This is a genomic window from Pedobacter suwonensis, assembly GCF_900111825.1.
GTDB classification, from domain to species: domain Bacteria; phylum Bacteroidota; class Bacteroidia; order Sphingobacteriales; family Sphingobacteriaceae; genus Pedobacter; species Pedobacter suwonensis.
Genome location: NZ_FOJM01000019.1, coordinates 1 through 57,671, shown reverse-complemented (window position 1 = coordinate 57,671; position 57,671 = coordinate 1). Strand labels below are relative to the sequence as shown.

45 protein-coding genes and 1 pseudogene are annotated in these 57,671 nt (G+C 38.9%); 16 read left to right on the top strand and 30 right to left on the bottom strand.

Annotation, left to right across the window (positions count from 1 at the left end):
* Positions 1-465: 465 nt before the first annotated feature.
* The gene (locus BM107_RS21260) at positions 466-3,459 is read left to right on the top strand and encodes a TrlF family AAA-like ATPase (RefSeq protein ID WP_090987080.1); all 2,994 of its coding nucleotides are present in this window, start codon (positions 466-468) and stop codon (positions 3,457-3,459) included.
* A 138-nt stretch (positions 3,460-3,597) separates the two neighbouring features.
* Here BM107_RS21260 and BM107_RS21255 read toward each other — a convergent pair whose 3' ends face one another.
* From BM107_RS21255 to BM107_RS21220, 8 genes are all read right to left on the bottom strand, one after another.
* Entirely contained in the window at positions 3,598-4,575 is a 978-nt protein-coding gene (locus tag BM107_RS21255) for a hypothetical protein (RefSeq protein WP_139222318.1), read from the bottom strand.
* A 79-nt stretch (positions 4,576-4,654) separates the two neighbouring features.
* Positions 4,655-6,292, bottom strand: coding sequence for a restriction system-associated AAA family ATPase (locus BM107_RS21250; RefSeq protein WP_090987076.1), 1,638 nt, complete (start codon positions 6,290-6,292; stop codon positions 4,655-4,657).
* A complete protein-coding gene (locus tag BM107_RS21245; RefSeq protein ID WP_090987074.1) occupies positions 6,273-7,955 on the bottom strand; it encodes a restriction endonuclease subunit S in 1,683 nt (560 codons plus the stop codon). Before BM107_RS21245 ends, BM107_RS21250 begins: the two co-directional genes overlap by 20 nt.
* Positions 7,955-9,523, bottom strand: coding sequence for a class I SAM-dependent DNA methyltransferase (locus BM107_RS21240; protein WP_090987072.1), 1,569 nt, complete (start codon positions 9,521-9,523; stop codon positions 7,955-7,957). The genes BM107_RS21245 and BM107_RS21240 overlap by 1 nt, the downstream gene beginning before the upstream one ends.
* 9 nt (positions 9,524-9,532) lie before the next feature.
* Positions 9,533-12,316: a type I restriction endonuclease subunit R gene (locus BM107_RS21235; RefSeq protein ID WP_090987070.1), complete on the bottom strand. Its 2,784-nt coding sequence runs from the start codon at positions 12,314-12,316 to the stop codon at positions 9,533-9,535.
* Positions 12,317-12,814: 498 nt separating this feature from the next.
* Positions 12,815-13,156 (bottom strand): DUF2185 domain-containing protein, encoded by a 342-nt coding sequence (locus BM107_RS21230; protein WP_090987068.1) that lies wholly within the window; start codon positions 13,154-13,156, stop codon positions 12,815-12,817.
* Positions 13,140-13,646: a hypothetical protein gene (locus tag BM107_RS21225; protein ID WP_090987066.1), complete on the bottom strand. Its 507-nt coding sequence runs from the start codon at positions 13,644-13,646 to the stop codon at positions 13,140-13,142. The genes BM107_RS21230 and BM107_RS21225 overlap by 17 nt, the downstream gene beginning before the upstream one ends.
* Before the next feature lie 76 nt (positions 13,647-13,722).
* On the bottom strand, positions 13,723-14,163 hold the full coding sequence (locus BM107_RS21220; RefSeq protein ID WP_090987064.1) for a hypothetical protein: 441 nt from the start codon (positions 14,161-14,163) through the stop codon (positions 13,723-13,725).
* A 460-nt stretch (positions 14,164-14,623) separates the two neighbouring features.
* Here BM107_RS21220 and BM107_RS21215 point away from each other — a divergent pair, with 460 nt between their 5' ends.
* Positions 14,624-15,019, top strand: coding sequence for a hypothetical protein (locus BM107_RS21215; protein WP_139222317.1), 396 nt, complete (start codon positions 14,624-14,626; stop codon positions 15,017-15,019).
* A 190-nt stretch (positions 15,020-15,209) separates the two neighbouring features.
* Here the strand turns inward: BM107_RS21215 and BM107_RS21210 are convergent, their stop codons facing one another.
* The 3 genes from BM107_RS21210 to dinB form a co-directional block, all read right to left on the bottom strand.
* On the bottom strand, positions 15,210-15,452 hold the full coding sequence (locus BM107_RS21210; RefSeq protein WP_090987060.1) for a hypothetical protein: 243 nt from the start codon (positions 15,450-15,452) through the stop codon (positions 15,210-15,212).
* 271 nt (positions 15,453-15,723) lie between these two features.
* A complete protein-coding gene (locus BM107_RS21205; RefSeq protein ID WP_090987058.1) occupies positions 15,724-18,741 on the bottom strand; it encodes a DNA polymerase III subunit alpha in 3,018 nt (1,005 codons plus the stop codon).
* A gap of 2 nt (positions 18,742-18,743) precedes the next feature.
* Positions 18,744-20,060 carry a DNA polymerase IV gene (dinB, locus tag BM107_RS21200; RefSeq protein ID WP_090987056.1) on the bottom strand — a complete coding sequence of 439 codons (1,317 nt, stop codon included), beginning with the start codon at positions 20,058-20,060 and terminating at the stop codon, positions 18,744-18,746.
* Between the two features lie 429 nt (positions 20,061-20,489).
* Between dinB and BM107_RS21195 the strand changes: the two genes are divergently transcribed.
* Positions 20,490-20,675, top strand: a complete 186-nt coding sequence (locus tag BM107_RS21195; RefSeq protein ID WP_134203752.1) for a hypothetical protein — start codon at positions 20,490-20,492, stop codon at positions 20,673-20,675.
* A 26-nt stretch (positions 20,676-20,701) separates the two neighbouring features.
* On the opposite strand, the gene BM107_RS21190 is transcribed toward BM107_RS21195, so the two are convergent.
* From BM107_RS21190 to proS, 5 genes are all read right to left on the bottom strand, one after another.
* Entirely contained in the window at positions 20,702-21,349 is a 648-nt protein-coding gene (locus BM107_RS21190) for a response regulator (protein ID WP_090987053.1), read from the bottom strand.
* Positions 21,350-21,952: 603 nt separating this feature from the next.
* The gene (locus tag BM107_RS21185; RefSeq protein WP_090987051.1) at positions 21,953-22,567 is read right to left on the bottom strand and encodes a Crp/Fnr family transcriptional regulator; all 615 of its coding nucleotides are present in this window, start codon (positions 22,565-22,567) and stop codon (positions 21,953-21,955) included.
* A gap of 112 nt (positions 22,568-22,679) precedes the next feature.
* Positions 22,680-23,525 carry a TIGR02757 family protein gene (locus BM107_RS21180; RefSeq protein WP_090987048.1) on the bottom strand — a complete coding sequence of 282 codons (846 nt, stop codon included), beginning with the start codon at positions 23,523-23,525 and terminating at the stop codon, positions 22,680-22,682.
* Between the two features lie 216 nt (positions 23,526-23,741).
* Positions 23,742-24,908: a cystathionine gamma-synthase gene (locus BM107_RS21175; protein ID WP_262987390.1), complete on the bottom strand. Its 1,167-nt coding sequence runs from the start codon at positions 24,906-24,908 to the stop codon at positions 23,742-23,744.
* A 69-nt stretch (positions 24,909-24,977) separates the two neighbouring features.
* Positions 24,978-26,450: a proline--tRNA ligase gene (gene proS / locus BM107_RS21170; RefSeq protein WP_090987045.1), complete on the bottom strand. Its 1,473-nt coding sequence runs from the start codon at positions 26,448-26,450 to the stop codon at positions 24,978-24,980.
* A gap of 195 nt (positions 26,451-26,645) precedes the next feature.
* On the opposite strand from proS, the gene BM107_RS21165 reads away from it, so the two are divergent.
* Both BM107_RS21165 and BM107_RS21160 read left to right on the top strand, forming a co-directional pair.
* Complete coding sequence (locus BM107_RS21165; RefSeq protein WP_134203753.1) at positions 26,646-27,653, top strand: hypothetical protein; 1,008 nt, start codon at positions 26,646-26,648, stop codon at positions 27,651-27,653.
* A gap of 21 nt (positions 27,654-27,674) precedes the next feature.
* Positions 27,675-29,204 (top strand): OmpP1/FadL family transporter, encoded by a 1,530-nt coding sequence (locus BM107_RS21160; protein WP_090987042.1) that lies wholly within the window; start codon positions 27,675-27,677, stop codon positions 29,202-29,204.
* Positions 29,205-29,255: 51 nt separating this feature from the next.
* Here the strand turns inward: BM107_RS21160 and BM107_RS21155 are convergent, their stop codons facing one another.
* The 5 genes from BM107_RS21155 to BM107_RS21135 all read right to left on the bottom strand — a co-directional run bounded on the left by BM107_RS21155 (position 29,256) and on the right by BM107_RS21135 (position 34,738).
* Positions 29,256-31,670, bottom strand: a complete 2,415-nt coding sequence (locus tag BM107_RS21155) for a hypothetical protein (RefSeq protein ID WP_090987041.1) — start codon at positions 31,668-31,670, stop codon at positions 29,256-29,258.
* Between the two features lie 145 nt (positions 31,671-31,815).
* On the bottom strand, positions 31,816-32,475 hold the full coding sequence (locus BM107_RS21150; protein ID WP_090987040.1) for a response regulator transcription factor: 660 nt from the start codon (positions 32,473-32,475) through the stop codon (positions 31,816-31,818).
* The gene (locus BM107_RS21145; RefSeq protein ID WP_090987039.1) at positions 32,468-33,253 is read right to left on the bottom strand and encodes a sensor histidine kinase; all 786 of its coding nucleotides are present in this window, start codon (positions 33,251-33,253) and stop codon (positions 32,468-32,470) included. The genes BM107_RS21150 and BM107_RS21145 overlap by 8 nt, the downstream gene beginning before the upstream one ends.
* Positions 33,217-33,810, bottom strand: a complete 594-nt coding sequence (locus tag BM107_RS21140) for a hypothetical protein (protein ID WP_134203755.1) — start codon at positions 33,808-33,810, stop codon at positions 33,217-33,219. Before BM107_RS21140 ends, BM107_RS21145 begins: the two co-directional genes overlap by 37 nt.
* A gap of 106 nt (positions 33,811-33,916) precedes the next feature.
* On the bottom strand, positions 33,917-34,738 hold the full coding sequence (locus tag BM107_RS21135; protein WP_090987037.1) for a hypothetical protein: 822 nt from the start codon (positions 34,736-34,738) through the stop codon (positions 33,917-33,919).
* A 350-nt stretch (positions 34,739-35,088) separates the two neighbouring features.
* Between BM107_RS21135 and BM107_RS21130 the strand changes: the two genes are divergently transcribed.
* Entirely contained in the window at positions 35,089-35,562 is a 474-nt protein-coding gene (locus BM107_RS21130) for a hypothetical protein (RefSeq protein ID WP_090987036.1), read from the top strand.
* Positions 35,563-35,642: 80 nt separating this feature from the next.
* Here BM107_RS21130 and BM107_RS21125 read toward each other — a convergent pair whose 3' ends face one another.
* Both BM107_RS21125 and BM107_RS21120 read right to left on the bottom strand, forming a co-directional pair.
* Positions 35,643-37,478, bottom strand: coding sequence for a UbiD family decarboxylase (locus BM107_RS21125; protein WP_090987035.1), 1,836 nt, complete (start codon positions 37,476-37,478; stop codon positions 35,643-35,645).
* A gap of 105 nt (positions 37,479-37,583) precedes the next feature.
* A complete protein-coding gene (locus BM107_RS21120; RefSeq protein ID WP_090987034.1) occupies positions 37,584-38,063 on the bottom strand; it encodes a Dps family protein in 480 nt (159 codons plus the stop codon).
* 282 nt (positions 38,064-38,345) lie between these two features.
* Here BM107_RS21120 and BM107_RS21115 point away from each other — a divergent pair, with 282 nt between their 5' ends.
* Both BM107_RS21115 and BM107_RS21110 read left to right on the top strand, forming a co-directional pair.
* Positions 38,346-39,875, top strand: coding sequence for a muramidase family protein (locus BM107_RS21115; RefSeq protein WP_090987033.1), 1,530 nt, complete (start codon positions 38,346-38,348; stop codon positions 39,873-39,875).
* Positions 39,872-40,522: a uridine kinase family protein gene (locus BM107_RS21110; RefSeq protein WP_090987032.1), complete on the top strand. Its 651-nt coding sequence runs from the start codon at positions 39,872-39,874 to the stop codon at positions 40,520-40,522. The genes BM107_RS21115 and BM107_RS21110 overlap by 4 nt, the downstream gene beginning before the upstream one ends.
* A 171-nt stretch (positions 40,523-40,693) precedes the next feature.
* Here the strand turns inward: BM107_RS21110 and BM107_RS21105 are convergent, their stop codons facing one another.
* From BM107_RS21105 to BM107_RS21080, 6 genes and pseudogenes are all read right to left on the bottom strand, one after another.
* Positions 40,694-41,356 (bottom strand): CoA transferase subunit B, encoded by a 663-nt coding sequence (locus BM107_RS21105; RefSeq protein ID WP_090987031.1) that lies wholly within the window; start codon positions 41,354-41,356, stop codon positions 40,694-40,696.
* Positions 41,356-41,610, bottom strand: a pseudogene (locus BM107_RS21100) (DUF4260 domain-containing protein); the annotation flags it as partial. The gene BM107_RS21105 and the pseudogene BM107_RS21100, both read right to left, overlap by 1 nt.
* A 97-nt stretch (positions 41,611-41,707) precedes the next feature.
* On the bottom strand, positions 41,708-42,412 hold the full coding sequence (locus BM107_RS21095) for a CoA transferase subunit A (protein ID WP_090987030.1): 705 nt from the start codon (positions 42,410-42,412) through the stop codon (positions 41,708-41,710).
* 295 nt (positions 42,413-42,707) lie between these two features.
* Positions 42,708-43,796 carry a PQQ-dependent sugar dehydrogenase gene (locus BM107_RS21090; protein WP_090987029.1) on the bottom strand — a complete coding sequence of 363 codons (1,089 nt, stop codon included), beginning with the start codon at positions 43,794-43,796 and terminating at the stop codon, positions 42,708-42,710.
* Between the two features lie 731 nt (positions 43,797-44,527).
* A complete protein-coding gene (locus BM107_RS21085) occupies positions 44,528-46,906 on the bottom strand; it encodes an endonuclease MutS2 (protein WP_090987028.1) in 2,379 nt (792 codons plus the stop codon).
* Position 46,907: 1 nt separating this feature from the next.
* Entirely contained in the window at positions 46,908-47,441 is a 534-nt protein-coding gene (locus BM107_RS21080) for a DUF4296 domain-containing protein (RefSeq protein WP_159435293.1), read from the bottom strand.
* A gap of 93 nt (positions 47,442-47,534) precedes the next feature.
* Here BM107_RS21080 and BM107_RS21075 point away from each other — a divergent pair, with 93 nt between their 5' ends.
* The 4 genes from BM107_RS21075 to BM107_RS21060 all read left to right on the top strand — a co-directional run bounded on the left by BM107_RS21075 (position 47,535) and on the right by BM107_RS21060 (position 51,246).
* Positions 47,535-48,236 (top strand): YggS family pyridoxal phosphate-dependent enzyme, encoded by a 702-nt coding sequence (locus BM107_RS21075; protein ID WP_090987026.1) that lies wholly within the window; start codon positions 47,535-47,537, stop codon positions 48,234-48,236.
* A 1-nt stretch (position 48,237) separates the two neighbouring features.
* Positions 48,238-48,705 (top strand): GNAT family N-acetyltransferase, encoded by a 468-nt coding sequence (locus tag BM107_RS21070; RefSeq protein WP_090987025.1) that lies wholly within the window; start codon positions 48,238-48,240, stop codon positions 48,703-48,705.
* 1 nt (position 48,706) lies between these two features.
* Positions 48,707-49,981 (top strand): aspartate kinase, encoded by a 1,275-nt coding sequence (locus tag BM107_RS21065; protein WP_090987024.1) that lies wholly within the window; start codon positions 48,707-48,709, stop codon positions 49,979-49,981.
* A gap of 77 nt (positions 49,982-50,058) precedes the next feature.
* Complete coding sequence (locus BM107_RS21060) at positions 50,059-51,246, top strand: class I SAM-dependent methyltransferase (protein WP_090987023.1); 1,188 nt, start codon at positions 50,059-50,061, stop codon at positions 51,244-51,246.
* Between the two features lie 256 nt (positions 51,247-51,502).
* Here the strand turns inward: BM107_RS21060 and argS are convergent, their stop codons facing one another.
* Positions 51,503-53,275, bottom strand: coding sequence for an arginine--tRNA ligase (gene argS / locus BM107_RS21050; protein ID WP_090987021.1), 1,773 nt, complete (start codon positions 53,273-53,275; stop codon positions 51,503-51,505).
* A 341-nt stretch (positions 53,276-53,616) separates the two neighbouring features.
* On the opposite strand from argS, the gene BM107_RS21045 reads away from it, so the two are divergent.
* From BM107_RS21045 to BM107_RS21030, 4 genes are all read left to right on the top strand, one after another.
* On the top strand, positions 53,617-55,062 hold the full coding sequence (locus BM107_RS21045; protein WP_090987020.1) for an arginine deiminase family protein: 1,446 nt from the start codon (positions 53,617-53,619) through the stop codon (positions 55,060-55,062).
* Positions 55,063-55,144: 82 nt separating this feature from the next.
* Positions 55,145-56,056 carry a citrulline utilization hydrolase CtlX gene (gene ctlX, locus BM107_RS21040; protein ID WP_090987019.1) on the top strand — a complete coding sequence of 304 codons (912 nt, stop codon included), beginning with the start codon at positions 55,145-55,147 and terminating at the stop codon, positions 56,054-56,056.
* A 197-nt stretch (positions 56,057-56,253) separates the two neighbouring features.
* Entirely contained in the window at positions 56,254-56,832 is a 579-nt protein-coding gene (locus tag BM107_RS21035) for a PhnA domain-containing protein (protein WP_090987018.1), read from the top strand.
* Between the two features lie 190 nt (positions 56,833-57,022).
* Positions 57,023-57,253 carry a hypothetical protein gene (locus tag BM107_RS21030; protein WP_090987017.1) on the top strand — a complete coding sequence of 77 codons (231 nt, stop codon included), beginning with the start codon at positions 57,023-57,025 and terminating at the stop codon, positions 57,251-57,253.
* The last annotated feature ends 418 nt before the right edge of the window (positions 57,254-57,671 follow it).

Below are 57,671 nucleotides of genomic sequence, written 5' to 3'. Positions count from 1 at the left end.
GATAAATATCTTGCTCATGAATTCCACTAACATCTCTATTAACAGTAATGCTTGGTCTAGATAGTTTTTTTTCGAATAATAGCTGCAAGCTTTTCATTACCGGATGTCTATCCCGAATTATTCTGAAGGATCATCAGTTGGTTTTGCGATTTTGGTCGAATCTTTAAGAAGATTTTTTTACGACTAAATAGCTTCGGAAGCCATTATTATGATCCGAACAATAGTACGATGCTTTCTCTACAAGATGGCATTCTGTGATCGCTATAAATTTTGTTATTACTAAATCACTTCTAAATTTCTATTTCTCAACATAATTGGAACGTATAATATGGGTAGTCAACTTTTTTAGCGGCCACGCTTGGAAATCCCCATAACTCCGCATCATTTGCGTTGCAAAATGGAAAACCGTAATTTACAATCGAATTAATGGTTTAATTATGTGCACTAATGTCAAATACATCTGTCATGAAAAAACAACAGCAACTCTCAAATAAGCTAAAAAGTACTAAAGGATCACTCTGGCACAGGTGGGAACCACATATCCATACTCCCAATACCGTATTGAACAATCAGTTTAAAAGCAAGGATATTGGCGATTATTGCGATCTAATCGAACAATCTGACCCGCCGATCAGGGCACTTGGCGTTACAGATTACTATAGTTTGGCTTCCTACGAAAAGCTATTGGAAGCTAAAAGTCAGGGACGTCTGGCGAATGTAGAACTCCTTTTCCCAAATATCGAGTTAAGGTTTAAAATATCCACTACAACCGACAAGGCCATCAACGGTCATCTAATCTTTTCACCAGAAGATCCTAACCATGTTAGCGAAATCAAGCGCTTTCTACAAAAACTAACCTATTCCAATGGGATTGAAAGGTACAATTGCCATGAGGCAGATCTGATTAAACTAGGAAAAGATCACGACAAAGACATCATCGCCGACAATAAGGCATTAGAAACAGGTACAAACCAATTCAAAGTCGAGTTTGACGAACTTGTTCTGGCAATCAAAGAAAGTACCTGGGCTCAAAAAAACCTATTGATTGCCATTGCCAGTGGAAAAGACGGAACCAGCGGGCTGAAAGACGACGCGTCATTCGCAAATACCAGACAAGCCATCGAACGCGCTTCGCATATTATTTTTAGCAGCAACGATAAAGACCGTGAATTTTGGCTAGGTAAAGGTGTTCAATCAAAACAGCAGATCATCACCACCTACCGAGCTTGCAAACTCTGTATTCATGGCTCGGATGCTCATACCGAGACAACGGTGGGAAGACCTTTGAATGATAAGTACACTTGGATCAAGGGAGATCTGAATTTCGAGGCGCTGGTACAAGCCTGTATTGAGCCCGAAGACCGGGCACATATAGGGCCAACGCCTCCCGACAATCGACTGGCACCTTACATTATCGATGAAATTGAGATCAGCAACGCGGACTGGCTTACACCAAATCAAATCCCATTGAACTCAGGATTGATTGCTATCATCGGTGCCAGAGGATCGGGCAAAACAGCACTGGCAGATCTGATTGCCACTGGAGGTTATGCTATTTCAGAGCAACAAAATGACACCTCATTTATCCAAAGGGCTTCCGAACACCTTCAGGATACCGAAGTCACTCTAAAATGGCAGGAAGGAGCAAAAACGACACAAGCGGTAAGAAACACGCACATGGAAGACATTATGGACCACCCACGTGTGCAGTATCTTTCACAAAAGTTTGTAGACCTACTTTGCTCTTCTGAAGGAATGACGGACCGGCTCATTCTGGAAATTGAAAAGGTGATTTTTCATGCCCATCCCAAAGAAGATCGTCTGGGTGTATCTGATTTTCAGGAACTACTCTCGCAAAAAGCTTTCACCTACCGTGCGGAAAGGACCGACCAAGAAGAAATGATTTTAAATTCTTCTCAGCAGATTACAATTGAACTGGAAAAAAAAAGAAGTATTCCTGCACTGGAAAAGAAAGTTCAGGACCTTACCACTGAGATTGCTGGCGATAAAAAATCAAGAGACACGCTGTTGAGCAAAGATAAAGATAGCAGGTTAAAGAACCTGTCAAGGATCACCACAGCACTAGACGAAGTAACTGTCAAACTCGAAAAAAACCAGACTAGGCTCCGATCTTTAAATGGATTAAAACAGACAGTAACATCATCGAGAACGAACACTTTTCCAACCTTCACCACAAAATTGCCCTCAAGCCATCCTGACACAGGTTTAAGCACATCTGATTGGCTGGCCTTTGGCGTTGATTTCATAGGTGATGTAGATAAGATACTCTCAGATCATATTGCACAGGCGACTTTGGAAATTTCAAAAATCAAAGGTACCAAACCAGCAGCCGACATAAACAGAAAACCCGAGGACAGCTACCTAACCACGGGTATTCAGCCAGAAGACCATACCTACGAAATTCTTGTGCTGGAAGTTGAGCGTCTTAAAAAACTTACTGGAATAGATGCAGAAAATGCCAAACAGTATACGAGAATATCCGAAAAGATACAAAAAAGCGACACTGAACTTGGAAAACTGAAAACAGAACTCACTGATGCCAAATCCGCGACAACAAGATTAATGGGGCTGATAGGCGACAGAAAACTCGCCTACAAAAATGTTTTTAAAGCTATCCTGGCTGAGGAGGAAGAACTGAAACACTTGTATCAGCCATTGATGTCAAATCTCAAATCCCAATCTGGCAGCCTTGGGAAACTTTCCTTTGTGGTTCGGCGCCGTGCGGATATCGAAGCTTGGGCACAGCAGGGAGAGGACCTTTTAGACCTTAGAAAAGCAGGGCCATTTAAAGGCAAAGGCGCATTATATGATGCTGTAAAAAACGAACTCAAAAATGCCTGGGAAAACGGCACAGACCAGCAGATCAGTGATGCACTGGCCTTATTCCGCGACAAACATGAGAACGACATCCTCGAACATGCACAGGCCGACAAGAAAAACCTGGCAGAATACTCCAAATGGGCCAACCAAATTGCAAGCTGGTTATATAGCACTGAACACATAACTATCTCCTATGGAGTAATTTATGATAATGTAGACATTCAACAACTTTCCCCAGGAACACGGGGTATTGTTCTGCTCCTGCTGTATCTAGCCATTGACCAGGAGGATGAACGCCCGCTTATCATCGATCAACCCGAAGAAAATCTGGATCCAAAATCGATTTTTGACGAACTGGTACCACTGTTCAAAAATGCAAAAAATAGGAGGCAGATCATCATCGTTACCCATAATGCCAACCTTGTTGTAAATACCGATGCCGATCAGGTCATTATTGCCAATGCCGGACAACATGACCCAGGCAAACTTCCTGCGATTACCTACCATAGTGGTGGACTGGAAAACTACGAAATCAGAACTCAAGTTTGTGAGATTTTGGAAGGTGGCGAGGCTGCGTTTAAAGAACGGGCAAAACGATTGCGCGTTGCCTTTAACTAAATCTATTATAACCTACACATAGGGTTGCCAAAAACAATCCTATGTCTAGAAGTGGTTACTTTAACGAAATCTACACTTAAAATCAATTGATTTGAAACATTAGTATATTTGGAATATCTCCGATTTAAATCGATAAACTCAAGAGCTTACTTTTTGTAGTTTACTTTCAATATCTTGAATTGAAAAAATGAAAGAAAAATAAATATATTTAATGATACCCATGGGTGCTATTGGTATCTGATATTTAAGTTCTTCGATTGTTTCATCTAAAAAATCAGCAAAGGACTTAGCATTACGTTTGAATTTTCTAATTAATTCTCTAAACCATTCAGCTTCTAATCGTTTTATGTTTTCCGAAAATCTACGTTTTATACCATAAACTTCATCCCATGACTTGTCTCGGCTATCAGTTACTCCGTCCCTTAATATTTCAAATTCCCAATCAATACTTTTCAAAAGTGTTTCTAAATTTTGATTATTATACGCTTCATTTAATGAGACATTAATAGAAAGCCTATCTAATGTTATATTCGAATCATAAGGATAAAATGAAAGTCTTCGAGCTGGACCAGCATCATATAATAATTCTTTAGAACGCTTTTCTTGTTTATTACAATATTGACAACAAGGAAAAAGCAATTTAAAATTTATTGAAACAAAAGGATAAGTGGCTTTCGCAATAATATGATCATATTCTTCCCTATATTTCCCCTCCGAGGGGTTAAATGGATATATACCACAAAAAGGACAAATAATAAAATCACAATTAGTCTCATGAGTCAACGAATCGTAATGATGCTTAACTGTATTCCATTGATTTTCCATTAGTACAGTTTGCGGATACTCATTCCACAAATCCTCAAAGTATTCTTTTAATTTATCAGAAATACTAGAATGTAGTTGCTTATAAGTAATCAAATTATGGGAAAGATTATCAAATACTGAAATACAATTATTTTGTACTAAAGCTTCTTGAACCGTTATTTTTTCCCCATAAGGTAATTTATGATAAATCCCTACAATTTCCTTTAATGGATTTAATAATCTTTTTTCAGAGGCATTAAGAATGTGCATGAAATCAGGATGAACTAATTTTTCTTCATCATATTCTTTCAAATCGTAGTGAAAAATATTCTTGAATATATAGTATATGTGTTCATGGAACAGATAAATAGGATGATCTATTTCTTTAAAACTAGTCAACATGTCTATCTGATTTTAGTTCGTTTTCTTTAGCCATAACGTAACTGTAAGCATCAAATTTTTCGATCGATTCACCAAATGAAAGCAATTCCTTTTTTACTCTTCTTATGTCATCCAACGTGTTGATACTCTTTTTTAAGTTATTTAATTCCTTATTTGAAAAATCTGAGATTGTAATATCTCGATCAAATATTGTTTCCAAAATGAAGCTCACTGATGCCCCAAAAGTTTCAAATTCTGGGTTTTCCAACTTCAAAGTCTTACCGTCTCGTACAAACTTATAAACATTTTCTTTATGATTATCGCTGATGATAAATGGCGAATGCGTGGTCATAATCAATTCTTGCTGGTGGATGTTTTCAGGATTTCCTTCAGCATCGTATTCTTTTCCCGAAACTCTATTGAGCATGGTAACCATTTTGGCACGCCATTTAGGATTGAAATGCGTATCGGGTTCGTCCATCAAAAATAGGCAGCCATCTTCTTCCATCATCATAACAGAGCCAATGACCTCGTTTAACTGATGCTCTCCGTCGGAAAGCGATTTGTAGTACAGAATGTCTTTTTTATTATCATCAGACTTTTGTTTTTTTATCCTGATTTTTTCGATTCTGAATATCAAATCCGAAGGGTCAGACTTGGATAATTCATCGGTAATATTAATGGTTTTGTGAGCATTCGTTACAAACTTTCTAGTGGCTTGTTTTTCGATTAGCAGATTTAAACTTTGCAATTCATAAAATGCCTGAAATAAATTAAAAGCTGTTTTGTAATAATATTGAAATGCTTGATGCGTAGCCTCATTAATCACAAAATCCAAGACCAAACATTTAGCTTCCGTATCATCTCGCCAAGTGGTCGCACAGGCTTTTAGCGGATTCCATAAGGTTTGTTTTTCTTTTAGTAATGTTAAGGCTTCTTGGGTATTGTGCTTGTAGTTGAACGTGATGCGAAACGAATGCAAATCTTCTATACGAAAAATACTTTTTAGGTAATTTAATGGTGCCGTTTTGCCTAAAAGCATATTGGCTACAAAAATGCTGTAATTGCTTTCTGCGTCTAAAAAATACATCCTACGATTAGCACGTTTGTATTCACTATTAACCATTTCGGTAAAGTAATGATATCGCAAACGTATAAATGGATTACTCAATAACTCGTTCTGACCAGAAGTATAAGCGATTACTTTTTTTGGTAATAAATCATTGGTGTGAAAATCTCTTCGTATAAAATCCTTTTCACCATATTCACAATATGAAAATTCTACAGGAGTAGAATTGTCATCTTTATCCTGTATTCTTTTAATTATTCTAACATGGCAAGCGTTTTTAAATTTGAAGCTGGAAATCCCATTAGATAGATTCTTTAATGGTAATAAATATTCTATTTCAAAACCAAAGTTAGCATTTCTCATATAGTCTTTTGGAGTAGTTTCTATATGATATCTTTCCAAATAATAAAATATCTCAGCCAGTAACTCCAAAAAATTAGATTTCCCACTACCGTTTAAGCCAGCAAAGACTTTGGTGGATAGCTTATTGTCTTCCGAAGTATGTTTAAATTCGTAATCTACATTTGCAGGTAAACTACGAAAGTCTTCTCCTAATATTTTAAGGCGTAGTAGTTTCATCTTTGATACGGAAATATATGCCGGAGCGTTCTTTTTTATCTTCTTTACTGAGGTTTTCTAGATCGGTTTCAGTAAAACTTATGTTGGGAATATTCTCTGTTTCGGCGTTATAAAATACTTGTTCTAAAGTCAAGAAAATGTTTTCGCCTGTAAGAGCGGTCGCTATAAAGCGGTAAAAATCATCAGCATTTTCGTACTGGGGGTTTTTCTTTTGCTCGACAGAGGAGAAATAATTGACCTGCATTACTTTATCTTCTTTCAAAAAGCGTAACAACATTTCTGCATTAAAATAATGACTCCCAAACTCGCTACGTATATTGTCAGATACTTCTTTAAAGCTTACATTTTCCCAAATTAGTTTGCCTTTGGTTGCTGGTTTGGGCTCTTTTATAGTAGTTTCTTTGGATGATGCTTTCGTTACAACAACATCGGGTTGTTCGATAGGTCCTTTTGTAGTTGTTTTGATAGGATTCGGCAATAGACTTGCATCAAAAGGCACTTTGGACAGGTCTATAGTTCCTTCAAAAACTTTTTGGCTTATTGAGGCATATAATTCTTCCAAATCCTTTAACTGCGCTTCTTGCTCTGCTTTGATGCGTTCAATTTTTTGAGCAATATCTGCAAATTGGTTTTGAAGTGTGATTGGAGGAAGTATAAATTTGAACTTTTTAAATTCCTCTATCGGAGGGAAATTGGGAATTCCAGAACCAATATTATTTCCATAGTATTTCTTTTTAAAATTTTCATTAGTCCATTGCCATGTAAAAAAAGTATTGTCTATTAAATTGTTATTTAATGTCAATCTTAGTAGCGCTTGATTGATAATCCCTTTTTTAGCATTCTTTGGAACTATAGCTAACTTACCTAAATATACTCCTGAACAACTGATAATAATATCCCCTGATTTTACTTCAAATGCTTTCAATTCTTGAAATTTATTTTCATCAATGTAATATCTCTCAAAACTAAAATCATTATTTAGAGCATGATATTGTTCGTAAACTAAATATCCTGATTGAACAAAAATTTCCTTTTTCAAGGCTCCTCCAAAAGGTCCTCTTCTTATTGATTTCTTTTCGTCAACTACAATTTTAGAAATTGTAGAATTTTCCCATCCCTTTTCATTCTTTACAGGATCTCCAAACATTTGATAAAAAGTAGCTTTTGCCAATTCATCTAATAAATCAATGGCGCTTTTTCGTTCGTCAATGGTGGTTTCTATTTTTTCTAATAGATTAGCAATACGAATTTGATTTTCGTAGGATGGAAGTGGGATTTGGATATTATCAAGCTCACTACGTGTTAATTTTCCTCTCGTAGAACCTTTTATATGGAAATTTAAATCAGCAAAGTTTAAATAGTATCGTAAAAATTCTAAATTAGCTTTCCCGTTTTCAATCAACACGTGTGCATGATTGTTAACCCATGTTTTACCATCATAAATATTCGAGCAAACCTCATTTTTACCCCAACTTCCTCCATCTTCAGCTATACATAGAATTTTTTCATCAAAAATATATTCATCAATGTAAGTAAGGATATTATTTGCTCCGATGTATGGATATAAGCCTTCTTTAGAAATTTTATCTCTATCTATTGAGTTTAAAGGACGTCTTTTGTAATCAAGATTAGTTGTTATATCTCCTAAAAATCTATATTCCATTATAACATTTTTTCAAGTTCGTTAATCAATGTTGCAATGTTATCTTGCTTTGTTTTTAGGTCGCTCATAATCTCAGTGGTGGGGCGGAGTATTATTTCTTCATACACTTCCTTACGGTAGCGGTTAAAACTCAAATCGTAACCTTTCTCTATCAATTCCTGCTTGGGCACATAGAAATAACGCTTGGTACGGTCGGTTGGGTTTTCTTGTTCACGATTGTTATAATGTTCTATAATTTTATGAATATCACCAAAATCACGCTTACCTTCTCTATCAAAACGGTCATTGCGTTTATCATCTAAGGTTTTTCCATCATGTTCCATATCATAAAACCATACCCGCTCGGTTTCGCCACCTTTGGTAAATATCAAAATAGCTGTAGCTACTCCTGCATAGGGCTTGAATACGCCCGAAGGGAGATTGACCACCGCTTTGAGCTCACATTTATCCATCAAAATACTGCGTACATTCTGAAATGCTTTGCCTGAGCCAAACAAAACACCTTGCGGAATAATCACACCTGCCGTACCACCCATACGAAGCATCTTGTATATACGCTCCAAAAACAAGAGTTCTGTCTTTTTCGTATCAGTCGTAAAGCTCTCATTGATTTCGGCTTTGTCCAAACTTCCAGTAAATGGTGGATTGGCCAGTACTACGTGATATTCGTTATCTTCATTATAAAACTTACTCAGCGTATCTGTATAGTCGATATTGGGGTGCTCGATACCGTGCATCATCAAGTTCATCAGCCCGATACGAATCATATTTTGGTCAATATCAAAGCCGTAGAATGTGTTTTTGTTCAACACTTCTTTTGAAGCATCATCTACTAAACGGTCTGCCAAAGTACCACGAGTAAAGCCATAGTTGTCCAATGCCTGGTGCTCTGGAGAGGTAAACTGTGTTAAGATATATTGGTAAGCGGCTAATAGAAAACCAGCTGTACCGCAAGCAGGGTCGGCTATTTTATTGCCTACTTGCGGTTTTACCATCTCTACCAGCATTTCTATAATATGTGTAGGCGTACGGAACTGTCCATTTTTACCTGCGGTACTGAGTTGCTGTAAAAGATATTCGTAAATATCTCCCTGAGCATCTACGAAGCGGTCTTGAGCATATAAAACTTCGTAGATTTCATTTATTTTTTTTACTGCTTCTGTAAGTAAGCTTGGCTTTGGTATAATGAAAACCGCATTGTCCATATGCTTGGCAAAAGGAGAGTCGGTTTCGCCTAATGTTTTGATAAAAGGAAAGATACGGGTTTGCATTAATTGATACATTTCTTCCGAAGGTTTGCGGGAAAAGTTTTTCCAACGTAATTCTTCTTTTGCTATTCCTTTCTCCTCTTCCTCACCAGGAATGAGAAATTTACCCTCAAAAATAGACTTATATGTTGTTTTTAAATATTCTGCATCTCCTTGTCTTTTTTGGTCATTTTCATCGAGTTGCTTCATAAACAGCAAATATGTGATTTGTTGTATGGCATCGATTGGATTACTTAATCCACCTGACCAAAATTTATCCCAGAGCTCGTTTACTTTACTTTTAATTTCTTGATTATCCATTTTTAAAAATTATGCCGCTAGAGCATTTATAAATTGTAATATCTCTTCCATTCTTTTTCCGGCAAAAACCCCACGAATTCCATTAGGATGAATTCGGGTAAAGGGTGCAGAGATTAAATCTTTGCGTTCTACACTGCCTTTTTCTATCAGAAAGGTTTGCAGCAGTCTTAAAAAATCCAACTGTTTTACACTCAAATCAGATTGATTGGCTATGAAATTATCAAAGGCCTTGGTGATGGTTGTTGGGAAATCTTCCAAGATCTCAATGCCCAAAATATGTTTGATAAATTGTACTAAGGCAGCGTTTCTGTTGTTGTACACTTTTCTGAGCAAATCTACCGTAATGTGTGGACTTTCATGTGATAATAGCCACGTCAATTCTTCGATTTCGATGTCGGAGATAGGCTCATTGGCTTTTATCTTTTGCAGAATTGGCAAATCGCTAAGAAGTATTTTTATCTTTTCTTCCACCATTTCCTTATAGCGTTCTATGCTTACGGCTTCTTGTTGCGGGCCAAAAACTACCCTTTCTTTTTCTAAGAGTACATCTACAAAATTGTATTGGGCAGGAAGCATCCTCATCGTACCTTCACGATATGTCATCAGCGTAGCTAATTGCTCTATCAAATTCGTTAGTTTTTTTTCTGTGATGGTATTCCAGTAATAATCTGTTTGGGCTTGTTGTATCAAGTCCTTGTGTTTGGCAACGGTATTGACACTTAAAGGCAATTCTGAAATCTCTTCGATGATGGCATTTTTCAAGGCTTCAAATTTCTTTTCGTCTTCTTGCCAATGTGCAATAGAAATTTCCACGATGTCTTTTTCAAAACGCATGGCTTTAAAATCTACGCTACTAATGGTGCGAAACAAAGGACGAATCTGTTCCTGCAGAAAATCCAATTTGTCGGAGGTCAATTCGTTAAAAAAGGAATCCTCTTTTACCTGCTCTACCAAAGTAATAGCGTCCCGTATTACGATAGATTGCAAGGGTAAATCGGCAATCGCTTTTTTAACTTTATCTAATGTTGGTTCTACTATTTCTGCAACAGCTGATGCTAAACCTATCGCTAACTTATCTATATACAAGCCAAATAAACGCACGGGTAAAGGAATTTGACTATTGAGATTTTTACCTTTGGGGTTGAGTTTGAAATATTCAAAATTATCCCAACAATCCAGAACCAAAAAGCTGTCTTTTTCGGTACACCAAGGTTTTATTTTGGTAGGCTCAAGCAAACGGGTGCCTCTTCCTATCATTTGCCAAAATTTGGTATACGAATAAACAGGTTTTGCAAACACCAAATTTGTAATTTCCCGCACATCAATACCCGTGTCTAACATATCTACACTGATGGCAATTCTAGGGAAATCTTGATTTTTGAATTGGTCGAGCAATCCACCTTTACCATACACACGAGGATCATCAGAAACAATCACTTTCGCTAACTCTCCAGCATATTCGGGATAAAGCGAGTTAAATATTTCTTCGATACGCCTTGCATGTGCTTTACTGATACAAAAGAAAATAGTTTTGCCGGGCAATACACCATTATGGTCTTTGAGGGATTCCTCCATAAATTCACGTACAATCAATGTATTTGTCCCTTTATTGATTACCCTTTTTTCTAATTCCGTTCCCTCATAATTGATTTCTGCTACTTCCTTTCCTTCCAAAATCAACTTCTTTTGGTCTTCAAGAGAAATGGTTCTTTTATTAATTCCTTCAACTTGAAACTTAGTTTTAATTTTCATTACCTGAAAATCGCTAAGGTAAGGCGGTATGTGATTTACAGCTTCTTCGTAGGAATAAGCAAACGTAGGCAAGCCATTTTCACAATCAAAAAGCTCAAAAGTATTGTGGTCTATCACATCAGTTGGTGTGGCAGTCAAACCCAATGTAAGGGTATTGAAATATTGTAATATTTCTTGGTAGGTGTTGTAAATACTTCTATGACTCTCGTCGACTACAATTAAATCAAAAAAATGTGGACTTAATTTAGTGTTGTCATTTCGTATAACATTAAAAATAGTAGGGTAAGTAGAGACGTAAATTCTTCTATCCGTCGCAAAATTGGTCTCTTGATATTGAGGCCAACGTGGCTCATTGGGCAGGTGTTCTTTAAAATCATCCAAAGCCTGTCCTTGTAAAGCGACTCTATCTACCAAAAATAACACTTTTTCGATCCAACCGCCTCTCATTAAAGCATCAATGAGTGATATTACGGTTCGGGTCTTACCCGTACCAGTAGCCATAACGAGAAGAAACTTAGAACGTTTTTTTTCTAAAGATTCCATAACAGAACGAATAGCACGAATTTGATACTCTCGCCCCGCAATCTTAGTATTGATAAATTCCTGGGATAAGCTTTTACGATGTTTTCTTAGATAAGCATAACGTTCTAGATCGTCACGAGTCGGAAAACCATAAACTCTGTTTGGAGGATAGTTTCCTAAATCCCAAAAATAGATTTCGTGACCATTTGTATAAAAACAAAAAGGCAATTCACCATCTGTTTCCTTTTGTATGTTATAGCAATACTGTTTTGCTTGTTCTTTACCAAGAGCTGCATCCACAATAGACTTCTTAGCTTCTACAACTGCTAAAGGCTTACCATTTATGCCAAGCAAAACGTAATCTGAAAATTCAGTTTTATACTCGTCTCTACTTTCCTCCCAAATATTTTTTGATTGAAAATGAAACTCTCGTATAACTTTCGTATTATCGGTCACGTCCCAACCCGCAAGACCTAAGTTAATATCGATTATTTCTTTACGAGTCCTTTTTTCGTTCATCTTCTGTAGATAAAATACTATTATCTTGCTAAATTAGATATTTTGAGTTGAATTCTAAGGCGAGAATAAAGCTTTGTGAAGCAAGAAATTGGAATGTTAAATAATATTTTTCACATTCGCCAACTTTTTTGTTCTAAAATAGTCTTGTTAAGGCATTCACTACTTTGGTAAGACTTAAATTTAGACATTAATTATATGAACTTTTTTCTCTCTAAGTCTTCAATTATAGGCTCTACGAGCACCAGAAACCGATTTAAATGTTCAAAGTATTTCTCATTAGGGGTACTTAAGATGGCTTTCAGATCAAATCTGAGAGCCATTTTTATTTTAACATATGCTACTTCTATTCGGTTTAAAATTATTTAATTAATTATAAATCGAAACGTTTGGTTTGACGGGTTAGGTAGAGGCCACACACCATTACTTCTGAATATCCGGATTGCAACCTATTTCTTTCTTTTAACGGGATGGTTTTATTTTTGGATAGGCAATGATTTGCTATCCGATATCATCACTGAACTCACTTGTTCCGTCTATACGCTCCAAATCAGTGCCAACCGGTAAGTGCAGATATGGGATAATGGCCTGATCATAGTTTGCAATGGTATTGACTTCGTAGATCATGGTATGAGTATGATCGTCCAGGTAATCTTGCGTTTCAGTACCAGAAAGAAATATCCAGCCGGAATCGTAGTCGAAGTTTGGTTCTTGCCTGTACATGTACTTTATGGGCAAACCTTCAACTGTGATTTTATCAGTTGCCATGCATCCACCCATCGGAGCAATAACATCTTTAATTTCGTGGGCTTGTAATTTAAACTTCTTATTTTTGTTTTGCATGTGATTTTACTTTCAACCACTCCGTAAAGTAGTTCTTTATTGTTTCATCTATATTATTGCGGTCTACCCCATCAATATACCACTGCACTTCTTCAATCATCAGATCGGTTTTAGCATAATACAAAAAGTAGAATTGCTGTAGTGCCTTGTCATAATCAAGCTCAAGGTAAAGATCTCTAAGCTCAGCAAGTACTTTTACTGATTCCAGCTTGCCGCCAAGGCACGTCTGTATAAGGTAAGTAACATAATTCTCTACAGCTTGGCGTTTATCAGAGAAGTCCAGGCCCAATTCATGAAGTGCTTTTGTAGTTAAGGTTTGCATTTCAAAGTAATCAAATGGCTCGCGCATACCTGCTAAAATAACAAGGTGTTCGGTATCGAAACCACTCATTAACATTTCAACTGCCCAATCAGACCAATTTTTGTCAAAATCACGGTCTAATGCTTTACAGACTAAAATCCTGATTGTAGAATCTGGTAATGGGCGCATGCTGGAGCTGGTGGTGTTTTACCTGTAATTTCTTAAATTGTAATGTAGAAAATAGCGTTAATTGCAGGCAAAACCTTTACTCATGTTTAAACTCAAAAGGCTGGTGGAGCCGGAACCTGGCGGCTTGCCCATCTCTGGTACCCGGGGTATTTTTAGGGAGGAGTTTCAAAATCCTGACAATTTCATTTTTCATGGCCTCGGTCCCCGTTCCTTTTACCATGTATTTAGAAACACTGCCGTCTTTTTCAACTATTGTGGTTACCTCAAGTTTGGTGTAAAGTTTGTTTTTCTTAATCACATCAGAGTTTGCATATTGATTGTGCGTAAACTGTGTATATTCTGCCTGACTAAGGGGGGATAAGGGAAACTTGTAAATGTGCCCTTCAGAGGATAGTTTATCATCATAAATTGTGGTATCAGCCAGTGTGTTTATTTTTGTGCTGTCCTGGGCTTTGGCTTTTTGGCTGATGGCGATCAGGATTAATGCTGAGATGAGCAGTAGGATTTGTTTTTGCATTGAGATTGCGTTTAGTTCAAATATAAACATTCGGGTGAATAATTTAAAATGGTGCACCAAAATTGGCTTTGCGCAAATCCAGAATTTCGTAGCTAAGCTACTATAGGGAAATAGATCAGTTTTGGATATTGAAACCAAATCCATTTCTTAACTTTTGCCGGACGAAAATACCTTGTAATGATATAATAAGCAGCAGTTATGGGGCATTTATCTTTACAATTACGTTGAGTAATGAATAATTAATTTGAAAAGGCAGTAAGTTAGCCGGTAAAGAAATGGTATAAGGATATTTAACTATAGTTATTCTTCAACATGCAAACCTGATTACCTGGCTGGTTAACTGAATCAATGAATTTTAAAAACAAATAGCGTAAGCCTTTTTTGATGTTATTGACCATCCGAGCCGCATAAAACAATTACTAAAACGGTCTGTTAAATCTAATTAAAGTTAATGCACAATATGATGAAATGCCTGATGATGATACTGTATTGTTTGCTGATCTCTACAGTACTAAGTTTGCTTGGGGTATTTATTTTGCAGACGATGAAGGTAATGGGTACAGCAGAATCTGATTTTATCAACTTACCTTATGGCATTGCTGTCGGTTTTAACATCTGCCTGGCTTTTGGCACCCTGCCAATATTATTCAACCTCAATAATAGGGTTAAGTTTAGCCCGCTAATGAGTGGCTTAAGCTTTTTTCTACTGCCATTTATGCTGGTATTACTCTCCTTATTATTGATGTGGGACGAGCTATGGCCAGGCGTACTCTTTGCGCTTCCTTATTTATCAGTATTAATTATTTTCTTTATGCGCTTTAGGCGTGGACAGCATTTAAAGCAATATCATCAATAAGACTTCCTTTGAACCTGGTATTGAACATGCTATACCTGGAGGGGAACCATCTAAAGTAATGAATAGCTGGCCGACCGGATGTAGCGTAAGTAAATGAAGCACCTGCTCTATTGGTACCCCATAATGATTACTAAACGGGATTTATTACAATGATCGCCCGGGTCTGTAAACCTATAATTTACACCCAAAACTAAGCATCTTCCCCATTCCAAACATCATCATCAGCCTGCCTGATTTTTTGGTGACCGGAACTGACGCTCTTTAATTCTTCGTGGTGGTAATTTCTTTCCGGATTTTCGGGCAAGGTATCGTCATAATGGTCTGGCACTTGCTGCCCGTGCCCCGGTTTTTTTAGCTCGGGTAAATCATCGTGTACAACAGCGGGCGTTAAAATTTTCTTTGTGGGTTTATTGCGGTTTTCCATAATGATCATGGTATCAAATTTTAAGCCACAAGCAACAAGCGGTTAATTTTTTTAGGGCGAGGGTAGCTGATAGGTTAAAAGCAGTAACTGAAAAAGGGCAATTATGCAGGGGTTACCAAAATCAGTTTAACATACCCCACTCCCCTTTAAACATGATAATTACCTCGAAAAGATCGTTTCGATAAACTTAAGGCTGGGAACTTATGGTGAAACGTTTACGGCGACAATAAAAAAAGCCGTTGGATGGTTTTATTTTCAGCCCCATCCCCTCACCTGTTTGTTAATGAATAGCGACCGGATTTAGCTGAATAGCTAATTTGGCAAACCTGAGCACCTCTATGCTCTGAAAACCGAAATCCTCTACCACTTTGCCTAAAATGAGGTAACAGCCTTTCCCTTTAAAAGGATACTGCGGACTGGTATTGGGGAAATGGGTGGTATCAAAAAAATCGCCCCTGGCATCTAAAAAGGTACCGAACCACATTTTGTTATTTTTAACGGTATGTACGGTTTTTTCGCATACATAATTCCCCACCATCCGTACCGTTTGGCCGAGGTACCGGGGCAGATCGGCCGCCATCACCTCCCCGCGGAAAGGTGTTTTCAGAAAATCGAACATGTTATAGTTGAGCGGATAACCCAACAGCTCTAATTCTGTATAGGCATTTTCGAGATCAGAATCTGCCAGTGCAGGGAGCTGATAGGTTTTATAACTGATTTTAAACAGTTCGGCATGGTTTACTTTTTTCTGTTTAAAACCCAGGTATTGATGCACATCCCAGAGCAGGGTTTTACGATCTTTACCGGTAAAGCGCAGGGCACCAAGCCTGATGAGGATAATGGCCTGTTCGAGCGGGATACAGGTACGCTTTACAAAATCTTCGAGATGGAGATACGGACCATTTGCGGCACGCTCATGCGGAATGATTTTAATGACTTTTTCTTCCAGGCCCTGAATGCCAATAAAGCCAAGGTAGGCATCCTCCCCCCTGATATTGACCACCTCATCGCTATGGTTAACACAGGGCAGGTGCACTTTGGCACCTGTTTTCTGCAGTTCGTACACGTAAACCCAGCGGCTGTAAAAACCACCATAATTATTCAGCACCGCTACCATAAACTCCATGGGGTAATAGGTTTTAAGGTAAAGGCTCTGGTAACTTTCAACAGCAAAGGAGGCCGAATGTGCTTTTGAAAAACTGTAACCGGCAAAAGAGGAGATTTGCCGCCAAACTTCGGTAATAAGCGCTTCTGAATGGCCCTGTTTTCTGGCTGAGGCGAAAAATTTATTGACCAGTTCATCAAAAGCCAGTTTTGAGCGGTATTTTCCGCTCATGGCTTTACGCAGGATATCGGCATCAGCCAGGTTTAAACCCGCAAAATAATGGCATACTTTGATCACATCTTCCTGGTACACCATTACGCCATAGGTTTCGCTGAGCTGCTGTTTCATCACATCGCACAGGTAGACCACTTTTTCGGGAGCATGGTAACGTTCTATATACGATTTCATCATACCTGAACTGGCCACGCCCGGGCGGATGATGGAACTGGCGGCCACGAGGGTAAGGTAATTATCACATTTGAGTTTTTTGAGCAATTGCCGCATGGCCGGCGATTCGATGTAAAAACACCCGATGGGCTGACCTTCTTTAAGGATGGCATTTACTTTCTCGTCTTTTTTAAAGCTTTTGAAATCGTGGATATCGATGTCTTTATTTTTGTTCTGTTTAATGAGCTGCACCGCCTCGCGAATGTGCCCGATACCCCGCTGGCTTAAAATATCGAACTTTTCGTAACCGATGGCTTCAGCCTCGTACATATCCCATTGCACCGTAGCGAAACCTTTTGGGGGCATATCTAACGCGGTATAATAGGTAATCGGCTCCTGGGAAATCAAAATCCCGCCGGCATGGATAGAACGTTGATTGGGCATACTCTTGAGGTACCGGTGTACAGCCAGCAACTTCTGGTAAGTTGCATCCGATAAATTTTGGCGTTCTTTGGCAGGATCGGTAAAACCATCTATTTCTGCTTTAGGCAAACCCAAAACCTTACCAATTTCCCTGATTACTGCACGGTCTTTAAAAGTGCTCATGGTACCCAAAAACGCAACATGCCATTTTGGATAACGTTTAAAAATATATTTCTGAATGGTCTCCCGCTCATCCCAGGAGAAATCGATATCAAAATCGGGCGGGCTGGTTCGTTTCTCATGGAGGAAACGTTCGAAATACAGATCGAGATCAATGGGATCTACGTCGGTAATGCGCAAGCAATAGGCAACCATACTATTGGCGCCCGAGCCGCGGCCCACGTGGTAAAAACCACATTTGTTAATGGCATACCTTACCATATCAAACGTGATGAGGAAATAAGCGCAGAAGTTTTTAAGTTCGATGATGCGAAGTTCTTTCTCCAGCCGTTTAAGGGCCTCCTGGTGGTATTCGCCGTAGCGGTATTTAAGCCCCAATGTGGCCAGCCGGCGGAGCATTTTTTTATCGCCCTCTAGCCCTGTTTTGGTATAATGAAACCTGTTTTTTGAGCTGGGTACGGTACTATCTTCAAAATAGGCGCTTAAATCGCAGCTGTTGATCAGCTTTTGGGTATTCTGAACAATAAAAGGATACTGCTCAAACCGCTGGGTAAGTTCGGCCTCGGGAATGAGAAATTCATCGGGTTGGCATTTTTCGTCGTCAGGAACCTTACTTAAAAGGGTATTGAGTGCAATGGCCCGTAAATACTCATGTAAGCGATAGGTAACTTTATCGCTTACGGTAACGGGATGCCATACCAGCAGCTTGTCTTTTTGTTTTAAAAGCGGATGTTGATACAAATGATTGAGCTGTTTTGCACGGATGCCTACATATTCGTTTGCTTTTAACGTTTTATCGAACGTTTTATAAAAGGGGTAAACGATATACACATTTTCCATTGCCGGCGGCGTTTGAGGAAGCGGAAGGTGATTGATATGGTGGTGGCTTAAAAATGTATTGAGCTCGCGCATGCCCTCCTTATTTTTGGCAATGCCTACATAGCGTAAACCATTATCGCCGCGGAATTCGATACCGGCTACCGGCTTGATCTGATAAGGGATATTGCCTTTGTGTATATCATCGGCCGCTTTGGCAATGCCCTGTTTGTAACACTCGCGGATAAACTCAACTGCCCCGCCTGAGTTATTTATATCAGTAAGCACCATTTGGTGAATACCCAGATGCCGTGCGGCAGCAATAAGCTGACTAATGCTTTGTGTACCATATTTAAGGCTATAAGAAGAATGCACATTTAAAAACATAATTATTCGTATGATCTGGTGCCTGTTGTTCCCTTCTCCCTCATAAAACTTCTGATTTTTGACCGCTTTCTGATTTCAGGCGCCTGTTCTGTTTCGCCGGCATTTTCGATCAGCTTTTTATTTTTACGCGGGTTGTATTTGATCACTTTCCCTTGTTCATCGCGTGGTGGCTGGGTAACAATACAGGCCTTTACCACTGCTTCGGCGCCATAACTGTTGCGCACCCTATCCATGGCCTGGCAAAGGCTATACTCCTCTTCAGCAACGTTATACAGGCCAATCTGTTCGTAACCACTTACCAGATGGGAAAGTTTTACGCCTACCAGGCGCAGCAGCATCCGTTTTGCATATACTTTTTCGAAGAGGCGATGGGCTTTGCTGATCAGAAATGAATCAAGCGAGGTATAGGGGATCCGCTCCTGCTGGGTAACGGTTTCGAAATTGGTATAACGCACGGTTACGGTAATGCAGGCCGTGAGTTTTTGCTGGTTGCGCAGCTGGAAAGTTAACCCACTGACCATACCGGTTATAATGGCTTTTAATTTAGCCATATCCATGGTATCGCTTTCAAAAGTGGCCTGTGTGCCGATAGATTTTCTTTCGCGGTAAGGCACCACGGGCGAAAGATCGATCCCGTTTGCCTTCTGCCATAAGCTTAAGCCATGCTGCCCCAAAATTTTAAACATCAGCTGTTGCGGGATCTGCGTAAGTGTGCGGATATCGCGAACCCCCATTTCGCTCAGTTTTTTATAGGTGGCATGGCCAATGCCCGGAATTTTATGGATAGCCAAAGGATCGAGAAAGGGACGTAATTCAGGAAAACTGACCTGCCTTTCGCCATCAGGCTTCGATTCGTTCGTGGCGATTTTAGCTACGGTTTTATTGATCGACAGGCCAAAGGAAATAGGCAGGTGCAGCTCTTTCATAATGGTTTGCCGGAGTGCAGATGCGAATTTCATGCAGCCAAAAAAACGGTCCATACCGGTCATATCGATATAATGCTCATCAATACTGGCCTTTTCAAAAAGCGGAACCTGATCGGCAATTATCTCGGTAATCTCATGCGAGGCTTTGGAATATTCTTCCATATCGCCTTTTAAAAATATGGCCTGGGGGCATAATAATTTCGCCGTTCTGCCCGGCATGGCAGAATGTATACCATATTTTCGCGCCTCGTAACTACAGGAAGCAACTACCCCTCTGTCGCCGCCGCCACCGATAATTACCGGCTTACCGGATAACCCGGGATTTTTTCTGATTTCTACAGATACAAAAAATGCATCCTGATCCATATGAATAATCTGCCTGTTTTGATCCATTTTCTAATGATAAGGGTGATTGACATCAAAATTACTAATATTTTTAGTTTATTTAAAAATTATAGCGCCATCGGTTGTGAATAAATACTAACAAATTTAGCTTTCAGTTAATGAAGTAGTTGATGCCTCCACTAAAATGATGCAAACTATTGATGTATTACCGCGATGAATAGAACTGATGGTGTGCAGGTTAGGATATAGCCCACCTAGCTTGTTAAGCGAACTGCCGAATAGGAAACGGATATGGACCGCGAAAATTTGCCCGTGCCTTTGGCCCGGGTCTGTATTCCCCGCATTGATAGCGGCTTAAATTTTACGATATCGATAAGCCAAACGCCACAACAATCATTTGCCGGCCTGCCGCTTTGGTGATAAAAATAAAACTTTGTGTTATTTTAAACTGTTAACTTAACAATCAACACGATGACTATGGAAACTAAAGACAATAAAAAAGCGGCTAAAAAAGCGCAAAATGAAAAAGGAAGCTCAAAAGATAAGGCTTCCTTTGATCAGAATGGCGAAGGGGCATCAGAAAAATTTGGCCAGGCTGGCTCAAAACCTAATGAATCAGGCGATGGTGGACCTGGCACAGTAAACAAAAACAAAGAAAATTAAAAGATAAAAAGAGTGTAACACTCTTTTTATCTTTCGTAAATACTCATCTTCTCGGCCAGTTCGATAATGCTTTTGATTTTAAGCTTTTGAAAAAGCCTAAGTTTATACGTACTTACTGTACCCATTTGAAGGTTTAGCTGATTGGAAATTTCCAGTACACCAATGCCTTTTGTTAAAAGCTCTGCTACTTCCAGTTCGCGGCCGGATAGTTTGGTGAAAGGATTATCGGCATCGTTACCCAATATGCTGTTAAACATATTTTCTTTAACATTTCTGCTGGAGTAGCGGCTACCTGCTAAAATCGTAGTGATTGCCGTTACAATTTCTGACTCTTCAGCATTTTTGGTTAAATAACCAGATGCACCTGATTTTAAATAAGGTACAGCATAAATGTTTTCATTTAATGAAGAGAATACCAGAATTTTTGCATTGGGCTGAACCACCTTAAGCTGATCGATTACCTTGAGGTTGTTACCACCCGGCAAATTCACATCAATGATGATTAAGCTTGGTAATTTTTCGGTTTCTACCAGCGCCTGCTCCATTGTAGCGGCGTGAATGATTTCGACACCAGGCCAAAAGTCTGATATTAAGCCTTTTAAACCACGACGGATAATTTCGTGATCATCGGCGATGAGTACAGTAAAAGTACTTACGGCATTTTTTGTTTTCATGTATAATTAAGGATATTCTGCAAGTTAGCAAAAAGTTACTTTTTCCATACAATTGTAGTGAATTTTTTGTTAAAACTTGTAAATATTATTATACACAATTTAGCTTTTTTGTTAAAAACTTAAAATATGTAGCTGAACAATCAATGAATTTCCTGTATATACCTTTCTAACCCAGAGCCTAAACACCTGCCTGTTGACAGCTGCTACCACTACCTTTTCAGCAGTTTAGCACTTCCATTACGAATGAGCAGCCCCTATATGATTTTGCTATAAGCAAGAATGAAACCGGAGGAAATAACCTACTGGTTAATAAACAGATAACAACCAGCATAGAGCTAAGAAAATGCCTTTGGATTGAGGAGAAAAAGAAAATATCAGTATTGGTTGCTGACGCATATAAGGGAAAACATTTTAAACAGGAACGGCCACTAATGTACACCCAATACTACATATTGAGGAAAGGACATACCTGAAGTTGAGGGCCTGTATAAAAAAATATTTTATTGACAAAAGTCAACTAAATATTTCAGGGTGTTATTAATACTACATACTGATAAACGCCAATACATGAGATACAGAAGCAAAGAAAACTCATAAAAATGATCAGATCCTGGCACGGATACGGCTCAGTGTTTCCAGCCTGATGGCGAGGAAAGAAGCAATGTATTTTAGTGAAACCCGGTTAATAAGATCGGGAAAAGAAACCAGGAACCGTTGGTATCGTTTTTCAGCAGAAGAAATTCTGCAGAGATAGGCCCGTTCTTCTGCCGAACGGTAATATAACTCCATCATTTTCCTGCCCACAATATTCGCTTCGGTAAAGTTCTCGTACAGGTGTTCTGACAGAACGTGCGGAATGGCAATCAAATCAACATCTTCCAATGCCTGTAAATATTCATCTGATTCGCTTTCTAACCATAAATTGCGTATGGTACCCACTACTTCGTTTTCTTTCGCAATCCAGGTGGTAATTTCGGTACTTCCGTCTTTGATAAATCCCCTGACAACGCCTTTCACGATCAAAAACAGATATTTATTGCGATCAACCGGTGAAATGACGTATTTGTTCTTTCTATAGCTGACTGGAAACGTATGCTTATTGATGCGTCTTTCAATTTCATCATTTAATGAATGAAACTTCTTGAAAATATCGATCAGTGGCGAAGAATTGTTGTATTTTTTCCACTTGTCCTCATCAGATAAATTAACTGCAATCATAGCATTAGGGTTCGGATAGACAAATTTTTCCTTTTAAAGAAATTTGCCCTGTAATAATAAGCACATTGATTTTAAAAAAGAAGTTTTTAATCACTTATCACTCAAAATGACATTAAAACGTTTTCTCTACCCCAAGACCAAATAGTGCAAAGTCGTACTTCACCGGATCTAGGGGGTCGAATTCCTTTAACCGGGCAGTTAACTCTACCGCTGTTAACCAATCGGTTTGCTTTCGGTTAATGAGACCTAACAACCGCCCTACCCTGTCTACATGCACATCGCAAGGGCAAATCAGATCTTTAGGCTTCAGCCTGTCCCAAATCCCGAAATCAACACCGTTATGATCGGCCCTGACCATCCACCTTAAAAACATATTTAAACGTTTGCAGGTTGATTTTTGCTGTGGTGAAGAGATATGCTTTTTGGTACGGTGCGGAAAATCATCAAGCGAAAAAAAATACTGCCTGAAATAATTGAGGCTTTGTTCAATGGAAACCTGGAGCTGCCCGGCTAAACAAACCTCGGGAGCGGCATAGGTTACCACTTCAGCTACCTTGATACAGGCGTCAGGAAATACATCCTGTTTAGGCAGAAAAGCCTGTTCCAAACTATCAAACCGCCTGTAATGCATGCTGAAGAACGAAATAAAATAAAGAAGATCGGTATCGTTAAAGGTACGGTGCTTAAAGTGAAGCAGCCGTTTTAAATCATTGTCGTTATGGTTCAGCACAAAATCATATGGGGCATTGTCCATCCGGTTAAGCAGATCGCGGCATTTACTGATGATGGTTTTCCGTTGACCCCAGGCCAGAACCGCAGCAAAAAAACCAGCAATTTCGATATCCTGTTTTTTATCAAAAAGATGCGGAATGCAAACCGGATCGTTTGCGATAAAATCAGGATGATTGTACTGCTCGGCTTTACGGTCAAGAAAATTCTTTAGCTCCAGAAATTGCATATGGGTAATTATTTTTTTACGAAAACAGCAGCACATCAGCAGCTACCTAAACCGGATTGAAACGGTATCCTTTTTTGTTTTGGAGATTTTGATAAAGCCGCCACTTCGGCAAAAAAGATGTAGTGTAAAGCCTTACGAACAAAACCTTAGCACGGCAGCTGCTTTACAGAAAATAAAAAAACCGGGCAAATGATAACCATAATGCCCGATAGAATTTTAAGCCAACGCGCGTTCCAGATCTTCCAAAAGATCATCAATATCTTCTACCCCCACGCTTAAACGCAGTAGATTATCTGTTACGCCAACTTTCTCCCTTTCTTCTTTTGGAATGGAACCATGCGTCATGGTAGCCGGGTGATTGATTAAAGATTCTACCCCGCCTAAAGATTCAGCAAGTGTAAACACCTTAAAGTTAGATGAAATCCGGAAGGTTTCTTCCAGATCAGCATTTTTCAACGTAATCGAAATCATGCCTCCAAAGCCCCGCATCTGTTTTTTAGCCACCGCATGGTTAGGATGATCTTCGAAACCCGGCCAATAGATTTTATCAACCTTTGGATGTGTTTTTAGATAATGTGCAATACGCTCCCCGTTTTCGCAATGTGCCTTCATCCGGAGATGAAGCGTTTTAATGCCCCTTAAAACCAAAAAGGCATCTTGCGGACCCGGTGTTGCGCCACAGGCATTGTAAATAAACCACAGCTCTTTATACAATTGCTCATTATTGGTTACCAAAGCCCCCATTACCACATCAGAGTGGCCACCAATATATTTGGTTACCGAATGCATCACAATGTCGGCACCGAGATCGATGGGGTTTTGCAGGTATGGCGATGCAAAGGTATTGTCAACAGTTAATATAAGGTTTTTCTCCTTGGTAATTTTTGCTACCCCTTCAATATCAATAATCTGCATGGTGGGATTGGTGGGTGTTTCTATCCAAACCAGCTTTGTTTTATCGTTGATATAAGGCAACATATTTTCTGGTCTGGAAAGATCCAGAAAATGGAATTTGATGCCATATTTGCTATATATTTTAGTGAAAATACGGTATGAGCCACCATAAAGATCATTTCCGGTAATCACTTCATCCCCTGGTTGCAATAATTTTAATACCGCATCAGTTGCGCCCATCCCGCTGGAAAAGGCTAAGCCATATTTGGCATTCTCTAATGCAGCCAAACAATCTTCCAAAGCCTTACGGGTAGGGTTTGTTCCCCTTGAATACTCGTAGCCCTTGTTATCTCCGGGAGATTTTTGCCAATAGGTGGAGGTTTGATATATGGGTGTCATTACGGCACCAGTAGTTGGATCAGGCTCTTGCCCGGCATGTATGGCTTTAGTTGCGAATTTCATTTTTTTTCTAGTTTTGAGATTTGAGATTTGAGACAATAGATGTGAGATATAAGATTTGTTTTCTCTCAAATCTTATATATCACATTTAAAATCTACCTAATATGCTCTTGCAAACAATACCCTTTGGGTAGACGGCTTTCCTGAATAAATACAAACGCCATCTTCCAGTTTATTATTTAACGGAATACAACGTATAGTTGCTTTAGTTTCTTCCTTAATTTTTTGTTCCGTTTCCGGCGTTCCGTCCCAATGTGCCGAAATAAAACCGGCTTTGGTATCCAGCAGTTCCTGAAACTCTTCGTAGCTGTTCGCTTCGGTGATGTGTTCATCGCGATAAGCCAATGCCTTGTTGAACATACTCTGCTGAATATCTTCCAATAATTTGGCTACGTAGATATCCAGGCCTTCCTGCGGTACTGTTTGTTTAACTTTGGTATCTCTGCGGGCAATTTCTACCGTTTTATTTTCCAGGTCACGGCCGCCAATCGCGATGCGCACCGGCACGCCTTTCATTTCGTAATCTGCAAATTTAAAGCCCGGGCGTTGGGTATCACGGTCGTCATATTTAACCGAAATGCCCATACCTTTTAAACGCAAGCTTAATTCGTTAACGTATGCTGAGATTTTGGCCAGATCTTCATCATTTTTGTAAATGGGAACAATAACTACCTGTACCGGTGCCAGTTTCGGTGGAATAACCAGGCCTGAATCATCACTGTGTGCCATAATCAATGCCCCCATTAAACGGGTAGAAACGCCCCATGATGTAGCCCATACATGGTCTAATTTTCCATCTTTACCCGTAAATTTAACGTCAAAAGCTTTTGCAAAATTCTGTCCTAAAAAGTGAGAAGTACCCGCCTGCAGCGCTTTACCATCCTGCATCAGTGCTTCAATGCAATAGGTATCGAGCGCACCGGCAAAACGCTCATTCGGCGATTTACGTCCCCTGATTACCGGAACGGCTAACCAGTTTTCTGCAAAATCGGCATAGATATGCAACATACGTTCGGTTTCTTCAATCGCCTCTTCTGCAGTGGCGTGGGCTGTATGTCCTTCTTGCCATAAAAATTCAGCCGTACGCAGAAACAGCCTTGTACGCATCTCCCACCTTACTACATTGGCCCATTGGTTAATGAGTATGGGTAAGTCGCGGTATGATTGGATCCACCCCTTATAGGTATTCCAGATAATGGTTTCTGAAGTTGGCCTGACGATTAATTCTTCTTCCAATTTGGCAGTTTCGTCTACAACGATATTGCCATTACCGTCATTTTTAAGCCGGTAATGTGTGACAACAGCACATTCTGTCGCAAATCCCTCTACGTGAGAGGCTTCCTTTGAAAAAAATGACTTTGGGATGAATAATGGAAAATAAGCATTCTGATGCCCGGTATCTTTAAACATCTTATCGAGTATGGCCTGCATTTTTTCCCATATGGCGTAGCCATTGGGCTTTATAACCATGCAGCCACGCACCGCAGAATGCTCTGCAAGGTCGGCTTTCAATACGATATCATTATACCACTGGGAATAATCTGTTTCTCTACTTGTAATTTCTTTGCTCATCTTATGTATTTGGAACGTAATTTGTACGTTAAAATGTGTAAAATTAATGGCAAATTTATAAATTTATGCCTACAAACGATTAACAACAACCTCAAATATTTTACAGCTGTTTTTCGACCAAAAAAATAGGCAATAATTCTTTACTTTTGATTTGTTTATTAAATAAGTAAACGCACACAACTAAATATAAACACAATGAAACCAATTAAATTTTTACCCATTGTCATGATTGCCACCGCAGGGATGGTGGCCTCATGCTCAACATCCAAATTGGCTCAAACAAAGCCGGTTGATGATGTTTATAATTCTGTAGCGAAAGCCAGAGAGGTGGAAGTTGTTCTTCCTGCTCAAAATCAACAGGCGCAGAATCAAAACAACGGACAGGAAGAATATGATGAGTATTATGGAACAAGCAATCCATATTACGACATGGATTATGCTTCCAGGATCAACCGTTTTCATAACGGATACAGCTTTCAGGGGTATTATGACCCCTATTTCGATAACTACTATTATGGCAACAGTTATGGCCCTTCCAACTATTTAGGTTTTGGTTTGGGCTGGAACAGCGGTTATGGTTTAGGCGGCTGGGGCTTTGGTGGCGGCTGGGGCTGGGGCAGTATCTGGAACAACCCTTTCTATTATGGCAACTATGGTTACGGCTGGAATAACCCTTGGGCGTGGAACGCCTGGGGACCTTACTCCTATTATGACCGTTTTGGCTGGGGCGGTGGATACTACGGCGGAGGCTGGGGTATCGGCGGCGGATATTATGGCGGCGGTGTATATACCAACAACAATTTCAGACCAAGGCCAGGAAGTAATGACAGAGGTACCCCTAGATATGGCAACGGAAATGGTGGTAACTTAGGCAGGCCAAGCAGAAGTGGTATCGTGAATCAGAACGGAGGCGTATCTTACGCACCAAACAACAATGCCGGTAGGCCTACCAGAAACCAGGGTGGCTATAGCCAAAATGACGGCATGCAAAGCGGCAGACCAACCAGAAACAGTAATTATTCACCTCAACAAGGTTCACAAAGCGGCAGACCTACCAGAAATGAAGGTTATACCCCTCCTGCAAGAACCGAAAGCAGACCAACTTATTCTCCTCCACCATCATCATATGGCGGCGGCGGTGGCGGCTCTACTGGTGGTGGAGGCGGTGGTGGCTCAAGACCATCAAGAGCTGGAAGAGGTTAATTATAAAATCTAAACACACAAATGAAAAAAATAATCCTGGCTTCTCTAGTAGCTACAGTAGCTGCTATGGGAACAACATATGCCCAAAGTTATGCACCTGATGCATTCCGTTTCTCTCAAACCAATTATGGTAGCTCTGCCCGTTTTAAGGGAATGGGCGGCGCGCAAATCGGCGTTGGTGGCGACATCGGTTCTATTAATGCCAACCCTGCCGGATTAGGCTTATTTACCAAATCGGAATTTAGCATCACACCCGAATTTAATTCAGTTTCTAATAACAGTGCTTATCTTGGAAACAACACGAAAACCAACAAGAACCAGATAAATCTGAATAATATTGGCGTGGTTTTTTACAGCCCCGCAGCTAAAATGAAAGGAGCTGCTGTAGATAAAGGTTTAGTAAGTACGGTATTTGGCTTAAGCTATACCCGAAACAATGATTTTTTGAATAACATCAATTACAATGGTGTAAATACCAATAGCTCCATCAGAGATTCTTACGTAGATCAGGCCAATAATTTCGGTGTATCAAACAGCATTGCTGGTGATGCCTACAACAGTTTCCTGATTAATAAAAACACCCCTAGTTATCCGAACCGATATTCTGCCGAGCCTTATAATAATGCCAGTTTCCAACAGAACTGGAACGAATCGAGGTTAGGTTCGACTTCAGAATTTAACGTGGCTGGTGCACTTAATTTTGGCAATAAGGTATACATTGGCGCTACAGCAAGTTTTGTTAATGTAAGGTACACCAGCGACGCGGCATTTACTGAGTCAGGTATTGTTAACTCCTATAACGACGGAGACACCCCTCCTACCTATAACGGGAACGAAAATTACACCCTTAACCATTTCAGGAACCAGGAAACAAAAGGCGGTGGGTTCAATCTTAAATTAGGTGCTATTTTCAGACCGGTTAGCGAATTAAGGATCGGTTTAAATTTCCAGACACCAACCTGGATGAACATTGAAGATAATACCAGTGAGACTTTGCAAGCTACTACTGCAGGAAATGCGAATACCGGACCAACCAAATCTAACAATCCAACTCAATATTATGCATTCACGTATAACTTACGTACACCACTTAAAGCTTCAGCTGGTATCAGTTATGTTATTGCAGGTACTGCCTTAATATCAGCTGATGTGGATTATGTAGATTATTCTACTATGCGTTTCTCTGATGCGAACGGATCTGACCGTGCAACCATTAACGATAATAATGCATTTATTAAAGCATCGTATAAAGAAGCTGTGAATTATAGAGTGGGTGCTGAAGTAAAAGTTACCAACGAATTCAGTTTACGTGCAGGTTACGGTGTAAATGGAAATGGCATTAAAGGTGGCGATAATAAATTTTATCAAGCCCAATACTACACGGGTGGATTAGGTTACCGTATAGATAATTATTATTTCGATCTTGCATACCAGAACTATAAAACAAACTTCAACTCAAGCCCTTACTTGTTAGATGATTATAGCGAACCGGTTGCTGATGTTAAAAGCAATAGAAATAATGTATTCCTGACTTTTGGAGTAAGGTTTTAAGTTTAACAACACCATATAAAAACGGCTTCAGCTTAAAAACTGAAGCCGTTTTTATTTACTCTTCACCAAAATCTCTTGCTCCCCATATACCACGCCCCCATCGGTCACGCCCTGTACAACAATTTTAAATGCCCCGGTTAAATCACCTGTGTTAAAGCACACAGATGTTTTACCTGTACTGCTCAATGTTACTTGCTGGTTCCAATAAATAGTTGTTGCATTTATGGGTTCATCCATATTTGAGACATCGTATTTATAAAACTTTTTTGGCATTTGAATACCCTTTATGATAGAAATATTGGCATCCACCTCCTTTATTTGGCAACCAAAATAGGTAACCAGATTACCATCCTGATCACGATATCTACCGTTAGGTTTTGCTGGTCTGTTCCGAGAATCTCCGGCATGATTAACGCAATTTAAAATATTAGACTCGCATACGTAGTCGCCACAACGGTTCACTCTGGGTTGATTGGAAAAAACTCCCGTGTTGAAATTGTCTTTTTTCTTTGCAATAATAACCTCTTTCAAATTTATTCCCGCAGATATATTTATCGCTGCATCTTGTATCATCCCCGAAACAGGTTTGTCTGGATTTCCGAAAGAAGTCTGTTGCAACTGGGTTTTGATCTGCGTTAGTGGATCATCAATCTTTATCGAAAATATTGCGGGGTTTCGGGCATTCATGCTTAGCCAAACATCACTTTTATCATCGATAATGAGATTTGAAAACGGAATGGTAAACTTTCCGCTGCTATCGGTACTAAAGGAATTGATATTGTTTTTGGCAATGGTATGTAATTCCATTGGTGATTTAATCGTACTTTTTCCTTTTGACACCCAACCTTTAACTTCACTACTTGAGAAAACAATTGAGTCGTTGATTGGTGTCTGTTGCCATTGGTAGCCACGCCATCCCTTTATTAAAAAAACCTTATTTAAATAGGCTTTGTCTTTGATTTTTACAGAAGAAAAATCATAAGGCAACGTAGCTAACTCCTTTTCCAGATATACATAATCGACAATATTTTTATTATTTACACTGGAAAAGCGATTCGACTGTGCGCATGAAATGGATACAAATCCATTTATACTATCTAATCCTTTTCTATGATAGTCGAGCGTTAGTTTTACGCTATCTCTTTTTTCATAAAAACTCTTATCTGTTTTCAAATTGAGACTAACCAATTGATCATGATGCGCAAAAAAGAGACGCTCAGCCAAGGGCTTAAATTCGGCATCTAAAATCGTAATTTTGTTTAAGCCGGGTTTCACAGAATCAAGATTAAATCGTAGTTTCTGAATAAGTCCACCGCTAAGCCCGAGCTCGCTTTGCAGAGATATTTCATTACCGTTGTGGATTACGGCATAAATCTTTGTGTCGTGATTTGCAAGTAAGCTTATCCTGAGATCACGATCTACTACCGCATCAGCGGCTGTCATTACCAAACCTCGATTAAGAATATTGGGAAGTTCATACTGATTTTGGCCATTTGATGAAATCAATCTAATGGAATATCTATATCCAACCTTAGGCAAAATGCTAAATATGCCTAGTCCGGAAAAATCTGTAGAAAAGCTGTCAACGGGTAGGTCATTTTCGAATAAGTAAGCCTTGATCTGCACGGGAGCATTTTTTGAATCCCGAACTTCGTACCCTACCCTACTAGGCAATCCGTTAACAAGATACCCACCCTCGGGGTAAAAGTTAACCTTATATCTGCTAATCTCAGGCGATGGTAGATCATATTTAATATGCCTTTTATCTTTATTCTTTTTGATAGATACAGATAATATATTATTGGTGCTATCTATCTTTACAGTTGGATAAGGAATAACTGCCTCGCCTATGTTATTGGTTTTTATATGACCATGTGATATCACTTTTGACTTTCCGAAAGCGTAACCAATTTCTGCATTTTCAACAAAATGATGGTCACTGGTCAACACTTTAAGAAGCACACTTTCTGCAGATGCATAAATGCCCTTCTTTATTAAACTAAAATGCGGAACCATCATATTTACTGTATTAGATATGATGGATACAGGCTGTATAAACATAGCTTCAATCTTTCCATTAGCCTGAATATTTGTATTAACGACAAAGTTATAAGATCCGCTTAAAAGTGAATCAGGCAAATTAAAGCTCCCAAATGAAAGTCCATCCTGTATCAGAAATCTTTCCTGTAATACAACAGTACTGTCTATGCTATTTAGTAAAGAAATGTAAAGTGTATGATGGTTATCAAGAGGTAGCACTGATTTTAACAAATAACCCGTAAACCAAACCTGTTCACTATTGGTATAAATGTTTTTATCAAAATGTACAAACAGGCTAGATTGGAGATTACTCAAACCATAACTATTCAGGTTTGTAGCCACACTATCGAGTTGATGATTTTGTGCCTTTACTGATACACAAAGGAAAACAAATAAAAAAGTAACCAGCCGATGTTTTAAAAGCATAATATTAGTATGCTTAAAAATCAGCTTTTTATTTTAATTATTCAAATAAATCCAAATTGGTAAACTTGATTGCTATAATTGGTGAAGATAATTAGCACACAAATATTTAAATTGTTTTGCTTTACTATGCAACATATCACTCTTTCTAAATTTTAACTATTCCATGCTTTACCGCATACAAAGCCAATCCTGTACGGCTTTTGAGCTGTAGTTTTTCACAAAGTGAATTCCTATACCCATCAATGGTACGCGGACTCACAAACATCTCGGCTGCAATTTCATTATAAGTCTTTTCAGTACAGGTGTATTTTAAAAATTCCATCTCTCGTTCAGTTAATTTTACAAAACCAGATAGCTTTGAACCAGGTGACAAAGCGCTCAATGATTGCATGACCTTTCGGGTAACCAGATCATTGTAAAAGTAGCCTTTGCTTAATACCTCATCAAAAGCCATTTTAAGTTCTTCAGGTTCAGCATCTTTCAGCACATAACCTTTAGCACCGTTGGTAATCATCTTAATGATGGCCGTTTCGGCATCCATTGTACTTAACGCAAGTATATTTACCTCGGGATGATTTCTTTGCAACCATGAAGCCGTGCTGTAGCCATCCATTTCAGGCATATTGATATCTAACAACGCAATGTTTGGTACACCATATATTTCTAACTGTCTGATAAAATCCTGGCCGTTGGCGGCCTCAAATAAGATATTATAGCCTTGAAAATAGCTGATCAATGCCGCCAATCCTTTTCTAAATAATACATGATCATCAACCAAGGCTATCTGTTTAATCTGCTCAGACATAAGGTATCGTTAAGGTAATTTTTGTTCCATTATTAATCACACTGTCGATTGTCGCTTCTCCCATAATCAATTTAGCGCGCTTTACAATATTCAAAAGACCCAATCCGGTATCAATCTTGGCTTTTTCAACGGTGCTAAAACCGACACCGTTATCTGCAATCGTGATGTTTAGCTGTTCTGCAAAATCAAATACGACCTCTATTTTGTTGGCCTGGGCATGCTTTAAAATATTTTGCAAACTTTCCTGTACAATCCTGAAAGCGATTATTTTCTTCTGTTCGGTAATGTGCTGCTCCTTACCGGTTACCTCAACTTTGCTTACAATTGCCCCTGCCCTGCTTATGCGTTGCAGCTCCTGCTCAACGGCCTGCACCAGGCTTAACTCCTGGATGCGGCTCGTACTCAAACTTTTCGCAATATCACGTAAATCATTTAGCGCATTGCCCACATTCCCTTTAATCTCGGTAACCAACACTTTATCGCTTACTTCTTTTTTTTCCAGCAAACTTAACTGCAGTTTAGCCAAGCTAAGTAACTGTCCAACATTATCATGTATTTCCTGACTTATGGTATCAAATGTCTGCTCCTGCATTTCCAAACGCGATTGCAGCAACTGCTCGCCGTACTGTTTTTCCAGTTCTCCTTTTTCTTTTGCATACTGAAATTTCTTTTTCTGAAAATAGAGCATAAAGAAAACAATCGCACTACTTAGTGCGAAAAAAATAATGATGCTGGGAATAATTACGAAGAGTACTTCTCTGTCTTGATCATTTTGCATAAAAAAGCGTAGGCAAACAGTAAATACATGATGATATTAGTGATTAGATTTAATTTTTTCAGTTTAACCGCTAACTGCTCATAATTTGCGGTTAAATAATGGAACATTCCCATATAGGGTACAACGCAGGTGTAATACACGATCAGGCCGATAGCAACCCAAAATTCACCTTCGTTTAAAAGTGAAGTTGTTTCGTTTGATGTTAATTTCTCGTAGCAGTAGATAAGCGCAAAAAAAATAATAATTGTTCCGCCAAACACAAAAGAATAGCTACTCCACTGAAATATATTAAAGCAATAAAAACTAAATATATACCAGAGCACCGGGAATATAAACAAGAATAGTTTTATTGCTTTTAGCACGTAGGTATTTTTGACAATCTGCTTGAAGAAATAAGCATAGAACATAAATTCCACCAGAATAAAAAAATTATACTGGGGTAATATATTTCCCTGATAACCAAAATTGTGCCTGAATAAAAACACACTCAATTCCAACAGAAAAGTATAAGTGCATAACAAAGCAACTGTTTTGAGTTGCCTTGTTATTTTGTTCATTTGGTAAATACCTGTGATGGCGGATACCCCCAGCGAGATAAGATATAGATATTTGAGATACATAAAATTTAAATATATATCTAAAATAAGTATTTACTAATTTATCTTAAACATCAAGTGCAGCTTTATCATCGGTTGATGGCGGTGGAGTCGGATCTCCGGTGTCGAAGGTATCACCAATAAATCTATTTATAGTTAACTCATACCTATAATTAAACTCTTCACTATCAATATCTTCAATACCAATATCCCTGTTCTTGTTCATAAAGGTAAAACCGATTGTTAGACGCTGTCTTCTATCTTCTGCACCTGATACCGGTTTAGGAAAAGAATAGGCCAGGTTCGTGTATGATACAAAACGGATACCGAACCCAGTTACCATACTTCCCGCCTTACCTTTTTGGTATATCATTTCATCACGAGTTTGTATCATCTGCTCCGAACTAAACCACACGTGCTTTGTTTCATGGATAAAATTAGTTCGGTCATTGTCTGATAGGGTTTCAAAAAGAATTTTACGTTTTATGTTTTGATAATTATGAACCCAAAGTCTGGCTTGATCCTCCTCAATCTTATCGAAGGTTTTTCCATTGAAAGCGTAATAAGTTTTATCATCAAGATGATTTACGCCATTGGTTTTGACAAAAATGAGTGTAAGTACGCCACATTTATCTTTATATACATTTCCATCTCTTGATGGAGAGGCAAAATATACTCTCACTCCATCATCTTTTTTAAGCCCTTCGGTTAATTTGGTAAAAAAATCAATTGCGGCATCTATATTCACAAAATCAATCTTTCTGGTTTCCTGTTCACCTTCCTGCGAAGATGTAATGACATTCAGTATTGGATACTTGTAATTATTGAACCATAGTTCTCGATAATTACTTTCCTGTCTGGTAACAAATGTTTTTGGTAATGGTTCCATAGCTTTTAATTTAGTTTGAGGTTTATAAATAACTTATACCTAAATATACACGATGAAAATTTGAAATTGAAAATCCTCCAACCATACCTCACTCAGGCAAACAGCATTTCAAAGCCTTAAAAATCAAACTGTAACGTATTTAAATTAAGCATCACATTCTTTAACCCTCTTCTATTTATTTTAAAATACCGCGATTTTTCGGCAGGACATTGCGCTTTTCACGCGTACAAATTCGAGCGCTTTCACGCTTGATTTGAATATAATCTCCATGGTAGTTTTGAAGGAGCAATTAGCTTAATGGGGAAGCTGAAAACCAAAAGAGTAGGCACTAGAATTAAAAGAATTTAAAAATGAGTTCACTTGATGAATTAAATCAAAAATTTGACTTAGATGTATTATCAGAACAGTTAAAGGCAACTGTTGACTCAAAAGATCCGGTAGGATATATGCGAAGCAACATTAACTGGGAAATTGATAAAGATTTAGACGACAAACCAAATTTGGATATGGTTGCAAATATGATGAGCGTATCATATTCATCAAATATTGGTTATGAAATGTGGAATCCATTTCGAAGGTTCCTTGAATGGCTGGGCAGAAATAAAACGGCAAGCCAGATAAAAAAAATTCTTTGTAAAATCTATGCTGAGATACAAAAACTGATTGACGAAGAAGCGGGATTGAAAAAAATATTAACTGTTGCATTATCAGCAATAGCGGCTACAATCGGGATAGGTGCAATCAATCCGATGATCCTCACTTTGGTTGTAGGTTTTCTTGCAACAATGATTTTAAAAGGTGCAGCCAATTTTTGTGGTATTTAATTTTTATTTTATTACATCAATTGTAATAAACAACTCTTAAAACCAGGCCTTATACTCGCATAATTAGTAGGATTTTCAGGTTATATCATTCCAAATAACCTTCCACCCTCTTTACCCATCTCATCTATTTTAGCCTCAACCACTGCATCTTTAATCAATTCTGGAGCGTGGTGGGGCTTTTTTCGTGCGTCAATGACCAATGGTCCTTTACAGCCCCAGTGTTTATTAATGGTAAAATCGTTAATGCCGTAAATATCTGCTGCAGGGTTGCTTCTCGTAAAAGTTACCCAAACAAAATTATTAACCGTTGCAGCGGTAAACGATGTGTCATCAGCCAGAATAATTAATGGTAGGCCCGATAAATCCTGATTCATTAGTGCCATATTTAACAAGGCAATTTCAGCAGCCGTTTTCTCCGCATTTATATACTTATTGCCTTGCAGGACTAAAACCCCTGGCATCGCTATTTTTGGTTGATTAAAATCATCACTTAGCCTTAGTCCTTCAGGAATTTTATCCCACAGTCCGCGTTTTTTTTCCCCTGCTGCAGCAATAACAACCTTCGATCCACTATTTAATCCGTCGCCACTGTAATCAAGCGTATCAATGGTAGTATTGGTATAAAAATGGATGTCCCTGCTAAAATCTACCCGTTCCAGTACGTGTTTTATAAAATCATCGATATGGTGCGTACTTAAATGCGGATCATCTTCCTGAGCTGCAATAAAAAGATATTTAGCCAGGCTCAACTGGTTTTTACCTAAAATGTGATTTGCTATGGTTAAAATCTCCTGCGGCCTTCTCTCTTTTAAATAAGGTGTGTAACGCTCACTACCTATGGCAAAAAGCAAGGGATGTACACCTGCCGCATCAACTGCATGTACTTCTTTTAAACCATGTATTTCCTGCGGAATGGCCGAACCTGTAATCTCATGAATCAGTGCGCCAAAACTGGTGTCTTCCTGCGGCGGACGACCAACCACCGTAAATGACCATATGGCATCTTTTTTATGGTACACGTTGTGTACTTTCATTAAAGGAAACGGATGCGTTAAGCTATAATATCCCAAATGATCTCCAAAAGGCCCCTCCGGCTTATTTTCATTGGGATAGACGGTTCCTGTGATGATGAAATCGGCATCTGCAGAAATGCAAAAACCTTCATCATCATAAAAATAACGGAATCGCCTGTTGCCAAGTGCGCCGGCAAAAGTCATTTCAGACAATCCCTCTGGCAAGGGCATTACAGCAGCCAGCGGGTGTGATGGCGGGCCACCAACAAAAATACTCACCTTTAGGGGTTGCCCCAGCGCATTGGCTTTAGATTGATGCACGCCTATGCCCCTATGAATCTGATAGTGTAACCCAATTTCCTTGTCATGAATATAATCGTTTCCAGCCAGCTGGATCCGGTACATACCTAAATTGGCATTCATTACGCCAGGCTTTTCTATGTCTTCAGTATATACCTGCGGCATGGTAACAAAAGGTCCGCCATCCATAGGCCAGTTCACAATCTGTGGTAACTGACTGATGCTGGTTTTGATAAACTTACTTTTAGCAGATGGTGTTTTTAGCGGCAGTGCAGATAAAGCTGACATTGCAGAGCCGACATATTTGAAAGGATTTTTTAATGCCTTCATGGGGTCGTTCCTCAAGGCAACCAACTGTTGCACTTTGGGTAAGGTATCTCTGAAAATGAACTTTGATCTCTCTAAAGTTCCAAATAAATTGGAAACGGCAGGAAAAGGGCTTCCTTTCACTTTTTCAAATAGAATAGCCGGACCTTTATTTTCGTAAACCCGTAAATGGATCGAGGCCATTTCCAAATAAGGATCTACTTCTTCTTTTATCCTGATCAAATGACCATGCTTTTCGAGATCTGAAACACATGCTGCTAAACTTTTGTATGCCATGTTCAAAGATAAATATTTAGACTTTCTATAAAACAAAAAAGCCTTATATAAGCATATTTTACAATAAATCTACTTATATAAGGCCAATAACCTACTATTTGTAATCTATCTCTTACCAGCGAAAGAACGTAACATCCAGGTATTTTTCTCTTTAAACTGCATAAACTTGTTTACCATGTCATTCGTTCCGTCGTCACCAGCCTGTTCAGAGGCTTCCATCACTTCACGTTCCAACTCAATCAGTGTGGCCATATCATCTAAAATGGCTTCAACCATATCTAAATCTTTCATGCCTATGGTATCCACTTCCTTGATTTTGGATTCCTTAATGTAATCGGCAAAGCGACTGTGAGGTGGCTTACCTAATGTTAATACACGTTCCGCAATCTCATCAATAGTCAACTGCGCATTGGAATATAATTCTTCGAACTTTACATGAAGCGTAAAAAAATTCTGCCCTTTAATGTTCCAGTGGCAGCCTCTTAATTTTTGATAATGAATATGGTAATTAGCCAGATAATCGTTTAACAGATCTACAACTGGTTTAACTTCTTTTTCATTCAAGCTTATTTCTTTCGCGTCCATTTTATTATGATTTATATTGTTTTTGATGTGAACGTAACAAACGGAATTTATAAAAGTTTGCTCAATTTTGTCTTTTGAACAATACGTTATTTATTCAATCGTTTAATAGCTAATAAATAGCAAAACGAAGATATTACAAATATTTGTAAATGAATAATATAACATTATTGAAAGATTAAAATCATCCTGTTATTAATCGCAAGTCAACCGTTCAACTTAAGATGTTTAGCAATATTATTCGTATAATTGCGCTCCTTGATTTAGAAATTTATATAGAAATAAATGCATAAAATATATTTATCTGCTGTTGTATTATTTGCCTTAAATATTGCAAATGCAAAAGCCAATACAGCGAGAGACTCTATCGGTGTAGAAAACAATAATGGAAAAAAACTCATCGTTCACCAGACTGTAGCAAAAGACACCTATTATTCTATCGGGAGAAGATACAATGTATCTCCGAAGGATATTATGGCTTTTAACAACAATAAATATCTGCAGGTTGGGGCGATTATCAAAGTACCTACCAATATTCCTTTTACGGCTAGCGGATCATCGAATACGGAAACAACTTCTGCAACAACCGGCAACGTAATTGAACACACTATTAAGCCGAAAGAAAACCTGAACATGCTGGCCGAAAAATATGGAACCACCATCAATGAGATTAAGGCATTAAATCAGTTAAAAAGCAACAATTTAAGTATTGGACAGGTTTTAAAAATACCGGCAAAAAACGGAACGCAGGTTACGGAAGCCGAGCCGCCAGTGAACCAGCCAGCAACAACCAATACAGCATCAACGGTAAGTAATATGCCTCCGTCCGATCAAACCATGATTGAACACACCGTTGCAGCAAAAGAGTTTTTAGGAAAAATTGCGGAGAAATATGGCACTACGGTTGAAGAAATAAAAAGGGCCAACAATTTGTCAGGCAATAACCTCCGGATTGGGCAAAAGCTTAAAATTCCCGCCACTAAAAATGTTGATGAAAATAAAGTAGTAGCGACTGCTGATGAGAAACCGGTACAGGAAAGCAAACCTACCGATGCAGCTGGCACCCATACCGTTTTAAGAAACGAAACGATTTTTACCATTGCCAAGCAGTATGGCGTTACGGCCTACCAACTCAGGAAAATGAACAATCTTCCTGATAATGCCATTACCATCGGACAGGTTTTGAAGGTACCTGGAGGAATTATTACAGATGTTCAGGTACCAAAAGAAAAACAGGCTGAAACAACAGCAACAAAAGAAGTTCCTGCCGCCAGCAAGGAAGAAAGTTTTATCCACACGGTAGCTACTGGTGAAAACATTTTTTCCATTGCTAAAAAATATAACCTGACTGCCTATCAGATCAGAACGGCAAATAAATTGGAGGACAATAATATCAAAGTTGATCAGAAACTGATTATTCCTAAGCCGCCACAGCCAAGATCGGTAAATGATTTATCAAAAGAAGAACAGGAAAATGAGCCAGACAGCACCATGGTTAAAGATCCTAAACTCCGCCGCGACCCGAGCGTATACGGCTTAAGCCAGATTGAAGAAAAAGGAACTGCAGTATGGATTGCAGACCAGGATTTAGATGGAACGAAAATGTTGGTTTTACACCGTACAGCACCTGTAGGCAGGGTAATTAAGATTACCAACCCCATGACCAACCGTACTACCTTTGCAAAAGTTGTTGGTAAATTTACAGAAAACGAATCTACAAAAGATGTTATTATTGTGATGACTAAAGCAGTAGCCGATTCGTTGGGAGCTTTAGACAAACGTTTTTTCTGCAATTTAACCTATAGTGCTCAATGAGTGTAAACAAAAAACCATTTATAATTGGTATTGCCGGTGGCAGCGGATCGGGCAAAACATTTTTCTTAAACTGCTTTCTCCATCATTTTAAACAGGATGAAGTAACCCTTGTATCGCAGGATGATTATTACATTCCGGCTGGCGATATGACACAGGAAGAAAACAAATTGTACAATTTTGACCTACCCTCAACCATTGATAGCGAACAGTTTTTAAAAGACATTAAACAGCTGATCAACGGAGAAGTGGTTTATAAAAAGGAATACAACTTCAACAATCCACTGGCTGTTGTTAAAATCCTGGAAATCAAATCAGCCCCAATCATTATTGTGGAGGGCCTTTTTATTCTTCACTTTAAAGAAATTGCAGCATTATTGGATCATACTATTTTTGTTGATGCAGATGAGCATATTGCTTTAGACCGCCGTATTAAACGTGATGGTTTGGAACGTGGTTACCCTGAAGATGATGTACTTTACAAATGGCATAACCACGTGGTGCCGGCTTATAAAGAATACCTGTTACCCTACCGCGAAGAATGCAATAAGGTAGTGATGAACAATACCAACGAACCCGATGAAATCATTGCCATCACAGAAGATATTTCAAATAATTTAAGGAATAGCGTTCTGGTTGATATACAGTAAACCAAAAAGGAGTCAGGTTTAAACGCCTGACTCCTTTTTGATTATTATAGCTTTTGTCAGCCTGAGCGGAGTCGAAAACTTGTTGTAATAGAATTGAAAGCCTTTCGGCCTGCCCAACCTAACAAAATGGAAATCGTAATCGCCGTAGCTTGTGTCTCTGCCAACCACTAATTAATCCAGTCTCATTTCAGGGATTTCGCCCTCCACAATTAATCTTCCAGCTGTAGATTGTTGTATAAACCCGATACTTACCCCTGGTGCACGCTCTAAAAGTTTAAAACCACCTTCAGGTAAAATATCCAGCACAGCCAGTTCAGTTACAATTTTTTTGATACATTTTACCCCGGTTAAAGGCAAAGTACACTTTGGCAACAACTTGCTTTCTCCGGCCTTATTAATATGCTGCATGGCTACAATAATATTTTTGGCTGATGCCACTAAATCCATTGCGCCCCCCATTCCCTTCACCATTTTACCCGGAATTTTCCAATTGGCGATATCTCCATTTTCTGATACTTCCATGGCACCTAAAATGGTCAAATCTACTTTTTGTGCGCGGATCATCCCGAAACTCATGGCCGAATCAAAAATAGACGACCCCGGCAAGGTAGTAATGGTTTGTTTTCCCGCATTAATTAAATCGGCATCTTCTTCCCCTTCAAAAGGGAACGGTCCCATACCCAATAAGCCGTTTTCTGATTGCAATACGACGTTAATTCCCTTTGGAATATAATTGGCCACAAGCGTAGGTATGCCGATGCCCAGGTTAACATAGTATCCGTCTTTTATTTCTTTAGCGATGCGCTTTGCGATCTCTTCTTTTGAAAATGCCATTATTTATTTTTTCCGATTAAGCCTAAATGTGTGTGATTAAATGCATCGCTATATTTTAAACCATAGCCCAGCGCCCTATCCATACTAGAATGAGCGAACAATATGATGCCCGATAACTGCAATGCCGGCACCTTATAATAAAATCCGACCAGGAAAGTTAGAATTGCAATTGTTTTATGGTGAAATAAATTATAACACCACGCACCTACTTTTGAACCTGCCAGATACCCCAACATACTTAAATCTGGGACAAGTAATAGTGCGGGAAATACCCACCATTGAAAGGGTAGCTTTGAAAAGGCAAATACTGCAGCAGAACCATGCCGATTTCTTCAATTGCAATGATTTTTTTCATAACGATTTTGTTCTTACAGTTCGTTGTTCAATTCTTTTCTCGTAATCCCTACCCTGAAAAATGCGATGTACATAAATGCCAGGGGTATGAATATAATCAGGATCCAACTCACCTGCTTCTACCAGTTCTTCCACCTCAGCGATGGTAATCTTACCTGCCATAGCCATTACCGGATTGAAATTTCTGCTGGTAGACCTAAAGATCAGATTTCCTGCGGTATCTCCTTTCCAGGCTTTTACAATAGCAAAATCCGCATCAAATGCATATTCCATTAAATAATCCTTGCCATCAAAATTACGGACTTCCTTACCTTCTGCCACTTCTGTGCCTACACCTGCAGGGGTAAAAATTGCGGGCATCCCGTATCCTGCAGCCAGGCAGCGGGTAGCCAAAGTACCTTGTGGAATAAGCTCTACCTCTAGTTCGCCACTCAACAATTGACGTTCAAATTCCGCATTTTCGCCTACATAAGATGAAATCATTTTTTTAACCTGCCGTTGTCTCAGCATCAAACCAATACCAAAATCATCAACACCAGCATTGTTAGAAATACAAGTGAGGTTTTTTACCTGCTTGTTTACCAGCGCCTGAATACAATTTTCCGGAATCCCACAAAGCCCGAAACCACCGAGCATAAGGGTTGTACCATCTGATATATCTTTGATAGCCTCTTCAGCACCAGATACCACTTTATTTATCATTTTATGAATTTTTGGTTAGTTCGCTAAATTACAAATTGCGATCAAAATGTAGCATTTAAAAATTTTAAATCAATCAGGAATGCAAATTGATTGGAATTAATCTAAATAACCCTTAACTTTGTGGTGAAATGATTGACGAGAGAGAAGAAAATACATTCATATTGCCCACCGACCCTGAATTTCAAAAGGGAATGGGTTTCATTTTCAGTTGTACTGCTGAGCATAAAAAATGTTGCGAAAAATTTAAAAAAGGTAAACGTTGTAAGAAGTGTCCCGGCAACAAAAAGAAATAGGTTTATTTCGCTATTTCTACAATCTTATCATCACTTCCATTACTGGTGCAGATATAGAGTTTTCCTTCCGGTGATTGACAAACAGCCCTTACCCTGCCATAGGTGTTAACGTAAAAATCTTTTGTTTCAATAATTTTAGCCTGCGCATCATCTAATTTCAATTGTATTAACTTTGTGCCCTTTAATACCGCCAACAATAAAGAGTTTTTAAACTGCGGGATATAGTTGTTATTATAATAGGTTAAGCCACTTGGCGCAATAGTTGGTGTCCAATTGATTAACGGTTCTGTTACGTTATTAGAGCTGCAAAAAGACTGCTCTCCGCTTTCGTTACAGAATCCCTTTATATTGGGCCATCCGTAATTTCTTCCTTTTTCAATAACATTAATTTCGTCATCAGAATCAGGTCCATGTTCAGAGGAGAAAATTTTATTACCTACCTGGGTCAGTCCCTGCGGATTTCTGTGGCCTAAAGACCAAACCGGATTATTTGGATAAGGATTATCGGCGGGAATAGAGCCATCTAAATTTATTCTTAAAATTTTACCTGCTAAAGAATTAATGTTTTGGGGAAGATTAGTATCAGCAGCGTCACCGGTACTGATATAAAGTTTACCTCCGCTGATCAACAAACGAGAACCGTTATGGATAGAAGCAGCAGGAATTCGATCCAGTAAAACCTGTGGACTCGTTAAATTTCCCCCGGCATAGGTATAGCGCACTACTTTAGCGCTATAGGTACTTCCATAACCATAAATTACATAAACAAAAGGATTGTTTGCAAAATCGGGATGCAATGTCATTCCAAGCAAACCGCCTTCTCCATTGGTGCGTACTTCGGTTATGGTTAGCAAAGCTGTTACCTGGCCTGTAACAGGATTTAACCGGCTGATTTTACCTGCTTTTTCCGTAAACCAGATAAAATTATCGGGACCATATACCATTTCCCAGGGCAGGTTCAGTCCTGATACAATTACCTTTGATTTTAATTCTGCATCCGGCAGGTTACCTTGATCTTCATTACCATTGTCCGTTTTCTTGCAAGTTGCGGTAAGCAATACCACAAAAAGGCAGAGTAATACTTTTTTCATAAGCGTAACATTTTAAAAACAACACAGTTACGGCTATAAAGTTTTGGGTGCTGTCAGGTGTCTTCATCTTATAGGCTAAATTAAAGAGCGAATATGACAGTAATTTAGAAAGAGATTGGCAAACAGGTTTTTTCCCAGTGTCGGATGGTAACATCCAACACCACTATTGATAAATAAAGTTTTGTGTGCTGTCAGATGTTTCGATCTGACAGGCCAAATTAACAAGAGAATACTACAATAATTTTAGAAAGAGACTGGCAAACAGAATTCTTACCAGTGTCGGATGGTAACATCCAACACCACCATTACCACTATTAAAACAGTTACGGCTATAAAAGTTTTAGTTTTTCTGTAAGTGCTGTCAGATGTTGCCATCTGAAAGATTTCAAAAAAATAGTGCCGGATGGTAACATCCAGCACCACAATTATTAACAAGAGAATACTACAGTAATTTTAGAAAGAGACTAGCAAACAGAATTTTTACCAGTGTCGGATAGAAACATCCAACACCACCATTACCACTATTAAAACAGTTACGGCTATAAAAGTTTTAGTTTTTCTGTAAGTGCTGTCAGATGTTGCCATCTGACAGATTTCAAAAAAAAATAGTGCCGGATGGTAACATCCAGCACAACAATTATTAACAAGAGAATACTACAGTAATTTTAGAAAGAGACTGGCAAACAGTTTTTTTCCCAGTGTCGGATGGTAACATCCGACACCGCTATAAACTAATTCAAATACACATAGGTAATGCCATCACCACCCCTGTCGGCATGCTCATCTTCCATCCGGTTTACCTGGCTATACTTGCGTAAATATTCCCTGATCATTTTCCTCAAAATTCCGTCGCCTTTTCCGTGTATTAGTTTAATAGACGGAAAGCCGAGCATAATTGCTTTGTCTAGATACTTTTCTACTTCGAATAACGCATCTTCTGTACGTTTTCCACGAAGATCCAGTTCTGCCCTGAAGCCAGAAACCGCATCATTCATCCGCCCGGCGAAAGAACTGGCGCTACTTTGAATTACTTTTTTAGCTTCGCGGTTGCTTACTTTTTGTACACGGTTCTTTTTAACCGTCGACCGTAAATCGCCAATAGCCAAAACCAGTTCATTGCGGTTTATTTCCAGAACCTGACCAATGGTTTCACTATCGTTAAATTTCACCAAATCACCGATTTCAATTTCACCGCCAACTACTACAGGCAAAGGTTTAGGGCGTTCTTTTGGCACTGTATTTTTAACCAGTTCTTTTTGTAAATTCTGGCGGAGTTCTTTAGTTACTTCTTTATCAGCTTGCTTTTCCTTGATCTCGGCAATTGTATTTTCAACCAGTTTATTGGCATTTTTTATGATATTCTGGGCCTCTTGTTTGGCTTCCCTAATCAATACCTTTCTATTTTCCTCTAAAAAGCTTTTTAACTTTTCATTTTCAGCAACTAGATTTTTTGCTTTATTCTGCTGGTTGGCCAAACTTACTTTGGCATCATAAACATTTTTCTTTTCACGCTCCAGATCAACAAGCATCGTATCTATCCTATTCTGGTTTGAACCTGTCTTCTCTTTCGCAAGCTCAATAACCTCCTTAGGCAAACCGATGTTCTGTGCAATTTCAAATGCATAAGAACTGCCTGGCTTACCCATTTCGAGGACATATAGTGGTTTCATTTTGGCATTATCAAAAAGCATGGAGGCATTTTCCAAGCCTGCTGTATTACCTGCAAACAGCTTTAAATTAGAATAATGCGTGGTGATTACTCCCCGAACCTTTTTATTATTTAACACTTCCAAAACAGCCTCAGCCATTGGTCCGCCAAATTGCGGATCGGTACCCGTACCAAATTCATCAATCAACACCATTGTTTTCGGCGAGGCATGTTCTACGAAATAGCGCATCTTCTTTAAATGTGCACTATAAGTACTTAAATCGCTTTCAATGGACTGATCATCGCCGATATCTGCAAAAATATTCTCAAAAATCCCTACTTCGCTATTGGCGTCAACCGGAATTAACAGACCAGTTTGCAACATAATCTGTAAAAGGCCAACCGTTTTCATACAAACCGATTTACCACCGGCATTTGGGCCCGAAACCAGCACCACACGGGTTTCAGCATCAATATGAATATTTAAAGGAGTAACCGTTTTCTTTTCAGCAGCAAATGAGATGGATAGCAAAGGGTGCCTTGCGTTAATCAGCCTGGTTTTAGGCTCTTTTAAGAGACCCGGCATTTCGGCTTCAATATCCATCGCAAATAATGCTTTTGCCCGAACAAAATCCAGTTTGGTTAAAAAACCATGGTACGAAAGCAATAATGGCGAATAAGGCCGCAGATCATCCGTTAAGGCAATTAAAATCTTAATAATTTCACGGCGTTTATCGAATTCTAAATCGCGCAGTTTATTATTTAATGTAAAAACTTCTTCAGGTTCAATATAAACCGTTTGCCCGGTTGCCGATTCGTCATGCACAAAGCCTTTCAGCTTGCGTTTATTTTCTGCTAAAACCGGAATGCACATCCTTCCATCACGAATGGTCAAACTACCGTCGGCAACCCAATTATTGGCTATAGCCTGCTTATAAATAGCATCCATGCGCTTACGCACATCCTGTTCGGCCTTCGAAATGGCCGAAGTAATTTCCTGCAATTCTTTTGATGCATTGGGTTTAATCTTTCCTTTTGCATCGATTACGGTTTCTATTTTCCGGAGAATGTTTTTTTCAATCGGGAGGTGTTCAAATAAAGCTTCAAGTGTAGGGTATACTTCTGCACGTTCTTCAAAAAAACGGAGTACAGAAAAAACAGTCTGCAATGAAGTGTATACCTGAAACCACTCCTCTTCTAAAAGGTACGTGCCTTCAACCCTGATTTTTTCAACCAGCGATTTAATATCAAAAAAGGTATTGATCTGTAGAGGCTCCTGATTTTGCAGGATGCTCTTAAACTCCTTGGTTTGACGTAAGAATTTATCAATTTGATCAAAACGGTTCATCACCTGCATCTTTTCCACCATTACCTGGCCCATAGGGCTCAAACAATGTTTGCTGATCAGTTGCCTGATTTCTACAAAACCTAAACGTTCTAAACAATTATCGGGATATAACATATTATTGTACTGCAACTGGTGTGGGTAATGTACTTACCACTCCGGCTTTTTTTATATTAATGAGTGAATCGGCCTCTTTTTTCTTTTTGGCAATTGCTGCCACCGCTTTAACCTTTGATAAAGAATCGGGTTTCATTTTTTTTCTGATCGCAAGAGAATCGGCCTTAAATTTCTTTGCTATCACCAACGAATCAGTTTTAAACTGTTTTTTTCTGATCATTAAATCGGCTAACTCCGTTCCTTTTTTTTGTTTAGCCAACATTTTCTGTACGTTTTTATACACGGTTTCCAATTCAACAGGGTTGGTATTATACCAGAGTAAACTTTTATTATACTGGGCAGAATCTGTTCCGAATTTTTTGTAAATCCCCTTGTAATAAGCAGCGGCAACTTTCTTTGCCGAGTCTACTACATAAATGCTGGAAAGATATCCGTCTACAATGTGCATATCATATAAAATCTTTTCCATTTTATCAGGTTTGATAATGTCATCAGGTATGCCTGGCTTACAGCCAAACCATAATATAGCTGTCATTAAAACCCATATTAATCTCTTCATCCTTAATTTAACTATTATTTTTTGCCCAAATTGCGGCAAGGTTATTAATTTTACCAAAAATAGTTATAAATGAGCATAGCTGATAATCTTAAACAATATAAAAGCGAAGTTGAATCAGAGGGGATTAAACTCATTGCAGTGTCGAAGACACAACCGATAGCATCAATTTTAGAAGCATACAACGCCGGACAACGCATTTTTGGAGAAAACCACGTACAGGAAATGGTTGAAAAAGAGGCGCAGCTTCCGAAAGATATTGAATGGCATTTGATTGGTCATTTACAGAGCAATAAGGTAAAATATATCGCTCCTTTTGTTAAACTTATCCATGGTGTTGACAGCCTTAAATTGCTGCAGGAAATCAACAAACAAGCGGCCAAAAACAAACGCATCATTGATTGCTTATTACAGGTTTATATTGCTGATGAAGACACCAAATTCGGACTTGGTTTTGACGAAGTAATCGAACTGTTACGCGCGGAAGAGTTAGCCGAATTGAAAAACATCCGTATTGTAGGTTTAATGGGAATTGCCACCAATACAAAGAACGAAAAACAGATTGCAACAGAGTTTAACGAATTGAAAGTGTTTTTTGATGGCATTAAAGTAAGTTTTTTCCGCAAAGATGAAGCTTTTAAAGAAATATCAATCGGAATGAGTGCCGATTATAAAATCGCCATTGAAGAAGGAAGTACAATGGTGCGCATTGGTAGCAGTATTTTCGGAAAAAGGATAATCAAACATTTTAAAACAGATATTTCGGCAAATTAATATGGAGTTTAACATCAGATTTGCAACAGCACAAGATTGTCCGAGAATATTAGAGCTCATTAATGAACTGGCTGTTTATGAGCGGGCTCCTGAGGAAGTTACCGTTACTTTAGATCATTTCATAGATGCCGGTTTCGGTAAGAATCCGGTATGGAAAGCTTATGTAGCTGAGGTCGATCATACCATCGTCGGATTCGCATTATATTACACACGCTATTCTACCTGGAAAGGATGCAGGTTATATCTTGAAGATTTTATCGTTACGGAAGAATTCAGAGGAAAGGGATTAGGCAAGATATTATTTGAAAAAGTAATAGAAGAGGCAAAAAACGGCAACTATAGCGGCATGGTTTGGCAAGTGTTAGATTGGAACGAACCTGCAATCAATTTCTATCATAAATATAAAGCACAGTTGGAAAGTGGATGGATCAACGCATCGCTATCTAAAGAACAGATCAAGGCATTTTAATATGGATATTTTTAAGTTTGGAGGTGCCTCGGTAAAAGATGCAGCAGGTGTAAAAAACCTGGCCAATATTGTACACGATTATAAAAAAGGAAATCTGCTGATCGTTATTTCGGCCATGGGCAAAATCACCAACAGATTGGAAGATCTTACCTATGCATACCTGTCGCAAAATGACGAAGCACATGCCATTTTTGAAGAAATAAAACATTTCCATTTCAGCATTATCGATGAACTTTTTCAGGGACAACACCACCCTGTTTATGATGATGTAGCCAACACCTTTGTTGAGATAGAATGGTTGATTGAGGATGAGCCAGATCATAATGCCGATTATATCTACGATCAGATTGTATCTATCGGCGAGATCGTTTCTACTAAAATTGTAGCGGCCTGGTTAAATGAAACGGGCAATAAAACCCTTTGGGCAGATGCGCGCAACTATATCCAGACGGATAATACGTATAAAGAAGGTAAAGTTGACTGGGTTAAGACCAACCAAATCATACATAAAGACCTAAAACCATTATTAACAGACAATATCATTGTAACACAAGGGTTTATTGGCGGAACGAGTGAAAATTATACCACAACACTGGGTCGCGAAGGCTCTGATTATTCGGCAGCAATATTTGCTTCCTGTTTAGATGCCGCGGCCTTAACCATCTGGAAGGATGTTCCGGGGGTATTAAATGCAGATCCGAAGTGGTTTGATGAAACGGAATTGATTGCACAACTTTCTTATCATGATGCGATAGAACTTACTTACTATGGCGCAACAGTAATTCACCCAAAAACCATAAAACCCCTTCAAAACAAGGGTATTCCACTTTTCGTGAGGTCCTTTATCCAGCCGGAAGGTTCAGGAACAGCCATTACCAAAGAAAATAATCCATTGCCTGTTCCATCTTTTATCTTTAAGGTAAACCAGGCGCTGATTTCTATTTTCCCAAAAGACTATTCTTTTATTATTGAAGAAAACCTGAGCAATATTTTCGAGCTATTCCATACACATAAGATCAAAATTAATACGATGCTTAACTCGGCCATTAGTTTTTCAGTGAGTATTGATGATCATCCGGTACAGATCGAAAAACTGATCAAAGATCTGTCAGAAGAGTTTACCGTAAAATATAACAAAGGACTTGAACTGGTAACCATCCGTTATTACAATCAGCAAACCATTGATCGTGTAAGCATTGACAAAGATATTTTGTTGGAAGTAAAGAGTCGGCACACCTGCCAGATGGTGATGAAGAATAAAAATAGTAGCAAGTAATTAGTATTAAGAATCAGATCGGATACTCCCCTTAATACTTGCTACGCGCTACCTATTACTTGATACTGTTATAAACAATGAACAATAAACTTTTAGCTCAAGCCGTACAAGATTACATCAATGCAAATTTAAACGCTGATGTAAACCAGATTGCTTTAGCAAAAAGTCCGTTTGAAGGCATAAGCCCTGCAGAGTTAGCTACACAAATTACCGCAAAAAAGAAATCAGAAAAGAAATTACCTTCCTGGTTTAAAACCGAAAAGATTTATTATCCGCCGGTACTATCCATCGAACAAACCTCTTCTGAAGTTACTGCAGCATACAAATCAAAACTGGCTAACGGTGATACGTTGATTGATATTACCGGAGGCTTCGGAATAGACAGTTATTACTTTTCACAAAAGGTAAAAACCGTAACGCACTGCGAAATCAATCCTGAACTATCTGCAATAGCACAGCATAATGCACAGGCTTTACATGCGATGAATATAGAATTTCAGGCAGAAGACGGCATTGCTTATATCAAATATAACGATGCATGTTTTGATACCATCTATGTTGATCCTGCGCGAAGAGCTGAAAAAGGCAAAGTTTTTATGCTTAAAGATTGCACGCCCGATGTGGTAAGCAATCTTGACCTATTACTGGAAAAATCTTCACGAATAATCATAAAAACTGCCCCGTTACTCGATATTTCTGCCGGATTATCAGCGTTGAGACACGTAAGCGAAATCCATATCGTAAGCGTAAGAAATGAGTGCAAAGAACTTTTATGGGTAATAGATAAAGGTTACAAAAACGATATAAAAATCAAGGCAGTAACCTTAAATAATGAGATTGAAAAGGATTTTTCCTTTTACATATCGTCCTCAAATGCTTCAGTGCATTTTACAGACCGTTTGAACATTGGCGAATACCTGTACGAGCCTGATGCTGCCTTATTAAAATCGGGTGCTTTTAATTTAATTGGCGCAACCTACGGACTCTTAAAATTACATCCTCAAACGCAGCTGTTTAGTGCTGATAGTATAAAAACAGATTTTCCCGGCCGCATTTTTAAAATTGAAGCCATACTGAACACCGCCGAACTGAAAAAAGATACCAGGTTAAAAGGTAACGTCATTGTACGCAACTATCCTGCAAAACCCGAAGATTTGGTCAGGAAATATAAAATTAAAGCCGATCAGAATCAGTTTTTGGTTTTTACCAAAATTGCAAATGGAGAAAATGTGATTCTGAAAGGATCGATTATACAATATTATTAATCGAAATACCTTTCACAGGACTAATCAATCCATCAAAAAGCCGATAACCAAACCAAAAACAGCTGACATTAAAACCTAAATTAAATAAGCAAAATGGCGGAAGTTTACAACCCCCGCCATTTTTAATAGTATTTATCAATCTGTTAACAAGAATCACCAAACAAAGTAAAACCACTTCAATTGCCATACTGTTCTCATCAACACCTCATCCATCCTACATTCTACATCCTCCATCAAACCTCTTCCATCTTTTATTTTACATTCTTTCCGGAGAAGTAATTCCTAAAATCAGCATGCCTGCATGAATAATATCGGCCGTTTTTTTACAAAGATTTAAGCGGAATTGTTTTAAATCACCTTCCTCTGTTTTCACAATTGGTGGTACCTCGTGATAAAATTTGTTGAACAGCTTGGCCAGTTCATATAAATAGTTGGCTAAACTCGCCGGACTAAAAGCTTTAGCCGCAATTTCGATCTCTGCAGGGTATTTGGCCAATTGTAGAATCATTTCCAATTCCACACCGCTAATCCCGCCAAACGCCAAACGCCCAACACCAAACTTGTAGTCAGATTTACTTAACAATGATTTGATCCTGGCGTGGGTATACTGAATAAACGGACCGGTATTGCCTTGAAAATCGATACTCTCTGCCGGATTGAACAATAAACGTTTTTTAGGCTCTACTTTTAACAAGAAATATTTTAAAGCACCCAAGCCAATGTTTTTATAAAGTTCATCTTTATCTTCCTGAGGGAAATCGTTGGTTTTACCCAATTCTTCTGTTTTCTCCCGCGCAGTGGTAATCATGCTGTCAATCAGTTCATCGGCATCCACAACAGTTCCTTCACGGCTTTTCATCTTTCCGTTAGGCAAATCTACCATCCCGTACGACAGGTGATATAAACCTTTCGCCCAGCTTTTGCCCAATTTCTCTAAGATGAGGAATAATACTTTAAAATGGTAATCCTGCTCGTTACCCACCACATAAATCGACTCATCCATATTGAAATCCTCGTGTTTCATTTCGGCAGTACCTAAATCCTGGGTAATGTAAACGGAAGTACCATCTGCACGCAATACCAGTTTCTGGTCTAAACCATCGGCGGTCAAATCAATCCAAACCGAACCATCTTCTTTTTTAAAGAAAACACCTTTGGCCAGTCCTTCATCAACCGTACCTTTTCCCAAAAGATAGGTATTGCTTTCGTAATAGAACTTATCAAAATCTACACCCAGGTTTTTATAGGTAATATTAAAACCTGCGTATACCCATTCGTTCATCGTTTTCCAAAGCGAAACCACTTCGTCATCACCCTGCTCCCATTTTAAAAGCATTTGTTGAGCTTCTTTTATTAATGGTGCATTTTTCTTGGCCTCTTCTTCCGTTTGACCCGCTGCTTTTAAAGCATCAATCTCTTTTTTATATTCTTTATCAAATATGACGTAGTATCGGCCAACCAAATGGTCCCCCTTTTCGCCCGTACTTTCCGGGGTTTCGCCATTACCCCATTTTTGCCAGGCCAGCATCGATTTGCAGATGTGGATACCGCGGTCGTTAACCAGGTTTACTTTTACCACATCATAGCCATAAGCTTTAAGCAATTCGGAAACAGAATAACCTAATAAATTATTACGCACATGGCCCAAATGAAGCGGTTTGTTGGTATTTGGCGATGAATATTCTACCATTACCTTTTTTCCGTTTGAGGGAAAAATACCGAAATCAGGCGCCAAAATTTCTTCGTTAAACTGCTTCAAGAAATAACTTTCAGCAATGCTGAGGTTTAAAAAGCCTTTAACTACATTAAATTTAGTGATCTCTTCTACGTGGGCAACTAAATATTCACCAATTTCGGTTGCAGTTTGCTCAGGCGATTTTTTAGAGATTTTCGTGATCGGAAAAACTACGATTGTAGCCTGACCTTCAAATTCTTTACGGGTTTCCTGTATATTGATTACACTTTCAGCTATTTCTTCTTTATAAAGCTCCAAAATGGCTTTCTGTGTCTCGGTAATAATAAAATTCATGGCGTAAAAATATGTAAAAAAGGTGGAAGGTGAAAGGGTTAAGCTGGAAGGTTTTTAAGCTCCTATATGCCTGGAAAGGTGCTGTAGTGCCTGTAGCGCCGATAGTCCTTCTTTTCGCTATAGTCCCGGTTGAAAAAACCGGGAGCTGCCGCTACAATAAGGTTTATTGATATCGGTTCTTTGCGATAAAAATAGGAATGGTTTTTTTAATGGCATCAAAACATCTGACCTCTGACACCCGACTTACTGAATATAAAAGAATGTCATATCCTAATTCAAATCTATCATCCCCATTCTCATATCTGATTTTTTCTGATAGCTTTGTAACAACTAATTTATTTATGAGCGAGCAGAATCTAAACTTTAAAGTGAATGTAAACACCGAAATCGGCAGGTTACGCAAATTGTTAATTCATAGCCCGGATAGCGGTTTGGGCAAAGTGGTACCATCTAAAGCGCAAGACTGGCTTTTCGAAGATATTGTTCATTTAGACACCATCCGTAAGGGTGAATATGACTATTACATCAAACTGTTGATGTACTTTTTAGATCCAAATAAGATAAAGGGCAAACTGGCTGAAATTGATTCAGAAGAGGCCAACCGAAATTTCTATAAGCCCAATCATCCTGAATTTCACAACTCGACAGCAGTAATCGAAATACAGAATTTATTGAGCGAGATGCTGGAGGATGAATCCATCAGAAAGAAACTGGTAGCCGCAGTTTGTGCCATTGAGGGCTGTACTTATAAAGTTCAGATCGAACTTACTCAAACCCCGGCTAAAGAACTGGCAGAGATTTTTATTTCAGGCACCCTGGCTAACGATACGATGATCTTTGCGCCAATTCCAAACCTCATTTTTACCCGTGATGTGGGCACCACGATCAATAACCATATTCTCTTAAATAAGCCAGCAAAAAAAGCGCGTGTACGCGAAACGCTTTTAATGCGCTATATCTTTTTTAACCACCCATTATTTGAAGGTTACCGCAACAACATCCTCGAAATTCCGGATGTTACCATGCACTTTTTACGCCCTGGTGATGAGCCAGCTTTCAGCACCACGCTTGAGGGCGGAGATGTGATGATGGTTAGTCCTAACCACGTCTTAATCGGGTGTAGCGAAAGAACATCAGAACATGGTGCCAATGAAGCCATTAAACTTTTATTTGATCAAAATGTGGTAGAAAAGGTAACGGTAGTCAAAATACCGAATAAACGCGACTATATGCACCTGGACACTGTTTTCACACAGGTTAAACGCAATACCTGGGTGATCCTAAACTCGATTGCGCACTCTCCGAAATATAATCCTTACGAGCCGATCAATTTCTTAAAAGAGCCCGAGAAACTCGAAGCCACAACTGCCATTCAGTTTACCAAAGCCAACCCACAGGAACCAAAGCATTTCGAGCATGTAGAAGCCTTGCTGAACGACATTAGCCAGAATGATTTAAAGAGTACCGAACCGACTAAAATTATTTATAGCGGAAACAATACCTTCCCCTACGATTCAAGAGAGCAGTGGACCGATTCGTGTAACCTGTTGGCCATTAAAGAAGGTGTTGTTTTAGGTTACGACAGGAACGATAAAACGGTTGAAGCCTTCAAAGCGGCAGGTTTTGATGTGGTTGATGTAAAAGATTTAATCCAAGACCTGGAAAGTGGCAAGGTAAATACCGAAACCATAACCGATACGTTGATTTTAATGCCATCAGCAGAACTATCGCGGGCCCGAGGAGGTTTCCATTGTATGAGTTTACCTATTTTAAGAGATAATTTATAGATATAACGTCATGCTGAATTTATTTCAGCATCTAATCAGAAAGATCCTGAAATGAATTCAGGATGACGAATAGAAAAAGAAAATGCAAACCACCAACCATATCCTCATGATCCGCCCGGTTGATTTTAAATTCAACGAGCAAACGGCAGGAAATAATAAGTTCCAGGTTGCCTCTACCGAAATCGATGTACAAACAGAAGCCTTAAAAGAATTTGATGGTTTTGTCGATCTTTTGCGCAAAAATGATGTCGACGTTACCGTAGTGGATGATACGCTGCAACCAGAAACCCCCGACTCCATTTTTCCGAACAACTGGGTATCTTTTCACGAAGATGGCTCGGTTTATCTATATCCCATGTTTTCTGAAAACCGCCGTTTAGAGCGTAGGAAGGAAATACTTGAAAGTCTGAAAACCAGGTTTGAGGTAAACCATGTAAGCGACCTGAGTTTTTTTGAAATGCAGTATGCCTTTTTAGAAGGAACAGGCAGCATGGTGCTGGATCGCGCCAATAAAATTGCCTATGCTTGTTTAAGCGTACGTACTGATGAAGAGGTTTTAAATAACTTTTGCATGCTTACCGGTTACGAGCCTGTGGTTTTTCAGGCGGTAGATGGCGATAATTTCCCGATTTACCACACCAACGTGATGATGTGTATTGGAGATCGTTTCGCAGTAATTTGTCTCGATTCGATCAGAAATGCTGAAGAACGTATGCAGGTGAGCATCAGTTTAAAAGGTAGCGGAAAAGAAATTATCGAAATCAGTCTGGAACAGCTGAACAAATTTGCAGGTAACATGTTACAGGTTTCCAATGCGGCCGGCGAAAGTTTGCTTGTAATGTCAGAGCAGGCGTATTTATCTTTAAACGACGAACAGGTTAAAGCATTGAAACAGTACAGCCGCATCATTTATGCACCACTTTATACCATTGAAAAAAATGGAGGTGGCAGCGCAAGATGTATGCTGGCGGAAATACATTTGCCAGTTAAGTAAATACCGTCCGTCATTTCAACTGTAGCACAGTACCGAACTTTGGGAAGAAATTTTTAGCCGTGGTTCGTTTCTGTACGAACCACTTTATTTTTTGTCACGGAAGCTCAGAACACGCGGAAAACCAACCGAAGAGAATATGCCTTGCTATCAAATTATTCCAATTAGTTTTATTACTTTCGCGAAAAATTTAAATATCTATGTCTTTACTACAAGAATTGCAATCCCGTTCAGGAAATAAATGTGAGTTATGCACCGCTGAAAACAACTTATCGGTTTATGAAGTACCTCCTACCAGCAATGCGAACAGCGATAATAGCATTTTAGTTTGTAAAAACTGTTTAGACCAGATTGAAAAAAATGAACAGCTTAATGCTGATCACTGGAAAATTTTAACAGAAACCATGTGGTCGGAATTTCCGCCTGTTCAGGTAGTGGCCTGGCGCATGTTAAGTCGTTTAAGAAATGAAGGTTGGGCTGCAGACAGTCTGGACATTTTATACCTGGACGATGAAACTTTGGAATGGGCTAAAAAAACCGGCGACCATGAGCAGGAAGGTACTGTAGAATTTCATCAGGATAGTAATGGAACCCGTTTATTTGAAGGCGACACCGTAGTTTTAGTTAAAACGCTCGATGTTAAAGGTTCTACACTGAGTGCCAAATTGGGTACGGTGGTAAAAAACATCCGCCTGGTACACGATAATACCGAACAAATTGAGGGTAAAGTAGAAGGCCAAACCATTGTGATTTTAACAAAATATTTAAGAAAAGGATAATTATCTAGCTGGCACGCGTTTCAAACGCGTGCCTAATAACCTAACGATTGTATCGTTTCCATTCTATCCACAAGAACTTTCAACTAAAAATAGGATATTTTGCCAAATGCTGGAAGATTTAAATGAAAACGAACTGCAACTAGCGACTTTCATGAGTGATCTTTCTGAACGTTGTTACAACGCAGGATGAATGATGAATCTTGAATACGTTTTATGGAGTTGTATTTTAATTGGCCCGAGAAAATATGGACATGACACCATTAATGAAACAGACATTAATCATCTAAACAAGCTATCCATTATTGCAAATGCCTGGATTGTTTTTGATGATGAAACCGATGAAACTGCTATAGAATTGAAGCACTGGAAAAAACAGTTTCAGATAGCAATAGAGAATAACAAAAAGCTTACGTGCGACTAACTTCCTCTTCTGGCGCGCGTTTCAAACGCGTGCCTGAATAGCTTAAATGATTGTATCGTTAACAATCTTATTACCAGCTATAGACACCGTGGTTCGTGTCCGCAAAGACCATTTTTTTTGCCACGGAAGCTCCGAACACACGGAAAACTTTCACATTAAAGCACCTTGCTATAAAACCCAAAATAGCTGTATGGTATTTGCCACCCTAAACCTCCTATGAATAAAACCCCTTTCAAGCAGCTTAGAAAGCTTTTTCTTTTTTATGGGCAAAAGACGTTCCCTGTCCTGAGAATTGGCTGTCTATTGTTTAAATTAATGCCTCTCAGAAGTTTTTTTTTTATAAAAGTATAAAAACTTAGCTATATCCTCCTATTAGCGGTCATTAAATTTGCCGCAGGTATCTATCAATAATTAGGTT

Coding starts and splice junctions, on each gene's coding strand:
- BM107_RS21160 (WP_090987042.1), top strand. CDS start 27,675: ATGAAAAAAATAATCCTGGCTTCTCTAGTAGCTACAGTAGCTGCTATG.
- proS (WP_090987045.1), bottom strand. CDS start 26,450: ATGAGCAAAGAAATTACAAGTAGAGAAACAGATTATTCCCAGTGGTAT.
- ctlX (WP_090987019.1), top strand. CDS start 55,145: ATGCAAACCACCAACCATATCCTCATGATCCGCCCGGTTGATTTTAAA.
- BM107_RS21070 (WP_090987025.1), top strand. CDS start 48,238: ATGGAGTTTAACATCAGATTTGCAACAGCACAAGATTGTCCGAGAATA.
- BM107_RS21140 (WP_134203755.1), bottom strand. CDS start 33,810: ATGAACAAAATAACAAGGCAACTCAAAACAGTTGCTTTGTTATGCACT.
- BM107_RS21240 (WP_090987072.1), bottom strand. CDS start 9,523: ATGGATAATCAAGAAATTAAAAGTAAAGTAAACGAGCTCTGGGATAAA.
- BM107_RS21220 (WP_090987064.1), bottom strand. CDS start 14,163: ATGCAAAAACAAATCCTACTGCTCATCTCAGCATTAATCCTGATCGCC.
- BM107_RS21260 (WP_090987080.1), top strand. CDS start 466: ATGAAAAAACAACAGCAACTCTCAAATAAGCTAAAAAGTACTAAAGGA.
- BM107_RS21090 (WP_090987029.1), bottom strand. CDS start 43,796: ATGAAAAAAGTATTACTCTGCCTTTTTGTGGTATTGCTTACCGCAACT.
- BM107_RS21065 (WP_090987024.1), top strand. CDS start 48,707: ATGGATATTTTTAAGTTTGGAGGTGCCTCGGTAAAAGATGCAGCAGGT.
- BM107_RS21130 (WP_090987036.1), top strand. CDS start 35,089: ATGAGTTCACTTGATGAATTAAATCAAAAATTTGACTTAGATGTATTA.
- BM107_RS21060 (WP_090987023.1), top strand. CDS start 50,059: ATGAACAATAAACTTTTAGCTCAAGCCGTACAAGATTACATCAATGCA.
- BM107_RS21230 (WP_090987068.1), bottom strand. CDS start 13,156: ATGCAAAACAAAAATAAGAAGTTTAAATTACAAGCCCACGAAATTAAA.
- BM107_RS21185 (WP_090987051.1), bottom strand. CDS start 22,567: ATGATTGCAGTTAATTTATCTGATGAGGACAAGTGGAAAAAATACAAC.
- BM107_RS21075 (WP_090987026.1), top strand. CDS start 47,535: ATGAGCATAGCTGATAATCTTAAACAATATAAAAGCGAAGTTGAATCA.
- dinB (WP_090987056.1), bottom strand. CDS start 20,060: ATGGATCAAAACAGGCAGATTATTCATATGGATCAGGATGCATTTTTT.
- BM107_RS21225 (WP_090987066.1), bottom strand. CDS start 13,646: ATGCGCCCATTACCAGATTCTACAATCAGGATTTTAGTCTGTAAAGCA.
- BM107_RS21150 (WP_090987040.1), bottom strand. CDS start 32,475: ATGTCTGAGCAGATTAAACAGATAGCCTTGGTTGATGATCATGTATTA.
- BM107_RS21205 (WP_090987058.1), bottom strand. CDS start 18,741: ATGTTTTTAAATGTGCATTCTTCTTATAGCCTTAAATATGGTACACAA.
- BM107_RS21135 (WP_090987037.1), bottom strand. CDS start 34,738: ATGGAACCATTACCAAAAACATTTGTTACCAGACAGGAAAGTAATTAT.
- BM107_RS21085 (WP_090987028.1), bottom strand. CDS start 46,906: ATGTTATATCCCGATAATTGTTTAGAACGTTTAGGTTTTGTAGAAATC.
- BM107_RS21190 (WP_090987053.1), bottom strand. CDS start 21,349: ATGAAAACAAAAAATGCCGTAAGTACTTTTACTGTACTCATCGCCGAT.
- BM107_RS21110 (WP_090987032.1), top strand. CDS start 39,872: ATGAGTGTAAACAAAAAACCATTTATAATTGGTATTGCCGGTGGCAGC.
- BM107_RS21080 (WP_159435293.1), bottom strand. CDS start 47,441: ATGACAGCTATATTATGGTTTGGCTGTAAGCCAGGCATACCTGATGAC.
- BM107_RS21030 (WP_090987017.1), top strand. CDS start 57,023: ATGATGAATCTTGAATACGTTTTATGGAGTTGTATTTTAATTGGCCCG.
- BM107_RS21145 (WP_090987039.1), bottom strand. CDS start 33,253: ATGCAAAATGATCAAGACAGAGAAGTACTCTTCGTAATTATTCCCAGC.
- BM107_RS21095 (WP_090987030.1), bottom strand. CDS start 42,412: ATGATAAATAAAGTGGTATCTGGTGCTGAAGAGGCTATCAAAGATATA.
- BM107_RS21045 (WP_090987020.1), top strand. CDS start 53,617: ATGAGCGAGCAGAATCTAAACTTTAAAGTGAATGTAAACACCGAAATC.
- BM107_RS21245 (WP_090987074.1), bottom strand. CDS start 7,955: ATGGAATATAGATTTTTAGGAGATATAACAACTAATCTTGATTACAAA.
- BM107_RS21235 (WP_090987070.1), bottom strand. CDS start 12,316: ATGAACGAAAAAAGGACTCGTAAAGAAATAATCGATATTAACTTAGGT.
- BM107_RS21250 (WP_090987076.1), bottom strand. CDS start 6,292: ATGAAACTACTACGCCTTAAAATATTAGGAGAAGACTTTCGTAGTTTA.
- BM107_RS21195 (WP_134203752.1), top strand. CDS start 20,490: ATGGAAACTAAAGACAATAAAAAAGCGGCTAAAAAAGCGCAAAATGAA.
- BM107_RS21125 (WP_090987035.1), bottom strand. CDS start 37,478: ATGGCATACAAAAGTTTAGCAGCATGTGTTTCAGATCTCGAAAAGCAT.
- argS (WP_090987021.1), bottom strand. CDS start 53,275: ATGAATTTTATTATTACCGAGACACAGAAAGCCATTTTGGAGCTTTAT.
- BM107_RS21035 (WP_090987018.1), top strand. CDS start 56,254: ATGTCTTTACTACAAGAATTGCAATCCCGTTCAGGAAATAAATGTGAG.
- BM107_RS21155 (WP_090987041.1), bottom strand. CDS start 31,670: ATGCTTTTAAAACATCGGCTGGTTACTTTTTTATTTGTTTTCCTTTGT.
- BM107_RS21115 (WP_090987033.1), top strand. CDS start 38,346: ATGCATAAAATATATTTATCTGCTGTTGTATTATTTGCCTTAAATATT.
- BM107_RS21180 (WP_090987048.1), bottom strand. CDS start 23,525: ATGCAATTTCTGGAGCTAAAGAATTTTCTTGACCGTAAAGCCGAGCAG.
- BM107_RS21105 (WP_090987031.1), bottom strand. CDS start 41,356: ATGGCATTTTCAAAAGAAGAGATCGCAAAGCGCATCGCTAAAGAAATA.
- BM107_RS21120 (WP_090987034.1), bottom strand. CDS start 38,063: ATGGACGCGAAAGAAATAAGCTTGAATGAAAAAGAAGTTAAACCAGTT.
- BM107_RS21210 (WP_090987060.1), bottom strand. CDS start 15,452: ATGATCATTATGGAAAACCGCAATAAACCCACAAAGAAAATTTTAACG.
- BM107_RS21165 (WP_134203753.1), top strand. CDS start 26,646: ATGAAACCAATTAAATTTTTACCCATTGTCATGATTGCCACCGCAGGG.
- BM107_RS21215 (WP_139222317.1), top strand. CDS start 14,624: ATGATGAAATGCCTGATGATGATACTGTATTGTTTGCTGATCTCTACA.